This window comes from Ruegeria sp. YTSC004 (genome assembly GCF_059609805.1).
The window spans coordinates 565983-623653 of sequence record NZ_JBXWMJ010000001.1; the positions used below are offsets into that span (position 1 = coordinate 565983).

The window sequence follows — 57671 nt, forward strand, 5'->3', positions numbered from 1 at the left end:
ACCGCCCGCATCAAAACACGGGAAACACCGGATCAAAGCATTGCGGGGACCACCTGATCCGGTGGGCGGTGACCGTCTTCGAACGTCTTAATATTTATAATAACTTTCTCGCCCATTTCGATCCGGCCCTCTAACGTGGCCGACCCCATGTGGGGCAGCAGAACAACGTTCGGCAACTGTCGCAATCTTGGATTCACATCCGTCCCGTGCTCATAAACATCCAGGCCCGCGCCGGCGATTTCGCCCGAGCGTATCCGGCGTGTCAGAGCGTTTTCGTCGATCACCTCACCCCTTGATGTATTCACGATAACGGCTGTCGGCTTCATCAATTTCAGCCGCCGAGCATTCATCAAATGGAAGGTAGACGGTGTCGACGGGCAATGGACCGAAATCACATCCATCCGCGCCACCATCTGATCGAGGCTTTCCCAATAGGTCGCCTCCATCTCTTGCTCGGTTTCGGGGCGAAGTCTGCGGCGGTTATGGTAGTGCACCTGCATCCCAAAAGCACAGGCACGGCGGGCCACGGCCTGACCGATACGTCCCATGCCCAAAATGCCCAAACGCCGCCCTCCGATACGCCCGCCCAACAAGGCATTCGGCGCCCACCCGGTCCAATCGCCTTTTTGCATAACAGACAGACCCTCGGGAATTCGGCGGGTCACAGCGAGAATCAGTGCCATGGTCATATCAGCGGTATCGTCGGTCAGAACCCCCGGGGTGTTCGACACCAGAATGCCCCTCTGACGCGCGGTCGAGACATCGATATTGTCGACCCCCGCCCCGTAATTCGCGATCAAGCGCAGGTTTTCACCCGCCTGCCCCAAAAGGCCACCGTCGATCGTATCGGTTACGGTTGGCACCAGAACATCGGCGGTTTTCACGGCCTCCACCAGTTCTTCACGGGTCATCGGGTTGTCATCGTCGCGCAATTGCACATCGAACAATTCGCTCAACCGGGTTTCAACCGCCTCGGGCAACCGTCGCGTAACGACAACACTCAGACGTTCTCTTGACACCTCTGCACTCCCACTGCTTTGCAAACCTTCGCGCGCCATGTCATCGTGGCGCAGGATAAGGCGGGGCACAAGAACCCCATAGGCATTGAGTCGACCTTTTTTTGAAGCAAGATCAACAGGCACAAGAGCAGACAGTAAGTGAGTGGTTTTCTACCCGTAAAACGCCTTGTTTCGGCGGCATTCGCTGTTTTCCTGACGGTGTTTGGTGGCTTGGCTGCCAGCGCGCAGGACAAGCGTGGCCAAGTCACCAACCTGCCCCTTCCACGGTTTGTCTCGATGAAAGCTGCTGAGGGCAATGTGCGCCGCGGCCCATCCCTGACTCACCGAATCGATTGGGTTTTCAAACGGCGCGGCATGCCACTGCAGATAACGGCAGAATACGGAAACTGGCGCAGAGTTCAGGACCGCGACGGAGCAGGAGGATGGGTGCACTATGCCCTGTTGTCCGGTGTTCGAACTGTGTTGGTCGACGCCGAATTGCTGACCGTTTACACAAGCCCCGATGCAAATGCGCCGATCAGCGCACAGTTTGAAACGGGCGTTGTGGCGCGCCTGGGAAGTTGTTCGCTGGACTGGTGCCAGATTTCTGCGGGCGGGTATCGCGGCTGGGCACAGAAAACGAACCTCTGGGGCGTCGACCCAGCCGAAATCCGAGAATAACCTAGTCGGATCGGGGTGCGCGCGCGATGAAATCGCAGGTCAACTTGACCAGTTCCGGACCAACGTCTTCTTGCAAAAAATGTCCCGCATTCGGCAAGATGACATGAGGCTGCCCCACAGCCCCCGGGCACATTTTCTGGAACACAGAATCAATCCCCGCCATGACCTGATCATCGGCCCCGAAAGCTGTGAGGACAGGCGTCTTTAGCCCTCGGATCACCTCCCACGCCTGCCGGTTCGGACCCGAGGACGGATCATCAGGCGTCGCTGGCACCAGCATGGGAAACTGCCGCGCCCCGGCTTTGTAGCTTTCATCTGGAAAAGGTGCATCATAGGCCGCGATAACGTCTTCTGACAGGGGCGAAACAGTTCCGCCTTTCAGAATTCCACCGGCCGGAAATACCGGGACCTCTTGGCTAAACCTGCGCCAGTTCTCGAACGCCTCGCCCATTGGCTGATCGCCGGTCGGCAGCGCCGTGTTGGCAATGACGATACGCGCGAACCTGTCGGGCAGCTCTGCCCATAACCGCAGCCCGATCAACCCGCCCCAGTCCTGGCAAACCAGAGTGATGTTGCGCAGGTCCACCTTGCGCAGCCAATCACCCATCCAAGCCACGTGGCGTTCATAAGTGTAGTCACTTCGTTCAGTTGGTTTGTCGGATCGTCCGAACCCAATCAGGTCTGGCGCAACCGCGCGATGTCCCTGCGCGACGAATCCCGCAATCATGTGGCGGTAAAGGTAGGACCAGCTTGGCTCGCCATGCATCATCAATACGGGATCAGCCTCGGCTGGCCCTTCATCCACATAATGCATCCGCAACTGGCCGCCTTCGGTGTCATCCACCTGCGCGTAATTCGGTGCAAACGGGTATTCTGAGAGCCCGTCAAACCGGGTGTCTGGAGTACGTAGAAACTTCATTCTCTTCCCTTTCAGAGTTTCCAATCTTAGCGCCCTGCCATCAATGCGCGCATCCAGCTCTTCGCAAAACACTGGATTTCAAAACCCCGCCGTAAGATCAGGCCAATGGGCTACTCATTCCGCATACATTCTGCAGTGCTTTCCGACGACCCGATCTCAGCAAGATTGAACACCTTACCTATGAAAACAAGCCACTCTCAGATCTTCGATTAGCGCCTTCAGATTTTTTTTAATCCGCACTCATTTTTTTACCCGAAAGGTCTTGAACCCACCGATCAACAATCGTAGACAGCGCCTCACCGTTGGGGTGTAGCCAAGTGGTAAGGCAACTGTTTTTGGTACAGTGTACCGTAGGTTCGAATCCTACCACCCCAGCCACTTTCCATGAAAAATTCAATAAAATCAGTGAATCGGTTTAAAATCGATGCTGGCACGATTGCCCGGCTGTCGCGTGATTGCCAAACAGCTAACGTGAACCAAAGCCCCTTTGGGCAAACGAAAAAACAATCAAACCGGCTCTCGATCTCGTTTCTGTCCGAGCGAAGCAAGACTCACGTCCCTCCACACTTGCATTGGGGATCCCTGCTCCAGTGCCCGGGGAAGGAGAAAAGAAAATTTTCATCGAGCCTACAACGCCCTCAACGCTGGGAGCCATCCACGCCATTTCACGAGAGATTGTTCGAAGCCAATTCGAATTGTTACTCAGCAACTTCTCTGATCCAGCCTTCGTTGCTGAAGCACAAATCTCGCACCTGCGCGCCGAGCTCGAACACTTTCAAATCGAGGTACGGGGCAGAGACTTATCGCGCCCTGTTCGGATCGCAAGGGAAGTTGCAGCAAAGATTGGAGGGCAGGCTGTGCATCCTATGGATGCCGGGGCAGCAAGGCAATTTGCGACAACCCTTAGCCGGCGAAAAAAGAAAGATGTGTCCGCAATTGAATAATCTGAGTGACGCTAATTTAGTGTGGCATTGAGCCGTTAGAGACATATTCAGTTAAAACTGCTCGACTGCCACTCTGCCAGATCCCGGTTAGCCACCAGGCAAAGGCTTCAGAAAACTTTGTGCCGCGGCCAAATTCACCGCCATATTGGCTTTGTTCGAGCCAAAGCTGTGGGTCGGCTTTGGACGCCTGTGCGGTTTTATGTAGTTTCTCCCATTGGGGGTCATTCGGGGCGATTTCGGAGCCATCTTCACGAACACCTACGCACATCCGGCACCAGAATGCTTCGGCCAACGCGAGCCCATTTACCGAAGAGCCAGACGCAGTTGCTGCGCGCAGCGACGGTAGTAGGAACCCGGGATGTCGCGCCGACCCGTCAAATGCGACCCGACGTGTTGTATCGTGAATAGCAGTGTTGGCAAATCGCCTCTTAACCAACCCGAGGTACTCTTTTGCTGTCGTCCCGGGAACAGCTTCGACATGAGGCAAAATCTCTTCTGTCTGAACTTTTCCGAAAAACGCTACGATGTCCGGGTCCTGCATGCAGTCTGAAATCGTGGGCACATTCAGAATCTCCCCGACATTTGCGAGCAGTTGGTGACCTCCATTCAATATGCGCAGTTTCATCGCTTCGTAGCTGTGGACGTCCTGCGTCAGTGTTACTCCGACCTCTTCGAGGGGCGGTCGCCCGGCGCAGAAATCGTCCTCAATCACCCATTGGCGAAAGTTCTCATGCGTGACTGGTACGCGGTCGTCGACGCCCAGTGTGCGGCATTGCAATACGACCTGCTCGGTCGTTGCGGGCACGATGCAGTCAACCATCGAGTTTGGGAACGCGCCATTCTGATCGATCCAATCGGCCAGATCCGGGTCGGATAGACGCGCCAAACCAACAACACAGTTTCGCAAAATCCCACCGTTGCCTTGAAGGTTATCGCAGCTGAGTGCGGTAAAGGGCTTCAAGCCATTTGTGCGCCGTTGCCTGAGCGCCGCGACTATAGCGCCGAAAGCCGTACGCGGCTGGTTTGGGTTCTCGGCATCGTGCAGAATATCTGCGTGATCCGTATCGAACGCGTCAGTGTTGGCGTCCGGAAAGTACCCGCCTTCGGTTACAGTCAGCGACACAATCCGAATGGCAGGGTCGGCCATCGTCCGGATAAGCGCGGCATTGTCGTCTTCGATCGGCAAGTAGTCGATCATCGGACCAATCACTTCGGCGGACATTCCTTTTGGGTCCAGTTCGATCAGCGTTGTCAGGCAGTCCTGCGCCAGCAGTCGTTCTCGCATGTCGGCGTCATAGCTTCGGACACCGGCCCCGATGATTGCCCAGTCATGGGCCTGGCCCAACTGCATCAACTGGTGAACATACCAAGCCTGATGCGCGCGATGAAAATTGCCAAGTCCGATATGGACAATGCCGGGCGTCAGATCCGAACGCTCATACACCGGGGTTCTGACCGTCGCAGGCAGGTCTGAAAGGGTATTTCGCCGTAACCATATCGGAGGGTTTGCATTCGCCACAGGATCCATCAGCTCATCCAGTTTCCGCCGTCGACATTGTAGGTTTGTGCGACGATGTACTTGGCATCGTCAGAAGCCAGAAACACGGCCATCCCGGTCAGATCTTCGGCGCGGCCCATTCGGCCATAAGGAACTGCTGCAGCCACTTCGCGTTTCTTCTGACCCAGTGGTTTGCCTTCGTGCTTTGCGAAAAACGCATCAACACCATCCCAGTGCTCGCCATCGACAACACCAGGTGCAATGGCGTTTACGTTGATCCCGTGAGAGATCAGGTTCAGCCCGGCCGATTGGGTCAAGGATATGATCGCGGCTTTGCTGGCACAGTACACGGCGACCAACGGCTCGCCCCTGCGCCCGGCCTGCGACGCCATGTTGATGATCCGACCATTGGTTCCGTGATCAATCATGTGGCGCGCAACAGCCTGCATCGTAAACAGCGCGCCGGCAACGTTGATGTCAAAAACGCGATTGTAGTCAGCGCGCTCAATTTCAACGATTGGAGCGGCGGAGAAGATGGCCGCATTGTTGATCAGAACGTCAATTGGGCCAAAATGTGCCGCCGTTCGAGCAACGGCGTCTTCAATGCTTTGTTGGCTGGTCACGTCCATCTCGACGGCCAACGCGGCTGCGCCGATCTCAGTTGCAGCGCTCTGTGCGCGCTGCATGTCTATATCGGCGATGGCGACGCGTGCGCCCTCAGCCACATAAGCCTTGGCAAACGCCAGTCCAATGCCTCTCGCTGCCCCGGTGATCAGGGCGGTTTTGCCTGCCAGGCGCGTCATTCGATCCGCAAGCCTTTCGCGTCAAACCGGTGGATGACATCCGGTCGTGGTGTCAGATGGATTCGGTCACCGTGGCGAAAGTTAACCTCGCCATCTGCACGGACGGTGATGGTCTCGGCCAACCCTGTTTCGTGGACGTGGAAGAAAGTGTCCGAACCAAGGTGCTCAGAAACGCTTACGACGCCGGACCAGTCTCCTTCAGATTCAGACACCGCAATGTGTTCAGGGCGAATTCCGATGGTTTGGGCACCGAGCTTTTCCGCCTCTGGGCCTTCGATGAAGTTCATCTTGGGCGAACCGATGAAGCCTGCAACAAACAGGTTGCGCGGCGTACGGTACAGCTCCAACGGGCTGCCAACCTGTTCGATCACACCTGCCTGAAGCACAACGATCTTGTCGGCCATAGTCATGGCCTCGACCTGGTCGTGGGTGACGTAGATCATCGTAGTCGCCAGACGCTCGTGCAGTTCGCTGATTTCCAGCCGCATGCCAACGCGCAAGGCGGCGTCCAGGTTCGACAGCGGTTCATCAAATAGGAACGCAGCCGGTTCGCGTACAATGGCCCGACCGATGGCCACCCTTTGACGTTGCCCGCCAGACAATTGGCCGGGACGACGATCCAGGTAGTCGGTCAGGTTCAGAACGCTCGCCGCACCTTCAACCCGCTTGTCGATCTCAGCCTGATCCAGTTTCGCCATGCGCAGCGGAAATGCGATGTTCTTGCGAACGGTCATGTGCGGATACAAGGCGTAGGATTGGAACACCATCGCCAGCCCGCGTTTGGCAGGCGGCACGTCTGTTGCGTCGGCGCCGTCAATGTCGATGGAGCCAGAAGTCATGTCTTCCAGTCCCGCAATCAGGCGCAGCAAAGTGGACTTGCCGCAACCCGAGGGGCCGACAAATACGGTGAACTCGCCATCTTCGATGGTCAGATCCAGCGGGGGAATGACCTCTACGTCGCCGAAGCTTTTGGTCACGGACTTGAGTTGTATACGTCCCATACGAAGTCTTCCTTATTTCACAGCGCCGAAAGTCAGGCCGCGGACAAGTTGTTTCTGGCTGAACCAGCCAAGGATCAGGATGGGTGCAATCGCCATGGTCGAGGCCGCGCTAAGCTTGGCAAAGAACAGGCCTTCGGGGCTGGAATAGCTGGCGATGAATGCAGTGAGTGGGGCCGCGTCGACGGCCGTCAGGTTTAGGGTCCAGAACGCCTCGTTCCAGGCTAAGATAAAGTTCAACAGAACGGTCGATGCGATGCCGGGGATGGCCATGGGTGTCAGGATATAAAGGATTTCCTCTTTCAGCGTCGCACCGTCCATCCTTGCCGCTTCAAGGATTTCCCCCGGAATTTCGCGGAAGTAGGTGTAGAGCATCCAGACGATGATCGGCAGGTTGATCAGCATCAGCACCACGACCAGCCCGCCGCGACTGTCCAGCAAACCCAGCTGAATGAACAGCAAGTAAATCGGGTACAGAACACCAACTGCGGGCAACATCTTTGTGGACAGCATCCACAACAGAATGTCCTTGGTGCGTCTGGACGGAACAAACGCCATCGCCCAGGCTGCGGGTATCGCGACGATTACACCCAAAAGTGTTGATCCGCCTGCGATGATGACTGAATTCCACAGGAATCGCATATAGTCAGAGCGTTCCTGCACGATGGCGTAATTTTCGAGCGTCCAGTCGAAGTTGAGGAAGATCGGTGGGCTTGCAATCGCCTGTGCCTCGGTCTTGAAGCTGGTCAGGATCGTCCAGAGGATCGGGAAAAAGATCAGCAGACCTACGGCCCAGGCAAGGGCGGTGTTTAGTGTTTTGCGTTGTGTCGTGACGGTGCGGGCCATGGTTTGTCTCCTCACGCGTCCAGGTTTTTGCCAACGATGCGCATCAGGAAGATGGCAACGATATTGGCAAGGATGATTGCATAGACACCACCGGCTGATCCGAGGCCAACGTTCTGGCTTTCCAACACGCGCTGGAAGATCATGTAGGTCAGTGTACGGGTGCCGAAGGCGCCGCCGGTGGTCACGAAAATCTCGGCGAAGATCGACAGTAGAAAAATCGTCTGAATCAGGATCACAATCGTAATGGCGCGACCAAGATGCGGCAGAATGATGTGATAGAAGCGTTTTAGCACCGGCGCGCCGTCCATCTCGGCCGCTTCCAGCTGTTCACTGTCCAGAGACTGGATAGCCGTCAGCAGGATCAGCGTCGCAAAGGGAAGCCACTGCCAGGAAACGATCATAACGATCGAGGTCATCGAAGCCTCGGACAGCCACGAAATCGGCTCGGCCCCGAAAAAGCGCCATAGATGGGCCAGCAAACCGTTCACCGGGTCCATGAACATGTTCTTCCAGACCAGCGCTGATACGGTCGGCATGACAAAGAATGGCGCGATCACAAGGATGCGGACAACGCCCTGCCCCCACATGGGCTGATCCAGCAGCATGGCCAGCAGAATGCCCAGAATGACCGTAATCACCAGCACGCCGCCAACGATTACTAATGTTGCTTGGACCGCGGGCCAGAAGGAACTGGAGGATACGAAACGAACGTAGTTGTCGAACCCGACCCAACCCAGATCGCCTCCACGCAGCGGAAGGTACTTCTTGAAAGAAAAATACAGCGTCATCGTCAGAGGCACGAGCATCCAGCCAAGCAGCAGGACCACTGCGGGTGCCATCATCAGGCGGGCAACTGATCGAGAATGTTGAGTAGCCATAACGCAAACCCTCTCTGTTCAGGCGTAACTCAGCCTGCGAGAAAAACGCGAATTGTGGAAGGGTTGAACGGGGGGGCAGACCTCTGCCCACCCGTTGGGAGGATGCCTCAGTAACCGGCGGCTTCCATTTCTTCAGCTGTGAAAGCCTGCGCTTTGGCAAGTGCCTCCTCAACCGTTTGCTGTCCGGCATATACCGCCGAGAACTCCTGGCTCACCTGTGTGGCGATGCCTGCGAATTCCGGGATTGCGGCGAACTGGATGCCAACGTACGGGACGGGTTTCACCGTCGGGCTGTTCGGATCAGCTGACAGGATTGAGTCCAGTGTCATCTTGGCGAACGGAACCTTTTGGTATTCCGGATTCTCGTACAGAGACGTACGTGCACCCGGGGGAACGTTTGCCCATCCTTCGCTTTCGGCCACTAGCTCAATGTAGTCCTTTGAGGTCGCCCATTCGATGAATTGCTTGGCAGCATCTTCTTGCTGTGTGCCAGCAGGAATAGCCAGTGCCCACGCCCAAAGCCAGTTGGACCGCTTGCCCAATCCTGTGTCAGGTGCCAGCGCAAATCCTACGTGATCCGCGACCGTAGAGTCGTCAGGGTTGGTTACGAAAGACGCCGCAACTGTCGCGTCGATCCACATGCCGCATTTGCCCTGCTGGAACAGCGACAGGTTTTCGTTAAACCCATTGGTGGCATAGCCGGCAGGACCGGATTCGTTCATCATTTCAACGTAGAAATTCAGTGTATCTGCCCACTCGGGCTGATCGAACTGAGGCTTCCATTCTTCGTCGAACCAGCGGGCACCGAATGAATTGGACATCGCAGTGATAAAGGCTCCACCTTCACCCCAACCGGCTTTGCCGCGAAGGCAGATGCCGTTGATCTCGGCGTCGCGGTCGGTCATCGCGGCGGCGGCCTCTTTGATGAACTGCCAGGACGGCGCCTCAGGCATTTCCATGCCCGCCTTTTCCATGAGGTCAGTGCGGTACATGATCATCGAGCTTTCACCATAGAACGGCGCCGCGAAAAGCGTTCCGTCATGGCTCAAGCCACCTGCCATCGCGGGCAGAATGTCACCAACGTCATATTCTTCGGACAGGCCATCCAGCGGTACCAGCCAGCCATTCGCGCCCCAGATCGGCGTCTCATACATGCCGATTGTCATGATGTCGAACGTACCGCCCTTGGTCGTGATGTCGGTAGTTACGCGCTGACGCAGCACGTTTTCTTCCAACGTCACCCATTCGACGTCAATGCCGGTCGCCTCGGTGAATTTATCGGTATAGCCCTGCATCCGGATCATGTCGCCGTTGTTCACGGTCGCTATTGTTAAGGTGTCCGCATGAGCTGCTGCCGTCGCGACGAGTGTCATTGCAGTCGCCGCACGAAGTGCGTTTCTCAAATACATCCCTGTCCTCCCTGAGCTTGGATGTCGTACAGAGAACGTAATGCAAAAATTGTCGCGGCGTCAATGAAAACTTTACGCGCGTTAAATTTTAGGATTACGCGGAATCCCTCAAAACCAGCCTTGCAGGGAACAATGTTTCTGACCGCGTTTCAAATTTCCCTCCACTTTCAATGAGTTCGAACAGAGTTTCAACGCTACGCCCGGCAACGTTGTCATAGTCATGCGCAGCCGTGGTCAGAGAGGGGCACGTAAATTTTGCGAAGGGATGATCGTCATTTGAAGCCAGACGCAGCGCGCAATCGTCCCGTCGACCGACCCGAATCCCTTGTTCGTAACAGGCCGCCAGAAAGCCGATTGCCAGCCGGTCATTGCTGCACAGGACCGAGTTTGTTCGCAGCTCATTTTCCGCCAGAACTTTCAGCGCACCCTTGTGACCGATCTCTTCAAACGCCCAGCCCTTACCGTCGACTTTGATGATATGCGGCTCGAACCCGAGACGCTCCATGACTTCAATATAGGCTTTTCGGCGTTTATTGGCGTTCGGGTTTGCAGGTGTTCGCATTTCGAAGAATGACGGGGGCTCGCCCGTCCGGATCATGTATTCCACGGTTTGCGACACAAAGCTGAAATTGTCCGACCCGATAAACGCGGCACCCAGACCTTCTAGGTTACTGTCGAACAATACAGTCGGCACATTCGCGCAGAACCTTTCGATCACTGATTGATCTGAGGTCCGTCCCAATGGCGCCAACAAAACCCCGGCAGGCTTCATGGATTGCAGCCCGTCCAGAATGTCGTTTTCCAGTTTTTGCTCACCATGAGAGCTGAAAAGGGACGGACGATACCCCGCCGCGATACAGCTTTGTTCCAAATAGCGCGCGATTTCGGCAAAGAACGGATCAGCCAGATAGGGCACGACGATGCCGATATTCTTGGTCAGCTTCCGGTTCTGGTTCACCGCATAAATATTGGGGCGATAGTCGAACCGCTCCAACGCCTCTTCGATACGGGCCCGTGTTGTCGGGCGAACGCTGTCGGGATCGTGAAAGTACTTGGATACCGTAGGCCGCGAGATGCCACTGAGGGCTGCGAACTCTTCCATATTTTTTATTTTGGTCATGTCAGTCTGCCTGCGGATCTGAGCCGCCTTGATCTTATCATATTTTTACATATTCTTTGCGCGCGCTAAAAAATCAATAGCCATGCAAGGTCCCGGCGTTTCTGCGGGCAAGGGGATTTAATGTTTCTCGGGATTGATATCGGAACGTCTGCGGTCAAACTTGTCTGTGCAGATACCGATCGAATTCTTGCAACGTCTTCAGTAGACATAAAGACTTCCTCGCCGCAGCCTGGTTGGTCAGAGCAGCACCCGGATATTTGGTGGCAGGCGACGCGCGATGCATTGAGCCAACTTGCAAAACAAGTCCCGCTGTCGGATGTGCAAGGCATCGGGTTGTCCGGTCAGATGCATGGGGCCGTTTTGCTGGATCGCAATCTGCGCCCGATCCGCCCGGCGATCCTGTGGAATGACAGTAGAGCGATACGTGAATGCGATGAACTGCGCGCAGCCCAGCCGCAGATTGGTCACATCGCTGGCGTCCTCCCTTTGCCGGGTTTCACGGCACCCAAGATCGCCTGGTTGAAACAACATGAGCCGGCACACTATGCCCAGCTTGCTCATATCCTGCTGCCCAAGGATTACATCGGGTTATGCCTGCATGGTGAGTTGGCAACCGACACCTCCGATGCAGCCGGTACAATGTGGCTCGATCAGGCATCGCGAAAATGGCACGTCGGAATTGCCGAAGCCACTGATGTAGCGCCCGATTGGCTGCCGCAGGTTTTCGACGGCCACGTCGTCGTCGGAACCGTGACGGCGCACGCCGCAGCTGAAACCGGGTTGAAACCCGGCGTGCCCGTCGTTGCGGGAGGCGGAGACGCGGCAACCGGGGCGATATCTCTGGGCGCGACCGAACCGGGACGTGGCTTTATTTCCCTCGGGACGTCCGGCCAGCTGTTCGTGGCGGACCGTCGGTACAAGCCTAATCCTGAACGCTATGTGCATGCGTTCGCACACACTTTGCCCGACCGTTGGTATCAAATGGCGGCGATGTTGAACGGCGCAAGGCCAATTTCTTGGATTGGCGGCCAACTGGGGCTGTCCGCTGCCGAAGTTGTTGCGCTTGCTGAAACGGTCAGCGGTGATCGCGGGCCGATTTTCCTGCCGTATTTGACAGGTGAACGCAGTCCCCTCGGGGATCCGCATATTCGCGCCTGTTTCTTTGGTCTTGAGGATTCGACAACGCGCGCGGACCTCTGTCGTTCCGTGGTCGAGGCAATTGCCTTTTGCTTTGCTGACGCCGCCCAGAGCTTCGGAGACACGATAGACAATCTCCCGGAACTGGCAGCAATTGGAGGAGGCAGTCAATCGGATCTCCTGCTGGGCCTGATCGCTACAGTGACGGGCAAGCCCATTTTGCGTTCGGAAGGCGCGAGTTCCGGTCCGGCCTATGGCGCTGCCCGTCTGGCAGCCTGTGGCAATGGTGCTTTGGGCAAAGCCGATCTAGCGCTTCAGCCACCAACAACGGATCGGTTCGAGCCCGCTGACATGGCCGCGCTCTTCCAGCGGTTGAGGCGATTTCGCAGGCTCTATTCTGCAGTGAACACTATCTATTAGTCGCAGGACCCATTGATTTCCATTGGGCTTCGTGTGTCCCGGTTCGAACACCGAGCGGTGAACATGTCTGATCTTTTCTCTCTAACGGATGCGCAGATGGTGCGTCTTGTGCCCCTCTTCCCTAAGTCCCAAGGTACGTCGCACGTCGATAACCCGCCTGTGCTGATTGGATTCCCGGACCGGACAGGCGTGACACTGGAACAGCCGATGCTGCTACTCGGAGGGATGCCTTGCGCTATTCGGACGCTGCTAGCCGCTGTGCATCTCTAGCGAGCAAAGGTGGAATTGAGCATTTTGCCGTCGGGTCTAAGCCGGGGACACGCGTAGCCGCAGGTTGCTGGCGTCTGAAGAGACCAACGTTGACCCCGTAGAGTTCGGCAACCTGTCTCATACTGTTGTTATGCCAAAGTTGAAAATACCAAGAAATGTTCTGTGGTTGATGAGTACCCTCTCGATTACTTTCACGCCTATCATATCTGATTTTTTTCGCGACTTCATAAACCTCTGAACACTCAGGGTTTGCGGTCGCATTCATTGTTTGTCGATCCATGCGATCTCGTTGATTTACTGAGAGATTTTCAAACCATTCGAACAGCCGCATCACGGCTCAACATCAGCGAGAACGCCGTACCGACCATAATTTCAAAAAGGGAGAAATGCGCCTGCCACCGAGGGTGGCGAAATGCCGCTTTACCGCAGGGTCCAAACTCTCGCTATGCAGCGCAATTTCCTCGCCTGAACTTCTGGTTTATTCCGCCAGAGCTTGGCATGCGCACCAAACTGGCGAATTTGAGCGACACAAAACTAACGATGTGCAGTGATAGACACCAACTGTGCACCTTTGAGCCTAACGGTACGAGTTTTCCACACACATGTTTGCGGAAAGGAGTAAGCGCATGCTTGATACATACAACATTCGCACCGCTGATATGCCAGGCGAGATGCAGATCTTGCTCGATCAATATCCACGCGACAGCTGGGAAGCACACCCTGGCTTCACCGAGAAAACCCGCCACTGGCTGGGTGCCCATCTGATGTTTCGGCGCCTTGCCCGGCTGGTTCGCTCCGATGCAGAAAGCTATCTTGAAAAGGACCTTTCCCCCGAAGAGTATGCCGCGCGCCTGTCCTATTACGGAGACGCGCTTGTTGGAAACTTGCACGGCCATCACGGTTGGGAAGATCATAGCTACTTCCCCGAGCTTTCTGCTGCGGATGCCCGTTTTGACGCCGGGCTAGAGGTTTTGGAAAAAGACCATGCCGATCTCGATCTGGTTCTTGACCAATACACAAGGACGGCCAATCGTGTGATCAAGCTCATTCAATTGGATGAGGCTCAGGCCCGATCCGAAGTCGGATCTCTGCGCGACACCTCAGAGGCCATCGAGGCCTTTCTGAAACGGCACCTGAGCGATGAGGAAGACCTTGCCGTCCCAATCATCCTTCACCACCGGCTAAGAGGTTAAAGCCAAGCATGACCGATCAATCCAAACAGGAAGATCAGGCCAATGCCGCAGAGCGCCGCGCACAAGGAGAGTTCGTGCGCGGCGTCAGTGGCTTCCGACATGCTATCGGCGATCCAGAGTTCCCGGCTGAACCAGGGCGCTATCACCTGTTTGTTGCGCTGAATTGCCCATGGTGTCATCGGGTGACGCTGGCGCGCAATGTGTTGGGTTTGCAGGACAGCATTTCGATGGATGTGGCCTTTCCCAATCGCACCACAGAAGACGACCCAGAGGGTCCGAACAACTGGCAGTTCGCCCCCGAGCTTGTTGCTTCAGCAACTGGGGCAACGTTGCCTGAATGCACCTTGGAAACCGCAACGGGACAAGGTTTCAGGTTGGTTCGCGAAATTTACCGGGCTGAAGGCTCAGAAGAACGTTCAGTCCCAATCCTGTATGACAAAATAGCCGGCCGTATCGTGAACAATGAAAGCGCCGAGATCATTCGAATGCTGAATGGCAATGCAGCGCTGCTGGGCAGCTACTGCAATGAAGCCAACCGGCCCAACCTCTACCCGGATGATCCTGCGATCCGGGCTGAAATTGACGAACTGAACGTGCAAATCTACGTCGCCATCAACAACGGGGCATACAAGGCCGGGTTCTCGTCTGATCAAAACGTCTATGCCGCCAGATTCGTGACTTACTTCAAAACATTGGCGCAGTTGGAAGACCGCTTGGCCAGCGATGGCAGACCTTTTCTGACCGGGGACCGATTTACAGAAGCCGATCTGCGTCTTTTCCCGACGCTCTACCGCCACGACCCGGTTTACTACCTGCGCATGAAGCTGAATGGTGCCAAGATCCTTGACTACCCGTATCTCTGGCGCTGGCTTTGTCGCGTCCATGACCTGCCCGGGGTGGCGAACAGCAGTTCATTGGATCACTGTCGGCAAGGGTATTTCGGCCGAAGCTGGAACGGTGTCATTCCCGCAGGCCCATTCGTGCCGATGACGTACCCAAAAGCTTATGGGCATCCTGAACTGGCGGTTCAGCACGGGACTTCGTCGGTCATTCCCAAGACAAATGTTTAAAGCGCCGAAGCAGCGAACTTGGTATAAACTGGCACGAATTTTTCCAACCAAGAGAGGGATATTGCCATGGGAATTCGGCAGACTGAGGGACGCAAACGGCTTTATGACAGTGTTCTCGACACCGTAGGTGACACGCCTTGCATACGCATCAACAAGATCGCGCCGTCACATGTCACGGTCTACGTGAAATTCGAGGCTTTCAATCCTGCCTCTTCGGTCAAAGATCGTTTGGCGTTGAACATTATCGAGGCGGCGGAACGTGACGGGCGGCTGAAACCCGGCCAGACCGTGGTCGAGGCAACATCAGGCAACACTGGGATCGGCCTTGCGATGGTGTGTGCTGCCAAAGGGTATCCTCTGGTCCTGACCATGGCCGACAGCTTCTCGGTCGAGCGTCGCAAACTGATGCGCTTTCTGGGGGCAAAGGTCGTGCTGACGCCGCGCGCGCAAAAGGGCTTTGGCATGTATGTCAAAGCCAAGGAACTGGCCGAACAGAATGGATGGTTTCTGGCCAGCCAGTTCGAGACGTCGGCAAATGCCGACATCCACGAGAACACCACTGCCCGAGAAATCATGGCAGATTTCGAAGGTGAGCGGCTGGATTACTGGGTCACCGGCTATGGCACCGGCGGGACCGTTTCCGGTGTCGCACGCGTTCTTCGGGCAGAGCGCCCCGGCACGAAAATCATCCTGACAGAACCCGCCAACGCGGCGATTGTGTCATCGGGTTATACAAACACCCGCAACGAAGGTCACCAACCCACGGAAAGCCATCCGAATTTTGAGCCACATCCGATTCAAGGCTGGACCCCAGACTTTATCCCATGGGTTCTGCAAGAGGCGATCGACAAGGATTACTATGATGAATTGATCCCTGTCCCTGGTGCCGAGGGGATTGAATGGTCCAGGAGGCTGGCGTCGGAAGAAGGGATTTTCACGGGAATATCTGGTGGCTCGACGTTTGCTGTTGCTATGAAGGTGGCCGAGCAAGCGCCACAGGGATCCGTTCTGCTGGTGATGTTGCCAGACACGGGCGAGCGCTATCTTTCCACACCACTTTTCGACGGGATCGAAGAAGACATGACCGAAGACGAGCGCGTGATTTCGATGTCGACACCTTCGGCACAGATGGCCGCTGAATAGGCAAAGCACACTTCATCTGGACGCTTTTATGACTATGGCATTCGGGACGGTCTGCGCCCCGAATGCGTTTTTCGCAGCGCGCTCGCAACCTTCGGAACATGCAGGTCAGTCTGTTGTCGAATTCGCGCAAGACGTCGTCACCCGAATGAATTCTTATCGCTAAATCAATTGTATATGCCCGGGCGTTTCGCCGATTTTCGGGTTTGAAGCTTGACTCGGCGACCCTCCCTTCGTGCATGATGGAGGAATAAGCATCGTATTTTAGCTGCTTTTTCGAACGGTCTGAATTCTCAGGAGGCGGACGGTGGAAGCAATTGTTAACGGCATTAACTCTATTCTTTGGAACTACGTCCTGATCTACGGGTTGCTCGGCGTCGGCATATTTTTTACCATTCGTCTGGGCGCGCTGCAGTTTCTACATTTCGGCGAGATGATCCGTGTTCTGACCTCGTCCAAATCTACTGACAAACGCGGAATTACACCGTTTCAGGCACTGACCGTTAGTCTGGCGTCACGCGTTGGCACTGGGAATCTGGCCGGTGTCGCGGTGGCTTTAACCCTGGGTGGCCCTGGCGCAATCTTCTGGATGTGGATCGTGGCCCTGGTCGGTATGGCCACGGCTTATTCCGAAAGCACACTGGCGCAGCTTTACAAGGTCACGTCTTCAAACGGACGGTTCCGTGGCGGTCCTGCTTTTTATATGGCCAATGCCCTGAACGCGCCCTGGGCAGGAGTAATCTTTTCGATCTGCCTGATCGTCAGTTTCGGTTTGGTTTTTGTCGCCGTCCAATCCAACTCAATCGCCGAGGCGTTCCAAGGCGCGTTTGGGCTGAACAAATTGATTGCCGGTCTGGCGCTGGCGGCAGCGGCTGCTGTGGTCATCTTTGGCGGCATCCGAACCATTGCGCGATTTGCCGAAATCGTCGTCCCACTTATGGCCGGGCTGTACCTGTTGCTGGCCTGTGTCGTCGTTATCCTGAACCTTCCACAGGTGCCTGCAATGCTGTGGTCCATCGTTGCAGGGGCCTTTGGCCTTCAGGAGGTCGCAGGCGGCGTCACGGGCGGCGTAATGGCCGCAGCGCTCAATGGCATCAAGCGCGGATTGTTTTCAAACGAGGCCGGCATGGGTTCGGCCCCCAACATCGCAGCCGTTGCTACACCGGAACCGCACCACCCTTCGAGCCAGGGTTTGGTTCAGGCGTTTGGCTGTTTCGTGGATACGATACTGGTCGCCACCGCGACCGCATTGCTGATCCTGCTGTCTGGCGCTATCGAACCGGACGGGGCCACCGGCATGCGGCTAACTCAGGATGCGGCAGCGGTCCATCTGGGTGAGATCGGTCGCCATTTTATCGCAATCGCAATCGTGTTTTTTGGCTTTACGTCGATATTGGGCAATTACTCATACGCAGAGAACGCCATGACGTTTCTGAAGCTGGAAGGCAAAGTGCCCATCTACATTTTGCGCCTGGGTTGTCTTGCCATGGTCGTCTGGGGCGCTGTGCAAGCGGTCAGCACAGTGTTCAATTTTGCAGACGCAGCCATGGGTGTAATGGCAACCATCAACCTGGTCGCCATCGTGCTGCTGTCGGGCACGGTGTACAAACTGACCGTGGACTATTTCGCACAGCGCAGACAGAATCTTGAGCCCCGCTTTGTGGCAAGCAAATTCCCTGAATTTGACAAGGGCGTTGATCACTCGGTCTGGACGGAGGAGGCATATGCCGAGACCCAGCGTGATTGAAACCGGTGAGTTGCAGGTCATTCTGGATGACATTGCCGACCGCGTCGCAGGTATGTCTGACCGCGGGAAGGTTGCCCAGTACATTCCTGAGCTTGCCATGGTTGACCTGAACCAGTTCGGCATCGCTGTCGCGCCCATTGACGGCGCGCCTGTTTCGGCCGGAAATGCGGACACGCTGTTTTCCATTCAAAGCATTTCCAAGGTTTTTTCGCTGACAGAAGCCCTGCAACATGTGGGCGCGACCCTTTGGCAACGTGTGGGGCGCGAACCTTCGGGCGATCCGTTTAACTCGATCGTCCAGCTCGAACATGAACGTGGAATTCCCAGAAACCCTTTCATAAACCCCGGCGCCATCGTCGTGGCCGACGTTCTGCTTGAAGACCGAAGCTCGGATGAGGCGGTCAACGATGTACTGAATCTTTGCCGGACGCTCGCAGAGGATCAGTCCATTCAAGTTGACAAGGCTGTTGCAGACTCTGAGATGCGGACAGGGTCCAGAAACCGGGCACTTGCACATTTCATGAAAGCCGAGGGAAACCTAAAAGCGCCGGTCGAAGATGTTCTGTCGCTATATTTCCGCCAATGCAGCATCGCCATGTCGTGTCGTCAGTTGTCGGTTGCGGGCCGCTATTTGGCCGCCGCAGGCCAGAACCCTGCAGACGGTTCAACCGTTCTGTCCGCGCAGCGCGCCCGCAGAGTGACTGCGCTGATGATGATGTGTGGATCTTATGACGCCTCGGGCGAGTTTGCATTCCGCGTCGGACTTCCTGCCAAAAGCGGTGTCGGCGGCGGCATCCTGTGTATTGTTCCAGGCGTCGCAGCCGTCACAGCCTGGAGCCCGGGACTGGACGCAAAAGGCAACTCTCATTTGGCAAGCATTGCATTTCAGGAACTGGTCCGCGCAACCGGTTGGTCAGTGTTCGGACCAAGTGTTTGACGAACAGAAACACGCCGTTCACCCACGCCGCTGCGCTCGTACATTCCGCGTGGTTTTGCGCAACCTTCCGGGGTTCCGCCCGTCAACCGCTAAGACACGTGGCATACGGCCGGCGTGTGACGGACTTTCCCAAAAGATCGAGAGGTAGCCTCCACCCGGCTTTTGCAGCGTAGCGTTTCAACAGCAAATATAATAATGTTTCAATATGACAAACAGCCTGCGCTGTGGAGTCGGCATTCTGAAGGGGAGATTGGAATGAAATTGCAGTGTGTTTTTGTGTTGTCGATGGGCTTTGCAGCCTTATCAGCTGAAGCGCAGGAAAACCCAATTCAACACGATGCGGAATTCTATATCCTTCAAGCACAGCTTGGATCGCAATGGGCGCAGGATGACGCGGCCGTTGACCAAGCACTGGCTGCGTTTCGGGAAAGCAACGGGGGAACTCCTCCGAATATCATCAGTGTCTTGATCGATGATATGGGCTTTGGCGACATGGGAATTCCCGAGCTTAACGCCGTTCGGGGATATGAGACTCCGAACATCAACGATTTCTCAGATCAGGCACTGCGGATGGTGCGGATGTACACTGAGCCTTCGTGTACGCCGACCCGCGTGGCGCAAATGACCGGGCGTTTGCCTGTGCGAATGGGCATGGGCGATACGACCGTTGATATCGCTGGCTTTGGTTTGCCCGGCGATGAGGTGACGCTGGCTGAGGTGTTGAAACAGGCGGGCTATGCTACCAGTCATGTTGGCAAATGGCACATGGGTGATATCGCTGAAAGCTGGGCGATGAATCAGGGTTTTGATTATGCCCAACACGCCATCCATCAGCAGGGTCAGTTGACCATCTTCAACGACGACGCGATCAAAGAGCAGGTCTCGGTCGCGATCCAGGACTATGACGACAAGTACACGCTGGACGGTTGGTTCAGACCGGACTCTGCCGCGATGATGACAGTTATCGAGGGGGAAACCGGCGGTCCGATCCGCGAAATCCGTATGGAAACCGGTGAGCGCTGGAACGCAGCCAAGTACGACGAGATGAACCAGGCGTTTCAGGACAAGACGCTGGAAGAACTGGACCGTCTTGCAGGCGGTGAAGACCCGTTTTTCCTGCAATACTGGCCGATGATCCCGCTGGATAACACCCGCGCCGGACGGTCGGGACCAGAGAGCGTGAATGGTGGTCTGTATGTGGACAAGATGCAGTTGCTCGATCAGTGGCTGGGTGACTTGTTCGCACGGCTGGAAGAGCTGGGCCTGACGGAAAACACTGTGGTTGTGGTCATGGGCGACAATGGCCATTTCACCAAGTATGCGCCGCAATCCGGGTTCACCCCGCTGATCTATGCTGGCGGCAAGGGTGACACGACCGAGGGCGGAATCCGTGTCGATGCTTTCATCCGCTGGCCGGGCATGATTGAGGCGGACGGATTGCTCAACAGCATCATCCATGTCTCGGATCTCTATACGACATTGTCGCGCTTTGCCGGGGCAGATCAATACATTCCGCGGGATAGGCTGGTGGATGGAGTGGACCAGTCTGCCGCCCTACTGTTTGCCGACGAAACTAAGGCTCGTCGTGATCACGTGATCGTCTATTCGGTGAACAAGCCCGAGGCGGTCGTGAAAGATCAGTTAAAGCTGAAACTGCCGGGACCGGGGGAAAGCGCTATTCTGGCAAAATTCTTTGATCTCTACCGGGACACACGTGAAGAATACTCTGTCTCGACAGAGGTTGGCGCCTGGGGCGGGCAGGAATTCGCACGCATCCTTGGCCGCCACATGGCCCGCAAAGAGAAATTCCCCGACACGGCACCCGCCTATGGCGTGCCATACGAAGGGATCGAAAACATCCGCCCCGAAACTCAACTCGCAGTCGACGCGTTTCTCATAAAACGCGCGTCACCGCAGCAATAATTCCTGACCGCCCGCGGTTTTCCTGCAGGCGGTCTATTGGAACCCGAAATCAGGATAAACATATGGCAGGAAACTTCATTTTCGCTCTGGGTTTAGTCGTTTCACTGGGTATCGGGTTCGTCTATTTCCGCGATCTTGGCGACATTTCGCAAATGGTGCTTAAGGTTAAACGCAAGAACATGATCCGGTTTATCCGGCACGAGTACCGCCTGATTGCTGTAGGTTTGGGCGGGTTCGCCGTCGCAACACTTGCGCATTTCATTCTGGGCGGCGGCCCATTCTGGCTGTGGCTGATTGCGGCGCTTCTGGTTTTGGTTTTGTATGGCTTTCCCTATGTGTGGGTCCATCTGGGGCTGAGGAATCAACTCAACACTGCGGCCTTCTTTCCCATTTCCGAGGCGCTAAAATTCATCGGCCCGACCGCGCCGGTCATCGTTATTGAAAACAACGGCCATGCCCGGGCGCATCCCGATGCGCAAATCATGCGGCCCCATTTGGCCGGCAATGCCGACGGGCTGGGTGGCGAAGATATCGTCATGACCTTTTGCGCGATGGCCAACCTTGGGCAAGGGTATGCCCCACGCATCGAGGGTAACCGCCTGGATCTTGAGGTTCTGGCCCAACATGGCAACAACCTGATCCTGCGGGACAACGAAACCGGGGAACCCATCCAGCAGATCTATGGGTTTCGCGAGGCGGATCGCGATACTGGCGCGGACGGACCTGCCTGCCCTGTGCGCCCTGACGCAAAGATGCAGCCCTGGCCCACGTATCGGATGACGTTCCGCGGATTTCAAAAAGCGTTTCCCGATGGCGAGGTGTATCTGAACAAGCCCTCGCCGAACCCGTTTTTGCGGCTGCTGGATATGGTGACGGAGATAACATTTGGCTGGGGGATCGCGCGCCAGCATCAGGAAGATGCGCCCGTCATGGACAACATGGACAGTTCGGACAATCGGCTTCCGAACAAGACCTATGTCTGGGGCATCACGATCGGCAACGACGCTGCCTGCTGGACCGATGATTTCGTGGTCGAGAATGACTGGATCGTAAACGCAAATGTCGGTGGGCGTGACGTGGTTGTCAGTCTGGACCCAAAGTACGAAAGCCTCGGCGTTTGGTACAATGACAGAGGTCAGCCCATCACCCGCTGCGATTTCTGGGGAATGTCGGATCAGGGAAAATTGCAACGCGTCGAGACCCTGCGTGCCGGTGTTTTCTGGCATGTCTGGTCCGAGTTCTTTCCGGAAACCGATATCAACCGTGTCGGACCGCGCGTTCAACAGTCTGGCGAAGCCGCTGAATGAGTGAGCAATCAGATCAGATTGCCAAATTGGAACAAACGGAGGATCAAAATGGTCTTTAAGAGGGAAATAACAACCGCTGCGTGGGCCGTGGCGGTCTGGATACCAATGACAACTGCCGCTGTGGCGCAGCAGTCCGATTGGTCCTATGAGGCAACAATATACCTGTTCATGCCTGAAACGGAGGTTACGCAGGAAACAGCCCGCGGCACCGTTGATGGAACGCTCAGCTTCTCTGACGCGCTAGAAAATCTCGATCTGGCCTTCATGGGCGTCTTTGGTGCATCGAACGGGCGATGGTCACTATTGGCCGACTACAACTATGTGGACGTCTCTTTCAGCAATGGTACGCCTGGTCCGGCAAGTTCTGGTCTTGAAACCTCTCTCACAACGCAATTTTTCAGCGGCTATGTCGGGTACCGGGCTTATACTACAGATACGTCCTATGTGGACTTGGTCGGCGGTTTCCGCTGGTTTCGCACACAGACGGATTTCACCGTCCTTCCCGGAGCAGCCCCGGGCCGGTCTGTCAGTGTCGATGAAAGCTGGACAGACCCGGTCATCGGTGTCCGAGCCCGCGTCGCTTTCAACGACAGGTGGTCTGGCACTGGCTTTTTTGATTACGGCGGCTTCAGCAGCGACAGCGAAACATGGCAGGTCTTGCTGACTGCGGATTATGAAATCAACGACAGGTGGGTGATCCGCGGCGGTTACCGCTATATCTCTTTCGATCACGAGATTGACGGCAACGATTTCACGTTCGAACAGTCCGGCCCCATGATTGGTGCGACTTATCGGTTCTGAGGGGCTCTTTTAGCCCTTCAAACCTTACCCTATCCAAAGTCACTAAAACGACGGGGTGATCATGACCGCGTAGTTGTCGGCCAGCATGGCGGCGTCTTCGCGGTTGAATTTGACCGATGAGAGCTTTTGCAGATCAATTTGCGTTGGCCCGTCAAATAGCTTTGCAACATCGACGTTCATGTGCAGGTCCACATCGCCCTCAACAGCGATATCCGGTGGCAACTGGATATCGACCTCGCGCGCGTTTTCCGAAAACCCAACGTGATAGACCAACGGCGAGACCTCTGCGCCAATGCGCAGCGTTCCTTCCATCACGACGAATTTATAGCCGACCTCCCAATTCCATGCCATTTGACTGTTGGGATCAAGATCCCCCCGCGCTTGGATCGAGCCATTGGCTTCTGGGTCTACGCCGATCATGAAACGGATGTGCTCAATGCTGCTCAAGGGAATGTCGTTCAGCCTGATCGAATGAGTTGTTTCCGGATTGTCGAACCGGAGCAGATGATAGCTGTCAGGCTCAGTAAACAGCGCCCCATCTTGCGAGAGGGTCAGGTTGCTGAGGTAGAGCCGGAAGTCACGAACCCTGAACGTGCCGGGCCCGCTGGGGTTTTCGTACACGAACTCATCAAATACCAACGGATCGTCACCCATCTTCGCGTGAAAGGTCAAGGTGATCGATGTGGTGCGCTGAGGACCAAGAGCAAAGAACAGCGCTCCGCCAACGACCAACAGTATCGCAAGTCCCGTCACCCAAATACGCATCAGCTGTCTCCTTCGAACGGATTGGAAAACTGTGTGTTTGTCAGAAAGTCCTCATCCGTCAGCGTGTGCAGGAACGCGATGATGGACTGCACCTCGTCGGGTGTCATACGCAGGCCCACAGTGCCCTGCCCGGCCTCTGGTGCATTGTCGGCTTCAAGGATCAAAGGGCTGAGCGTATCGCTAACGACAATCCCGTCATTGTAGTGATCCATGACCTCTTCCAATGTCTCGAACCGACCATCATGCATGTAAGGCGCGGTTACGGCGATGTTGCGCAGTGTCGGCACTTTGAAGAAGCCTTTGTGCGCCGGATTGCCGGTCACGGCCATCAGGCCATCCGGCAGGTCGCCATCGGAATCCAGCCCATTGTTTGAAAACCCATCCAATGCATCCCGAAACCCGGAAGTCAAAAACTGGCTGTGGCAGTCGATGCAGTTCCCACCACGTAATGAAACCTTGATGTCCGGATGCGCCATGAATAGTTTGCGGCCATGTTCTTCCTGCGCGGTCAAACGCACTTCGCCACGCAGAAACCTGTCGTATTTTGAATCCGTCGAAATCAGCATTCGCATGAAGGTCGACAACGCCCGGGCCACGTTTTCGGCGCTGACTTCCCCGTATGCCTTGCGGAACATCCGTCGATAGTCGCGGGATGCCTGCAGTTCCGTGATCAGCGCATCCAAGTCCTGATCCATCTCGTCCGGGTGTTGAATCGGCATCAGCGCCTGCGCTTCCAACGACGTTGCGCGACCGTCCCAGAAGAACCGCTCTTGGCCCCAAAGAAGGTTGGTCAAACTCATGGAGCTGAACTCCAGCTCTCCGCCCGTCAGTGCGGGTGATTTTGCCAATCCATCGGTAAACGCAAGGGCCTGCACGTGGCATGTCGCGCAGGACACCTGATTGTTGCCGGACAGGATGGGGTCATAAAACAGGTGCCGCCCAAGAGCAAAGGCCTCTTCCGTCAGCGGGTTGTCCGCGGGCACAGCAAAGCGTCCAAATACGAAGGGCGCCGAGAAGCCAGCAATCGGCGTTGCCGTCGGCCCGCGTGCACGGTCCCAGAAGACCCACGCCGTCGCCGCGATCACCACAGCGACGGCCGCTGTCAAAAACACCCGAAGCATAGCGCCCCCAGAGCATTAGTGGTGGTGCACAAAACCCGAACCGAACAGCCCTTCAACGTTGTCCACGCCTTTGTTGTAGCGCTCCTTGAAATTGACCTCGGCGATACGTTCGCCGGTCTCAAGATCATGGATCGTGATCGTGTGTGCGTTCAGGTCGGCAATAAAATCCACATCCGTTGGGTCGTCATCAGCGGCGTTGCCCAGATTGAGCAGGTTATTTTGAACGGCGATCAGGTCTCGGCCCGAAGCGGACGTGAAAAAGATCATGTGATGTGCACCCGGATCAGCAACTATGTCCGGCCCGCTGGACACAAGCTCGGGCAGTGCGGCCATTTCATAGCGCTTCACAACACCCGGTAATCCATGAGAGATGAACAGTTCATCTTCAGTGCCATAGAACTCGAGCGGAACAGCGGTTTCATTGGCCACGCCACTATATATGACTTCGGCTTCTCCAAAGGTTTTGGAACCGGCGTCATAGGGGATTTTCCAGGTCTCGAATCCGAACATCGTATTGGCCAGAATGGCTGGTTCAATGTCAGCATGCATGTCAGGTCGTGCGAACAGCACCTCGACAGGTGAAGACGGAAAATCCAACGGCTTTTCGTTTTCCACCACGATGTTTTGGATGGGTTCAAGCGTGTTGAGGTCTATGATCGTCAACACATTTCCAACGCCAGTCGTCATATCGGGATGTATCGTCGAGGTGACCACCATGCGGTCGTCGAACGCAGATATCCCGTGTGGGTACATGATATATGGCTCACCCTCGCCGACTTGGCTTTTGCGTGCTTCGATAATTTTGACCACCTCGTTGGTCTGAGTGTCGAAAACACCGACCGAGCCGCCATCATCGCCTCCAGTGCCACCCATGAAGGTCACGAACATATACTCCTGCCCCTTCGACGTGGCCCACATGATGTCCTCGCCAACGATCTGCCCTTGGGTATCCAGACAGGTAAAGCCTTCGATCACAGGCGTTCCGCTGGAATCGCGGGACAGTCCAATTTCAGCCAGACTGCAGGACGGGTCCAACCCGGTCGAATAGAGACGCCCATTCGGGCTGTAGTAGAGGTGATGCAATGGATGCTGAATATCCGGCTGTTCAACTTCGCTCAGTAGCTCTCCGAACTGGTCGGATTCCGGATCCAGCTCGACAATCGCGATGCTGTGATTTGTATCCAACGTCGGCAAACCGCGCAGCAGAACCATGCCCTGACTTTCCTCGCGGGTCTGAGACTGCGCCGGCGTTAGGCCAACCATCAACAGCCCCGCACCGAAAAGTACGCTTTGCGCAAGCAATTTGAATTTCATAATTTCCCCCCTTGCGATGAAACTTCTAAAAATGTTTTTGAAATTCACTTTACGTAGCGTCATATCACATTCAGGAAACTGCATCAAATTGGGGTGCAATCGACCAAAGAAACGCCGCCCCGAACGGGACGGCGTAAGCTGAATACCTGCAGGTCGACTTCTTTATGACGCTTGGACGGCCTTCATAAAGCGGTCGCGGATCACAACTGGGTCCATCGTGATTACCGGCATCTTGGCATTGCCGCTTTCGCACTTGCTGACGATGATTGTCATTTGGCCGCTGTCGAGCGCTGCCTGCAATGCGGCTCCAGTGTCTTCAGCCTGGCACTCGACCACATTCTCGCAGCCACATGCCTGCGCCACGGCTGCCAGCGACGTCTTCTTACCTGCATAAGTCGGCTGATCCCCGGTCGACCCATAAGATCCGTTATCGACGATCAGCAGAATGTAGTTGTCAGCCACGTTATTGGCGATGGTCGGCAAGGTTCCGAGGTTGGTCAGGATAGACCCGTCGCCATCGATTACGATGACCGGCTTTGGTTGCGACAAGGCCAGACCCAGACCAATACTTGAGGCCAGACCCATAGTGCCCAGCATGTAGAAATTGGTAGGTTGGTCGTCGATTGCATGCATCTCCTGACTGGGGATGCCGATGTTGCAGACAACCAATTGATCCCGCAGGATTGGTGCAATTTCTTTCAGGATTTCAGAACGGATCATTGGTCGCCATAGCCTCCCCAGAAATTGGCGTCGGTCAGGATCGCAACCGGCTTGTTGCACATAAAGGTGTATTTCAGGATCGCATCCAGCTCCTCGACATCCGATTGATGATGGAAGTGGTAGGTCGGGATGTTCATCTGTGCCAGAAGCGCCTTGGTATGCACTGCCATTTCGACTTGGCAGGCGACGGGTTCGCGCAGCTCTCCACGATATGAGATCAGCATGGGCAAAGGCATCCGGTAATACTGGATCAGCGTCGCCAACGTGTTGATGGTTACGCCGATGGCAGTGTTCTGCATGATTATCGCGGGGCGTTTGCCACCCATCCAGGCACCGGCACACAGGCCCATGCCTTCATCCTCTTTGTTCGATGGGATATGATAGATGCCGTCACGCGCGTCGATTTCGTCGATGACTCCGGCCAATTGCTTGCATGGAACCGTGGTGACGAATGAGATGTCGTTGGCCACCAAATCGTCGGTGATCTTTTTGTCTATGTTCATGTCCGATATGTTAGTCCTGTATGGGGCGCAGTTAGCGCGATTGACGGGTTACAGCCCGCGGTGCACGTGCACGGCGCAAGGCGCATGACGGACGACGCGTGAGGCGGTCGATCCCAGAAAATAATCGCTGACACCCGGTTCATGCGAACCGATGACGATGCAGTCAAATTTGTTTTGTGTCGCAAAGTCGATCACCGTGCGGGCCGTGTGACCTTTGACAATCTCGGCCTGAACGCCCTCAAGCCCCGAAACTTTTTCCCGCAACAAGGTGCGTGCCGCGCGAAAGCCTTCGGCGACGACATCCTTGTCGAGATAGGCACTGACAGAACCCTGAGGCATCTCGTAGACATGCAGGGCCACAATCTCGGCCCTTTCAGCCGATAAGGCCTTGGCGATTTCCAAAGTGTGCGGTGAAATCCCATGATCCAACGCCATTGGGACGAGAATTTTTTTGTACATGAATACCTCCGTTTCTGCCTGGACTAGATCCAGGGTGCGAGGATGATTTTGGGTGCGGCCACGGCACCTTTCCGCAAATCGCGAAAGGCGTCGGCAGCTTCAGACAAGGTCCGTTCCTCTATCCAGTCCAACGAACCCAAACGGCCATTGAATATCGCCTGCGCGGTCTTTCGGAAATCATCGGCAGTATAAGTATAGGTGCCGATAAACGTGATCTCCTGCAACGTCATACGACGTATATCCAAACCGCCCGTATCCTCACCCAACCCAACATGCACGATAACGCCGCCCGGTTGAACCTTTTCGGAAGCGGCCGCGCGGGTTGCAGAATACCCCACTGCGTCAACAACCAATGAGAACGTATCATCCGTGGCTTCGACCACATTAAAAGAGTTCAAACTTTGCAGATAGGCGCGCCGCACGTCATTCGGCTCAACGATGACAACATCATCGAAGTCAGCTGCCGCCAGTGCCAAAGCTGCGGCCACACCAATCGCGCCGCCGCCTATCACCAACGCATCACGCGCCATTCCCTGATGCAGCGCCTCAAGCCCCAACCGAACCGCGTGCCAGCTAACGGCCAATGGCTCTGCCAGGGCGGCCTGCTGAAAGGATACGTGGTCCGGCACCTCAACCAGATTTGCATCCGGCATTGCAATATATTGAGCAAAAGCCCCTTCACGCGGTGGCATCGAGATGATCTGCCGGCTGGGACACAGGTTTTCCCGCCCTGCCTCACACGCCGGGCAGACACCGCAGTTGACCAAAGGATTGATCGTGACGCGCGTACCGTCGCGTGGACCTCCAACAATCGTCCCTGCGGCCTCGTGGCCCAGAATAAGTGGTGCAGGTCGGCGCGCGTCGTGACCCAAATAGGCGTGCATATCCGAGCCGCAAATCCCGACAGCCTCGACCCGGATCAATTGCTCACCTATGTCGGGCGCAGCATCTGGTACGTCCTCATAGGTCAAATGCTCAACACCCTGATAAACAAGCGCTTTCATTTCGCTGTAAACCCTCCGTCGACCATCAAAACTTGCCCTGTGACGTAGTTGGACGCCGGTGAGCACAAGAACAGGATCGGCCCATCGATATCCTCCATCTGCCCGTTTCGGTTCATGCAGGTTTGCGCCGCGTTACGGGTTGCCCGGTCGAGGTCATTGAACACAGCCTGCGTCAGTTCGGTCGGGAAAAACCCCGGCCCGATGGCATTTGCAGTGATGCCGTCAGCGGACCAAGCCTCGGCCATGGCCCGCGTCAGTTGCCCGACCCCGGCCTTGCTGGCCCCATAAGCAATACCGCCCGGAAAAGCACGCGTGGTCTGAAGCGAGGCGAAATTCACGATCCGCCCCCACCCCCGAGCTTTCATCGCAGGAACCATTGCCTGGCTTAGGAAGAACGGCGCGCTCAGGTTCAGCTCAAGCGTCTTGTCCCAGCCTTCGGTGGTCACGTCATCTGCCACTTCGCGCGTGTTGATACCCGCCGCATGCACGATGATGTCCGGCGCGCCAAAACTGGCTGCGACTTCCTCGGCGAGCGATGCCACGCGCGACCGATCGGCCACGTCGGCAACAACTGTGGCCACGTTGTCGCCCCCTTCAGCTTGCAATTCTGCCAATGCTTCCGGTCGACGGGCGACGCCGACGACGCACGCACCCGCTGAGGCCAACACAAGCGCTGCACGACGCCCAAGGCCCGAGCTTGCGCCGGTCACGCAAGCGACACGCCCGGTCAGATCGAACAACGCGCGCGGATCATTCATCGGCGGTCAGGTTGAACTGTTCGTCAGGGAAGTATTTGGCAAGGCGCACGTCCGCAGCCCGCGCATGCCCTTCCATACCCTCCAACCTGGAAATGCGAGCGGTCGCCTCGGCAATGGATTTCGAGCCTTCGCGTGTAGCGCGCTGCCATGTGACGATCTTCATGTACTTATGGACGCTCAAGCCGCCAGTATAGCTGGCCGCGCCGGATGTCGGCAGAACGTGGTTCGTACCGGTCGCCTTGTCACCGTAGGACACTGTGGTTTCTTCACCCAGAAACAGCGATCCATAGCAGGTCAACCGACCCAGCCACCAATCCAGGTCCTCGGCCTGAACGGTCAGGTGTTCGGGCGCGTAATCGTCCGAACAGGCCGCCATTTCTTCACGATCTGAACAGAAGATGACCTCGGCATAGTCGCGCCACGCAGCAAAGGCGTTTTCCCGGTTGAGTTCGGGCAGATCCTCGATCAGCGCTGGCACCAGCTCCATGACTTTTTGCGCAAGGTCCCGGTCATCCGTCACCAGCCAAACCGGAGAGTTATAGCCGTGTTCCGCCTGGCTCACCAAGTCGGTGGCCACCACATGCGCATCTGCGGAACCGTCCGCAAGGATCAGGCTGTCCGTTGGCCCGGCAATCATGTCGATGCCAACTTTGCCATAAAGAATGCGCTTTGCCTCGGCCACAAACTGATTGCCTGGACCCACAAGAATATTGGCGCGCGGCAGGCCAAACAAACCATAGGTCATCGCGGCCACACCCTGAACGCCACCCATGGCCAGAATGCTGTCTGCACCGCAGATATGCGCCGCATAGACAATCGCAGGCGCCACGCCTTCACCCGGGCGCGGCGGCGAACAGGCTGTAATGTGGCGGCACCCAGCAACCTTGGCGGTGGTGACCGTCATGATCGCGCTGGCAATATGGCTATAGCGCCCGCCGGGCACATAGCAGCCAGCCGCGTCCACAGGGATGGCCTTTTGGCCGGCGATAAAGCCCGGGACAATTTCCATCTCAACGTCAGACACCGTGGATTTCTGCGTTTCGGCAAACCGGCGAACGTTGTCGTGTGCAAACCGAATATCGGCCTTCAACCTTTCGGGAACAAGCGCGCAGGCGGCCTCGATCTCATCGGCGGTCATCAACACGTTGCCGTCAAACTTGTCGAACTTGACCGCATATTCCAGCGCTTTGGCATCCCCGCCAGCCTCAATGTCGGCAAGAATTGTCTTCACGGTGTCATGCACTTCCGTGGCATGAGATTGAGCCGTCAGGGTCGCCTTTTTCAGATAGTCGCGAGGCATATTCAACAGGTCCTATTGGTAGATTTCAGGAAGCAAAGTGGTCGAAACCGCCGGAACGTAAGCAATCAGAAGAACTACGATCAGCATTGTTAATACAAATGGTATAGCACGGGCCGCAATCTTCAGAATGGACTCACCCGTAATGCCAGATACGACGAACAGGTTCAGGCCAAGCGGCGGTGTGATAAAACCGACTCCCAGTGCGGTGATCATCATGATGCAGAACTGGATTTCGTTCATGCCGATATTGTCGGCCAGCGGTTTCAGGATAGGAGCAAGGATTACGATATTGGGCGTCGTTTCCATAACGCAGCCCGCAGCAATCAGGATACCGATCATCAGCAGGATCAGCAGGTACGGATCGTCGGTCAGCGAAGTGATCGAGGCGACGAACCCTTGCGGCACGCCCATGATCGCCAGCGCCTCGGCCAAGGGGGCCGAAAAGGCAATGATCGGCAGGATCACCCCGTTCACCTTGGCTGAGCTGACCAGCATTGACGGAAAGTCGGCCAGTGTCAGCGTGCGCAGGATGAAACCCATGATGATGGTGACAACCACGGCGGTGGCACCCGCCTCGGTCGGGGTCAGGCGACCCGAGAAGATGCCATAGAAGATAATCCCGGGCACAATAAAGGCGTACCAGCCGGATTTCAGGGCTTTGCCCAAATTGGCCAGCCACTCGCCCATCGTCATCATGCCGCCACCCTCATAGGCGTAAAGACGGTTCATGATGATGTTGGTGATCAGGATCGAAACCAGAATGGCCAGACCGGGAATCAGGGCAGCCAGGAATAGGGTCGACGCGGAAATCCCCAGCACCAGACCGATGATGATGTAGGCAATCGACGGTGGGATCAGGATGCCGGTACAGGCCCCGGCCGCGACCAAGGCGCAGGCGTAGGGGCGCGGATATCCACTTTCGACCAGCCGGTTGATGGTCATGCGACCGACAGCGGCCGCGCCAGCGGCATCCGAACCCGAAATGGCGGCGAACATGCCGCAAACCAGAACGGTGGCCGAGCCAAACCCGCCTTTGGCGAAGCAAGTCAGCGCCTCAGCCACATCCAGAAATTTACGTGACAAACCTGTACGGACCAGCACGTCACCTGTCAGGATAAACAGCGGCACGGCGGTCAGGGCAAAGGCGTCGATCCCGGTAAACAGGCTCTCGCCCACCAGACTCAGCGGTAGATCGCCCGACATGACTAACATTACGATCGCGGCAGAACCAATCGCTGCCCAAACCGGAACAGCCATGGCGATCAGAACAACGAACAGAATGACGGGCAGGTAGAAATCCCAGCCCAGTTCTACGGTTTGATTGAGAGTATTCCAGAGCATCTCAAATCCCCTCAGTCAAACAGCTTGTCACCTTCGAAGACGGGCGTGCCGTCGCGAAGGGATTTGAAGTCACGCATAAACGATTGGATCAGGCGCCAGATCATCAGCGCGAATCCGGTCGGCACTGCCATCAGGAACCAGACCTTCGACACCCGGAGGCCGTCAGTCACTGATCCAAACTTGGCCGAGACGTGAACCGCCTCGTACGACCAGTAAAGCGCGATCACAGCGACTGCGAACATCACCAGATCGCCGAAGATGTACAGTAGGGCCTTGGGACGCGGCCCGAGGTAGTGCATGACGACATCAATCCGGATATGCGCCCGCTCTTTGACCGCCGCCGCAGCGCCGATCCAGGCCAAATAGATGAAGGAATACCGGACGATTTCTTCCCCCCAGATCGAGGAATAGGCGAATATCTCGCGTCGCAGAACCTCGATGGCCATGGTGATGACCAGCATCACGTAGAACACCAGCAGCAGCCAGCGCTCGGCGTTGCGATCTATGTTTTGGAGTAAGGTCATCGGTTCCCTCGGCGACAGAACAGTCAGGCGCGGCCTTCTGTTTTGGGCCCTTTCAGGCCTGACTGCTGTTGAGTGATTGCGGACGCCAAAAAGACGTCCGCCGGTTTAGGTCATGCGTCGTGGACGTAGTATTTTCCTTGTGTCCCGGCCGCCTCGACCAGTTTCTCAAAGGCGTCCATCGACCCGGCCAGCTCTGTCTTGAACGGATCCCAATCGGCGTTTTGGTAGCCCCCAACGCTTTCCCACTCGGCCAGTTGATCCACGTTAAGCGAATGGAACTCCACTCCGGCCTTGTTCAGTTCGGCCATGGCAAAGGCACGGGCCGAGGGAACTTTGGAAAGGTTCTGATGACTGGTCATTTCCGAACCCCACATGATGCCTTCCTGAACGTCCGGCGGCATCGAATTGAACCATTCGAGGTTACACGAATAAACTTGGCTGTCCGGAACGGCCTGCGTAAAGGTCACGTGGCTGAGGATGTCCTTGAAGCCAAACACATACAGCGCTCCGACCGATGGATCGAGCGCATCCGCGACACCCTGTTTGATCGCCGAGGGGGTTTCACCCCAAGCAACAGGTGTCGGGTTTGCACCGACCATGCGGTAGTACTGCTGCAGCATTTTCGAGCCGGGTACGCGGAACTTCACGCCGCTCATGTCACCCGGCGTGATGATTGCATTACCGCCCTGACGCACGGCAACAACGCGCGGGTCGATCACCACATAGAACAGGGCCTTGAAGCCAGCGGCCTCGACTTTCGGGTGAACTTCGTTCTGCCATGTGTCGGAATGCACAAGGTTGGTGAACCGTTGGTTCGAACCGCACAGATACGGCATGTTGATAAGATCAACGGTCGATGCGAAAGGTGCGAAGTTGGACAGCGAATGCTGCGCCGCCTGAATGGTTCCGCCCTGCACTTTCTGCACCAATGCACCACCGGCACCCAGCTGACCACCAGGCGCAAGCTTGACGTACACCTTGCCGTTCGTCGCGTTCTGGATGTTTTCTTTCAGATCAAGCTGCATGATAGGATAGCTGCGTGACGCGCCCAGTACATATGCGGTCGCGACCGTCATGACATGGTCCGCTGCCTTTTCACGCTCACTTTCTTCTTTGGCTGTCTGCGCCACAGCCTCGGACGACCAAAGGACGCCGCCTGCACCTGCGACCAGCGCTGCAGTGAATGACCCACTGGCGCTCAGCTTTAGGAAATTACGGCGTTCGACGGACGCCAGTTCATTTCTGTCGTTTTTCATTTAGTGCCCTCCCAAGCAAAAAATTCAGCCACCCTTTTTTGCATCGCGGACAGCTTCCCTTTTTAGAATTGCGACAACGAACAGGATCGATGCCGCGAACAGAACCAACATCTCTCCGACGTCACCAAGAAAGGCGCTGTTTGCAAAAGCCCCCAGCGCCACGTTCGCAAAATAGATGGCAAACACGAGTGCGGACGCAGCAAGAAACATCTCTTGGACTCCCTTTTCAGATTCGGCCCAATGCCCTTTGTAAGCGCTTACATGCAAAATGCAAGCGCTTACATATCCACTTCCCTCTGGCGTCAGTTGAGTTTAGAGTTATTGGCAAAAGCAAATTGTGAGTTTGGAAATGGAGAAACCTCGGTCGGCGCCGACACTGGATGATGTGGCAAAAATGGCTGACGTTTCGACGGCTACAGTGTCGCGTTGCCTCAACAGCCCGAACCGAGTTGTCGAAGCGACCCGTAAACGCGTCCTGTCTGCAGTTGAAACGTTAGGGTACACTCCAAACTTTGCGGCGCGCGTCATGGCCGCCAAGCGGTCGTTCACCATCGGGGCGATCATACCGACCATGGAAAACGCGATCTTCGCGCGTGGCCTTCAGGCCTTTCAGGAAGAGCTGCACCAGCGCGGGTATACGCTGCTGGTCTCAAGTTCAGCTTACAAACCTGAAATCGAAGAAGAGCAAATCAGGACGCTGATTGCACGTGGGGCCGACGGGCTGCTGCTGATCGGACATGACCGCGATCCCAAGATCTACGACTTTCTGAGCCAGCGGAAAATTCCGGCATTGGTCGCATGGTCCTATTTGCCGGACTCCAAGTTGCCTTCCGTCGGATTTGACAATCGCGCGGCAATGTTCAACCTCGCCAGCCATGTTATTGAATTGGGGCATACACAGATCGGCGTGATCTCGGGTCTCGTAGACGGGAATGATCGCGCCCGGCTCAGGGTTCAGGGCATCCGGGATGCGATATCTGATAGCGGGCTCGCGGCCAACAATCTGACTCTTGTCGAAACATCCTATGAGATCGAAAACGGTGCCAAAGCCTTCCGCGACCTGATGAACGCTGACCCGCCGCCGACTGCAATCTTGTGTGGAAACGATGTGTTGGCCGCAGGTGCCTTGCGACAGGCCCAAGAGATGGGGTTGGACGTACCTGGCGATGTATCGATCACGGGTTTTGACGATATCGAACTGGCCAGAATTGTTTCCCCGGCCCTGACGACCGTGCATGTGCCACATCGTGAAATGGGGCGCAAAGCGGCCCTGCAACTGGTGGAGATGGTCGAGAACCAAACCGCCGGGACTGGCGAACAACTGGCGACGAGAATTGTAAATCGACCGTCGCTTGGTAAGCCTGCGCCGGGCTAAGCCGCCTCCCCCTCCATCGTGCGGAAGTCGTTTTTTAGCCAAGGATGCTTGGCGCACATTGGGCGAGTGAAATGTTGCCGGATCAGTTTCACCATAACTTTCTGGATCAGTTCCGAGGTCGTCACGGGATACACTTCGGTCGTGAACAGCGACACGGTTCGCACGAAGTTTCTACCGGGAAACGGCATGGCTTTGACACTGTTATGGAACCGCTGGGTCCGATGAAAACAGGCGGCCGTCGTGATCGCCCAACCGCTACCCTGGGCCACCAAACCGATGATCGACTGGTTGCATTCCAGTTCGAACCTGTTCGGTAGGCTAAACTTGCTGCGTGCCAATTGAATCTCGATCTGCTTCCCGATCACATAGTCCCGCGAATACCGTAATAGGGGTAAGTCCGCGTCCGGGTGAAACAGCTCTTCTGGCGACCCTTCAAAACTGTTGGGCAGCACGACAAGAAACGGGTCCCGCATCAACGGGTACTCAATCAATCCTTCGGTTCGCCCAGGCGGTCGAGTGGCAACGCCCACATCCAGTTTGTGTTCCTGTAGCTTGGAGAGGATTTCGTGGCTGGGACGCGTATAGTGACGAAAATTGCAACGCGGCAATGCCTGCGCCAGAAACCGGACCATATCAGGCGCGATCTGGTTGTCGAAATCGTCAATAAGCGCCAATCGCAGGTCGGTCGCATGTTGCCAATTGCCCGTTCGGATTTCGGCCTCGCCGCGTTTCAGAACAGTCAAACCGTCGCGGACATATCGCGCAAAGACTTCGCCCGCGGGCGTCAGGCCCATGGGTCTGCGCCCATGATCGACCAGCTCGATACCAAGCGTGTTTTCCAAGCTGCGCAGGTGGTTCGAGACCGTGCTGATCGACAAACCCGTTTCGGACGCGACCTGTTGGATCGATCCGGATTTGGCGATCAATTGGAAGATTTCCAACCATCTCAGGCTCAGCGATTTGGACATGGGTGCCAATCATTGTTTCGATTTGCTCGAAACTAGCCAAGCAAAGATTTACTCTTGCGGCAATGCCAAAGTTCCAGTTACGCCTTCATCCGGTCAAAGCCCGGGTCATATGGGCACGACGGAATGACCGTTGCGCGCGCACCCTGACCGCAACTGTCCAGATCCATTTCACATCCGATATCCGCGTAGGCGGGATCGACAAATGCATGCGCTAGATTCAACCCGGTGCGATGTCCCCAATCACCCGATGTGACGGTTCCAACCACCTTATCCCCCTGCATCATTGACGCTCCAGGATGTGCAGGACCGAAGGTCGAGGAAACCTGGAGCACGACAAGCTTCTTACGAAGCCCCTCTGATTGTCGATTTAACAAAGCGTTCCGCCCGACAAAATCTCCCTTATTCAATCGGACGAACCTGTCCAATCCTGTTTCATAGGGATCGAACTCGGTGATCAGGTCTGCTTTCCAATGAAGAAAGCTCTTCTCCATCCGCATCGATTCAACAGCCCGTGCCCCGAACACCTTCAACCCGTGTGCCTCACCTGCTTGCCGTAACGCCAAATAGGCCGCGTAAAGCGAGGCGTTGGGTACGTGGATTTCATAGGCCAATTCACCCGAAAAGCTGAGGTTCATGACCGTAGCCGGAGCGATGCCAACGAAGCACTCGCGCACATTGAGCCACGGGAAAGCCTCAGCTGACCAATCCCCTCGGGCGCAGACCGACAAGACGTCTCGCGCCTTTGGGCCAGCGAGCACCAATATGGTTTGGTCATTTGTCAAACTGCGCAGATGAACGTCTTCATCGCGTCGCATGTGCTGGCGTAGCCAATCCATGTCATGAAATTCGCTTGCTGCGGCTGAGCCATACCAGACGCGCGCCTCCCCCCTATCGCTGGCCGGTAGATTGGCGATCGTAGCCTCGGCTTTGATCATACCATGATGGTTCAGCAGGTACCCTAGCCCAACACGCCCCTCGCGCCGGGTCACAAGCCCGCAGAACATCCGGTCCAGAAAAGCATGCCGGTCATTTCCAGTGATTTCGATCCGATTGAACCCGTTCACCTCGGCCAGTCCAACACCCGATTGCACATTCCGAACCTCAGTGGCGATCACGTCAAATGTTTCGTCAAAACCGAAACTATGCGTCGGCGTGAATTCCGGCGAAGGTTTGATGTAATCCACCCTCTCCCACCCGTTGACCACTGTGAACTCGGCCCCCTCCGCCGCCAGCACCGGCGTCAGAGGTGTGGTTTTGGCCGGACGCCCTGCAGGGCGATGTTCATGCGGAAAGTGGAACCGAAATTCGTTCTGATAGTCCTCGATAGCCTTAAGCGCGGTCAATTCGACGTTTGCATGACCCGTGAACCGCCGGGGATCGAGGCACCACGTATCGTAACACGCCTCGCCGTGCACAATCTGTTGGGCCAGCAGCCACCCATGCCCACCCCCTTCGCCCAGCCCAGCGCGCAGACCGATGATACAAAACGCGTTGCGTTTGCCAGGGATCGGTCCCACTAGCGGAGCCCCGTCGATCGTGTAAGTAATCGGCCCATTGACCACCGTGTGAATACCAACCTCCATCAGCGCGGGCATCCGCGCGAATGCACCTTCCAACACGTCCGTCACGCGGTCCAAATCATCGGGGCAAAGGGCATTCACAAAGTTCGGATCAATCCCGTCCATACCCCAGGTCTTGCAGTCCTGTTCGTAAAACCCGAGCAACAGGCCGTTCTTTTCTTGCCGGCAATAATAGTCACTGATCGGACAACGCAGCAGAGGCATCCGATGCCCCGCGTCGCGGATCGCCTGTATCTCTTCGGTCAGGAAGTACTGGTGCTCCATCGACGAAACAGGATGATGAACGCCCATCATGGCACCGACTTCGTTGACGCGATATCCGCAGGCGTTGACCACGATGTCGCAATCGATGTCGCCGTGCTCTGTCTGCACAGTCCAGGTGTCGTCGGCGTGCTGCACCAGACCCGTCACCGGCGTATTTCGATAAACTTCTGCGCCTGCCTTGCGTGCCCGGCGCGCCAAGGCCTGACACAACTGAGCAGGATCAATATCCCCGTCCAGCGGGTCCCACAGCCCGCCAATCAGGTTGTCGGTCGAAATCAAAGGGTGGCGGCGGGCACATTCGTCCGCGTCAATCACCTCGAAATGCACATCCATACCCCGTGCCATGGATGCAAAGTGGCGATAGCCCTGCATCTGGCCCTCGGTATTGGCCAGGCGTATTCCGCCATCCCCGTAGTGGTAGTTGATCGGATAATCCGGATCGTCGGCTAACTCCTTGTACAATTGGATCGAGTGCGTTTTCAGGCCCACCATCGTCTGGTTCATGCCAAAGTTCGTCACTTGCGCGGCCGAATGCCACGTCGTGCCCGAGGTCAATTCGTTCCGTTCGACCAGCACCACATCGGTCCACCCCTCTTGCGTCAAATGATAAAGGGTCGAGCATCCGGCGATGCCGCCGCCGATCACAACGACTTTGGTACGCGACTTCATTGGCTTTGCTCCGTAAGATTTCGTCCAAGTCTTGCGGAAGAAAAGGCTGGGGCGACAACTGCGCAAATGCGGGTGCAGGAAAATCGAAACTGCGATTTCGGATTCTGAAAAAGGCAATTCGCCTTTGATGCCGGGATGTTCCGCCCATTACGGTGCAGGAAAGTGAAAAAAAGGAATTGGACCGGATGTCATCAGAGGGTTCTAAACGCAGCGGCCGAAATGCGCGGCATGCCCAGCGAGCAGCCAAACCGGTCGTAGACCCCTGCCCACCCGGCCAGAAGGGCGGCGCTTATAAACCTCTGAGCCAACGCGAGATCGAACAGATATTCGATACAGCACTGCAGCTGTTGGAACGTTTGGGCATGGGAAACGTGCCAGACAGATTAGCGGCAGACCTCAAAGCCGCAGGTGCGCAGGCGGGTCAGCAAGACCGGGTGCTGTTCCCGCGTGAAATGGTTCAGCGCGCAATCGATACAGCCCCCAAGAGTTTCGTGTTTCATGGCCGGGACGAAAACCGCTCGATCGAGGTTGGCGGCGACCGCGTGTATTTCGGCACGGGTGGCGCCGCCGTTCAAACGCTGGACATCGATAGCGGCCTTTATCGCCCCTCTACCTTGGCGGATTTGCACGACTTCACCCGATTGCAGGACACGCTGGCCAATGTCAGCTGGTTCACCCGATGCTGCGTGGCCACAGATGTACCTGATGTATTCGATCTGGACGTCAACACCGCCTATGCGCTGGTGCGCAATACGACCAAACCAGTGGCAACATCGTTTACTCTGGCCGAACATGTCGGCCCCATTGTCGAGTTGCTGGATATCGTCGCCGGAGGGCCGGGTGAATTCGCCAAACGCCCCTTTCTGAAAGCTCATATCAGCCCAGTGATTTCGCCACTGCGGTATGGGGAGGATGCGGTTGATGTCGTCTATGAATGCGTCGCCCACAGCATTCCCATGTCGTGCATCACGGCCGCGCAGGCCGGTGCCACGGCCCCGGCGACTTTGGCCGGGTTTTTGGCGCAATCGCTGGCCGAGACATTGGCCAGCCTTGTCATGGTCTACGCTATCAGACCCGGATTTCCGATGGTATTTTCCAACTGGCCCTTCATCGTGGACCTGAGAACCGGTTCCTTCGCCGGCGGCAGCGGAGAGACGGCCGTTTTGAACGCGGCCTCGGCGCAGCTCACGAACTGGTTAGGTCTGCCCTCGGGCATAGCCGCATCGATGACTGACGCAAAGGCCATCGACGCGCAATACGGCGTTGAAAAAGGCATGACGTCGCTTGCTGCGGCCTTGGCCGGGGGCAACTTGATCTATGAGAGCTCGGGCATGACCGCATCCTTATTAGGCGCAAGCTTCGAGGGGTTTGTGTTGGACAACGAAATGCACTCACACACTTATCGGGCGCTGCGCGGGATTGAGGTGAGCGAGGAAAACCTGGGTTTTGACGCCATCTGCCATTCTATTCTGGGTGACGGGCATTTTTTGGGAAGTGAACAGACCTACGCAGCCATGGAGCGGGATTACTTTTACCCTGAACTCGCCGATCGACAGGAGCCCCGCACGTGGCAAAACGATGGTGCGAAAGACGCATGGTCATCTGCCCGACATCACGCCAAAGAAGTTCTGGCCAGCCACCACCCAGAATATTTGAGCGCCGAACAGGATGCCGAAATCCGGAAACGTTTCCGCATTCTGATATAAAAACCACAGAGCATTCCCAACACTTCATTGGGCCGCTAGGGTCCAATGGGAATTGCGTGAAGGATAAGGCCATGACCGATTCATTTTTTCAGCCGGTATCGGCGATGGAGCTGGCCCGGTTTGCCGGCATCCCCTCGTTCATGCGTTTGCCCAGCCTGGACCTGGATCACGAACGGATTTTGGATGTTCAGGTCGGCCTCATCGGCATCCCATGGGACGGCGGCACCACCAATCGCCCCGGCGCGCGGCATGGTCCGCGACAATTGCGGGACTATTCCACGATGATCCGCGCGATGAACCCAGTCACAGGCGTCGCGCCGTTCTCAATGGTCAATTGCGCCGATCTTGGCGACGTTGCGCCCAATCCGGTTGATATCGAAGATACTCTGAACCGGGTTACGGATTTCTACTCAAACCTACAGGCAAAAGGCATTGTTCCGCTCACCGCTGGCGGGGACCACCTGACCACCCTGCCCGTTTTGCGTGCGCTTGCCGCCGCAGGCCCCGTCGGCCTGATCCAGTTCGATAGTCACACAGACCTGTTCGACAGCTATTTTGGGGGCCATAAGTTCACCCACGGCACTCCGTTTCGCCGCGCGGTAGAAGAAGGACTGGTCGACCCCAAACGCTTTGTTCAGGTTGGCATCCGGGGCACTGCGTACAACACCGAGGACATCGAGTGGGGTGAGGCCCAGGGTATCCGCATCATCCGTATCGAGGAACTGTTCGATCGGGGCATCGACGACGTGATGGCCGAGGTGCGCGGTATCGTTGGGCAAGCACCAACCTATTGCACCTATGACATTGATTTTGTTGACCCAACCTACGCCCCTGGCACCGGAACGCCCGAGATCGGGGGACCAAACAGTTTTCAGGCGCAGCAGGTCATCCGCCGGATGTCTGGTGTGAACCTGATTGGCGCTGATCTGGTCGAAGTATCGCCCCCATTCGATCCGAATGGAGGCACCGCGTGGCTGGGCATTTCGCTGATGTTCGAACTGCTCTGCGTTTTGGCGCAGGCTGTGGACGCACGGCGCTAGCTGGCGTTTTCGGCGATCATCGAGATCATTTCGAACATCACCGCAGCTGCCGTTAGCGCGGTGATGTTGTTCGGGCTGTCCTTGGTTGGCATCATGCAAACGACGTCCCCGCCCACAATGTTCAACCCGCGCGCGGCACGCAGAATGCCGACAGCCTCGTCAATATCGAAACCCTTCTCGCCCGGTTCCAGATTGGACACGGCAGGCGCGACAGTGGGATCAAGGCAATCCAGATCGAACGTGATATAGACCGGGCGGTCGCCCAGAATTTCTTTGGTCTGAGCCACGACATCCGCCAGCCCGCGCTGGCGAAATTCACGCATGGTGACGATGTTGTAGCCATAGTCGTAGGACGGCTGCAGCCAGTCCAAGCTTCGTGGATGGCCCCTAAGTCCGATTTGCATGGATCGCGTGGGGTCGACCTGCCCCTGATCCGCCAGATACGCGCCCCAATGGGCCGCTGATTTCTTCGCCCCCAGGAAATGATCGACCTTGGTGAAGACGTCAGTATGCGCGTCCAAATGCAGAAAGCTGACAGGCTCTCCACCAGCCAGTTTACCGCGACCCAGCGCTTGCACGATCCCGCCAGTGATGGAGTGGTCGCCGCCAATCGACACCGGGCGCGCACCGGCTGCATCGATGTCTTTGTAAAAAGCCGTAATCCGTTCGATGCAGTCTTCGTTGTCATTTGCCCGCGGAAATGGAACGTCGCCCACATCTGCAATCTTCGCACAGTTCCACGGATCAATTTCAAACACCGAATGTACCCGCCGCTGTACCGCCGAGACATGCCGCAAAGCACGCGGGCCCAGATGCTGATCCCGCTCGGTTGTGCCGTTGCCTGCCGAATGCGGCACTCCGACCAAAGCGATGTCCTGCCCTTCGGGACCTTGATTGGGGCACCGAAATAGGGTCGGTATCCCCCACCAATATAGATTGTCCATCATAGACTGTTCGTAACGGTCGGTCATCTGCGTCTCCGGTGAAAGAAAAACACCCCCGATGTGAACCGGGGGCGTTTGCGTTCAGAGTTTCTCGTCTTCTCGGCGGAAGGCGCCTTGCACGATACGGTCCATGACCATGGCTAGAAACAGGATGGCGAACCCACCCAGCAGACCCGGACCTTTGGCAGCGTATTGCAGCGCCTCAAGGATTTCCTTGCCCAGACCTCCACCGCCGATCAGCGAGATAATCACCACCATCGACAAGCACATCAGAATGGTCTGGTTCACGCCGGTCATGATCGACGGCAGGGCAAGCGGGATCTCAACATCCTTGAGCAACTGCCATTTCGATGCGCCAAAGGCCACCGCAGCCTCCTTGATGCTTTCCGGAACCCCGCGCATCCCCAGCGCGGTCAAGCGAATGACCGGCGGCATGCCAAAGATGATCGTCGCCAGAATGCCCGGCGGGTTGCCTGTGCCAAAGAAAGCGATGATTGGGATCAAGTAGACAAACGCCGGCAATGTCTGCATCAGATCCAACACCGGCTCGGCCGCCCGGTAGGCGCGCTTGGATTTGCCGAACCAGATGCCCAGCGGAATGCCAAAAACCACGCATAACAGCACCGCCGCGCCCACCAATGCCACGGTTTCCATCGCCACATCCCAATACCCCAGAAGCGCGATATAGGCCAACGAAGACGCGGTGAAGATTGCCACCCTTGGCCCTGCCGCGCGCCACGCGGTCACACAGATCACCAACATCACAACCGGCCACGGGGAACCGATCAATGCCACCGTCAACGCATCCAGAACAGATCGCACACCCGCAACGATACCATCGAATACATCCCCGCCGGCTGCGGCGGCTGCATCTATTTGCGCCTCCATCCAGCTTGCCAGGTTTGAGAACAACGTTCCGTTGCCTTCGCCCAATATCATCGCGGAGACTTCCTGCTCGGGGAATGCATCCAACAATGGGAGTGAGGCGTTGACGGTGAATTTGTACACGATCAGTGGGCCAATTGCGGCCACCAAAACAGCACCCAGAACAGTGTTGCGGGTCGAGCGGCCGCTTTCGGTGCTGGCAGGATCTGTCCGCCAATTCGAGTACTGCTTTTCGTACACGCGGTCCGCATAAAAACCTTGCGCAAGCTTGAAAACCAACAACATCAACAGGCCTGTAACCATGATGCCAAACGCCTCAGACTGGGCGGACGCCGCTTTCTCAAAACTGGCATCTGCGGCCTTCTGGATATTCGCTGCCAACTTGTTGAACCGGTCAATGTCGGCCTTTTCGGTGGCCGCAGTCGCACGTTCCAACAGCTCGTTCGCGCGGGTCTGCTGACGTTCAGCCCGTTCGGCCAGATCAGCGCCGGGGTTGCCCCAGGCACCGCGGCCGATCTGAACCCAGGCGATGATTTCCAGGATCAGGAAAGTCCAGAACATCCCCCAGATCGCGCGGGACGCAGACCAGAATGGTCCCAAAACAGCCGCCCAGATGTTGAAGGTATTGGGAATACCGCTGGTCGCGTCATGGATTTTGTGAAACGCGTTGACGTAGTAGTCGCCGTTTGGCCCGGTAAATTCGTGGATCGAGCGGTCCAGCGCCTCGCGGTCGACTTCGATATCCGAGGCGGCCGTGACTTTTACTTCCGTGGTTGCATCAGTCATTTTTACCCCCCTGAATTCCGCGCAGCAAACGCGGTTTAGTGACCACGCCTACATCAGCGCCAGCATCGGTAATGATGACCGGAAGGTCCGTATTGACGGCAAGGTCGATCAACTGGTCCAAATCCGCCCCTTCATCCGCGCGTGGTGCGCCATCGGTTGGGCCAGAGTAACTTTCGATCGGCTCCATGATCGAATGCGCCTTGACCAGTTTCAGCTTGGAAATGCCCTGCACGAACTCTCGCACGTAATCGTCTGCCGGGTTCATGACGATGTCTTCCGGCGTACCTATCTGCACAATGACACCGTCTTTCATGATGGCGATGCGATGGCCTATGCGAATGGCCTCGTCCAGATCGTGCGTGATGAACAGCGTCGTCTTTTTCAATTGCGCCACCAGTGCTTTGAACTGGTCCTGCAATTGCAGGCGGATCAGCGGATCAAGGGCTGAAAACGGCTCATCCATCAGCAGGATCTCGGGGTCCGAGGCCAGCGCGCGGGCAATCCCAACACGTTGCTGCATGCCGCCCGACAATTCTTTGGGCAGGCGGTCTTCGTAGCCTGTCAGGTCTACCAAGCCTAATGCGTGATCCGAAACCGCCCAGCGTTTCGATTTCGAGACTTTGCGGATTTCCAGCGGGTAGGCGACGTTATCGCGAACCGATCGGTGTGGCATCAGTGCCATGTGTTGAAACACCATCCCAATTTGCATGGCCCGAATGCGACGCAGCTCGGCCTCGGAAATCTTGGAGACATCCTGCCCCAGAATTTCGATCTTCCCGGCGGTCGGTTCGATCAGGCGGTTAACGTGTCGTACCAGCGTAGATTTGCCAGAGCCTGACAAGCCCATGATGCAGAAAATCTCGCCCCTGGGTACTTCGAAAGACGCGCCCTGCACGCCAACGACACAATTGAATCTTTCCAGAACTTCAGGCTTTCCGATGCCTTCATTCCGAACGGCTTCCATGGCTTCTTCGGCTTTTGCGCCAAAGATTTTCCAGACATCCGTCAGTTTAACGACTGTTTCGGTCATTTTTGTCCCTTTGGTGCAAAACAGGCCGCCGGGTCTATCCCGACGGCCTGCCAGAGTTTCAATTCCGGTGGGCGTCAATCAATTTGACATCCAACCCAGAACGGCATCTTCGTTCGCACCGACCCACTCCTCGGCATAAGCCAAAGGCTCTTGGCCTTCGATCACCAACGCAAAGGTCATCGCCGAAACCGTGTCCGTATCCAGTTTCATGTTGGACAGCATGGTCGCCACTTCCGGGTATTCTTCCTCAAGCGACTTTGCGAAGTGCAAATGCAGGTAGGCAAGATCCCAGGCAACACCGGCCTCGGATTTTTCCAGCCAATCCGGATCATCTGTGGGCTGCAGCACGTTCCACTTGGCCGCGTCGTAAGCCGGTTCTTCCAGAATCTGCATGTCATGCAGGGCGAACACGTAGTGCGGCGTGTAGCAGAACCCAACCCACGGCTCGCCTGCCTTGATAGCATTGTCGAGATTCGCGTAAGCCACTGTCTCGTCAATTTCTGTCAGTTCAAAAACCTGGTCATAACCATAGGATTTGGCCCGAATTTTTTCGACGTTGGTCGACGCCCATCCTGGCGCGCCGATCCAAAGTTCGCCCTGGCCATCACCGTTGCTGTCAAACAGCGCAGCATTGTCGGGGTTTGTCAGGTCTTCAATGGACGTAATGCCATGTGCTTCTGCTGTTGCCTTGTCGACGCACATACCTTGGAAGGCTTCAACTCCGTTTGCGTTGAACGTAACCGTTCCCTTATCTTTTACGTAGGTATCATGCAGGTTTTGCTGGTTGGGCATCCAAACTTCAGGATGTACGTGCATGGCACCGGAGTCCATCGCCTCGAACACAATCGGGTTGGTGCCATTCTGAAGTTCAACCTCAAGACCGAGGTTCTGTTCGATCGCAACTTTCAAAATATGTGCCGTCGCATTTACCGAAGGCCAGTTCGGCACGCCGATCACGATATCAGCAGCAAGGGCGGGTCCAGCGATCACAGCGGATGCGCCTCCCAGTAACGTGGCTAATTTTTTCATTTGTGTCTCCATGTTGGATGTCTGCGGCGCTGTTTTTCTATGCCCGAGGGCCGTGGTGCACCTTGCAAACAATGTCGGAAAGCCGATGCTTTCCCATTTTTGGGTCAGCCGCACGATGCGCCGACCCGGCAAGAAAAACTGAAACATGGTGACGCGTCACCCATCAAGCGTTACGTCCAAGAAGCTCTCAAATTCGATATTATCATAGAAATGTTTCGGCTTTGTCGAAAATTGGCCGTGAACTCGTACTCTGCCATCAGGCAGCGCCCAGTTCCAGAATGTAAGCGACCGCCTCTTCAGTCAGATGTTTGAACCGCGCATGTTCACTGACATAGAGGCAGACCTGGCGCTGATCGGGCAAATCCGCAATTTCGCGAAACGCCGTCGCCTCGGGCATGAAACTGGCGACCGATTGCGGCAACACCGTTACCCAATCCCCGGTCTTGACCATTGTGATAAGGGAATGGGTGTTGTGAACAGTAACATCCGCCTGCGCTTCGGATGCCCGGAACTTGGGCGATTGAATCAGATCGCACAGCGCGTTCCGTATAAACGGAAGTGTCAGGACTTCGTCAATTGTTGGCGTATTTGGCTGTCGTATCAAACGGTGATCAGAGGTGCATACCAGCCCAAACCTGTCTTCGAACAACGGAAGCGACCGAACTCCGTTCAGCGCGTGCTGACCTGAGGCGATGCCAATATCCGCTTTACCCTCAACCAGCGCGTCCAAAACCTGCTGAGTATCTGTGTCGCGCAATTCGACTTTTACGCCGGGAAAGCGCTTTGTGACATAGGCCAGAACCTTAGGGAAAATCAGCGCCGCAACCGATGGAACGGACGCGATGCGCAGCAACCCGTGCTCTGCTTTTGCTGCGGCCATAATATCCAAGACGGCCTGATCGAATTGGCGGACTTGTTTCAATGCCACTTCGAAAACCTGTAACCCCAACGGGGACAACTGGTTTTTGCGCTCTCCTTCAAAGAGCTTTTTACCCAGATGATCCTCAAATTGCTTGAGGGTCATCGAGACCGCCGACTGCGTGCGGCCCAACCGGTCGGCCGCCTCGATCAGGTTGCCTGTTTGGGCAACGGTGCAAAAACACCGTAAGGTCTCGATCTTGATCGCCAAGCTTCACCTTTTTTGAAGTTTGCTCAATTTATTTGAGTTTGACTGATATCTACTCAAAAAGCCATTCTGCGCCAGACCAATTTTCATGACTCTGGGGCGCATCGTGACAAAACTGAACCTGATTGCTGGCGAATGGCTGGCGGGCGAGACCGAAATTGAAAACCGCAACCCTTCGGATCTGAGCGATCTGGTTGGCATGTTTGCTCAGGCCAGCGCCGATCAGCTTGAGGCCACATTGGATCAGGCGCGTATTGCACAGGCAGAATGGGAAGCCTACGGTCCCGAACGCAAGCAAGCGGTTCTGATGAACATCGGCAACGAGCTAATGTCGCGCGCCGAAGAGCTGGGAACCCTGCTGGCCCGCGAAGAAGGCAAGCCGCTGGCCGAAGGCAAGGGCGAGGTTTACCGCGCCGGTCAGTTCTTTACCTATTACGCAGCCGAATGCCTGCGCCAGATCGGTGAAAACGCCGACAGCGTCCGCCCCGGTGTTGAAATTGACGTTCGCCGCGAGGCCGTGGGCGTCGTAGCCATCATTAGCCCTTGGAACTTCCCGACCGCGACGGCCTCTTGGAAGATTGCTCCGGCGCTGTGCTATGGCAACGCAGTTGTCTGGAAACCCGCCAACATCACGCCGGCTTCTGCCGTAGCCCTGACCGAGATCATCGAACGTCAGGACATCCCCAAGGGTCTGTTCAGCCTTGTCATGGGGTCGGGCCGCTCGATCGGTCAGCGGCTGGTTGAAAGCCCCAAGGTCAACGCGATTTCCTTCACCGGTTCCGTTCCGGTTGGCAAAGGCATCGCCGCCGCTGCGATTCAGAACCTGACCAAAGTTCAGATGGAGATGGGATCGAAAAACGCGCTGGCCGTGATGGATGACGCCGATCTGGATCTGGCGGTGACGCTGGCATTGGGCGGAGCTTTTGGCGGTACAGGTCAAAAATGTACCGCATCCTCGCGTCTGGTCGTTCATGCCGGTGTGCACGATGCATTTGTCGAAAAACTTGTCGCGGGTGCGCAGGCCATGAAAGTCGGCCACGCGCTGGAAGACGGCGTTCAAATGGGGCCGGTCGTCAGTGAACAGCAACTGAACGAAAATTTGGCCTATGTCGATCTGGGTAAATCCGAAGGTGCCGAGCTGGCCTGCGGTGGTCAGCGACTTGAGATGCCGCATGACGGTTTCTACATGTCCCCCGGCGTGTTCCTGAACACCAACAACGATATGCGGATCAACCGCGAAGAGATGTTCGCGCCGTTGACCAGCGTCATCAAGGTCGGCAGCTATGACGAAGCGCTGAGCGTGGTGAACGCAACCAACTTTGGACTGACTTCGGGCATCGTGACGCAAAGCCTCGCTCGCGCGACCCACTTCCGCCGCAACGCGCGCACTGGTGTTGTGACCGTGAACCTTCCGACAGCGGGCACCGACTATCACGTGCCCTTCGGCGGACGCGGTGACAGCTCTTACGGTCCACGTGAGCAGGGCAAGGCAGCGGCGGAGTTCTACACCACGGTCAAAACTGCATACATCAGCGCCGGGACCCCGGTCTGATGCGCATCGACGGGCTGCAATACGCCAACTGGTCGGAGAAAATCTTCCGCCAACTGCGCGAAGGGGGCGTGGATGCGATCCACGTCACCATCTCATATCACGAGAACTTTCGCGAAACGGTTCTGAACTTTGAAAAGTGGAACCGCTGGTTTGAGCAATTTCCAGACCTGATCATGAAAGGCCGTTGGGCCAGCGATATCGACATCGCCCGGGAAACCGGGCGGACTGCCGTGTTCTTTGGGTTCCAGAACCCCTCGCCCATCGAAGACGATATCGGGCTGGTTGAAATCCTGCACGATCTGGGCGCGCGGTTCATGCAGTTGACCTATAACAACCAGTCCCTGCTGGCGACCGGCTGTTACGAGGCCGAGGACACCGGCATCACCCGCATGGGCAAACAGGTCATCAAAGAGATGAACCGTGTGGGTCTGGTAGTCGACATGAGCCATTCGGCGGATCGTTCGACCATAGAAGCGGCCGAGCTGTCCGAACGTCCCATCGCCATTACGCACGCCAACCCGCACGAGTGGTCCCCAGCCCTGCGCAACAAGCGCGACGCGGTGATCCGCGCGGTCACGGAAAACGGTGGGATGTTGGGCTTTTCGGTCTACCCTCATCACTTGAAAGACAAGTCCGACTGCACGTTAGAGAGTTTTTGCGAAATGATTGCCCGTACGGCCGACAAATACGGTGCACAACATCTAGGGATTGGAACTGACCTGTGTCAGGATCAGCCCGACAGCATCGTCGAATGGATGCGCGTTGGTCGCTGGACCAAGGAAATTGACTATGGCGAAGGTTCCGCCAGCAATCCCGGCTTTCCGCCAATGCCGAGCTGGTTCGAGGACAATCGCGACTTCGGCAATTTCGAAACCGGGCTGCGCAACGTTGGCATGAACGCCGAAGAAGTCTCGGGCATCATGGGCAGCAACTGGTACCGCTTTTTCGATCAGAACTTTGGACCACAAACCGCATGAACCACGTCAGTACTGATATTCCGCGACGCGATCCTGCGCAGGTTATGCGCCTGTCGCGGCTGGGCTCGCTGCATCAGTGCAGACTCAGCTTTATGCGACAACTGACCCGACGTATGGCTCGCGAGAACTGGGCCTTTACGCGTCCTGTTTTTGAGATCGACGAAAACGGCGTCGGCCACGCAGTCTACACGGCGCAAGGTCCGGATCGCGCCTATTCGCTGGTTGCGTTCGCCCATGACCTGCCGCCCGAACAACGGTCGGACCGGGTGATCGCTGAGGCGTGGGACGCCACTTTCGCATTATTCGATGGCATCCCAACGAAGCAGGACATCCAACGCCTTTCAGAAAACGTTCCGTTGCAAGAGGCAGGGCGCGTAAGCGAAAGCGAGTTGTCCCTGTCTCGTGCCAACCGGTCCGTGCGTTTGTGGAAACACGTGGTTGACAGGTTGGCTGCCGGACAACAGCCCGACTTGGAGCAAATCCATAAAGTCGGTTACCTGATGCGGACGACGGCCGTTTACGGATCGGGCAAGTTCGGCGCCGCGGATCGCGAGAAGATTGCGAACCGGCCAGAACTGCACGCACCCTTTCAGGCGGAAATGCTGTCGGTCTACCTGACGCGAACATTTGTCCGCGATCTGGTGCAACATATGGCCCTCGCCAAGGGCGGCATGCAGTCGGCTGAACTGAACCCCGAGATTGCACAGTGGCTGGGCATCGGAAACTCAACCGGATTGGGGATGGCTCCGTTCATCGTCAATCACCCGGTATTGTTCAACAACTGGATCATGGCGCGCGAAGAGGCGTTGGCACGTGTTCGGTCTCTGCAATCAGCGTCAGAGGACGAAGCCCGACATTTTCGGGACATCTATGATCGCAGCAAGTTATCGATGTCGTGGTGGCGATCCGAGCATCCGGTCCAGATTGAAAAGATTGCCTCATTGAAGGCCGATCTAACAGCCATTTCCGGCTATCTGGACGAAAATGACCTGACGCAGGACCGCCCGTGGGATCGGCTCATCCGCTGGTCAGAAACCACACTTGGAGAAGAAGGGCAGGAACTGCTCGCGTCGCTTATTCTGGAACCCTATGGCGATCTGGTGGATGGCCTGACCGGTTGTATGGCTGACGGGAATGCTCAGGCACAGGTTATTGATGGAGGCATGACCGTCGATCAGGTCCGCACCGCGATCCGCGACCGCTTTGGCTGGGCACTGGATATGGATTGGTCGGCCGAGGCGAACTGCGCGCGCGCCTGGTACGTGTCTGAAGAAAAACTGGAACCTCGCTTGGGTGAACGGTTCGAGGAACCAATTGCCGAATACGAACAGCCCCTTGCCCCGGCCAGAGACGCCGCGCTGGCTTTCACGGACCTTGAGAATTGGCAGGACGACAGGCCGATAGCCGAGTTCCTTCTGCGCCATCCCGAGCACCGCCACACGGTGCGGCGCGCGCAGATCGGCGTTGTAGCCCCGTATGGCGAGCTTCGCGACAACACGATAAGCGCAGACGTCATGCCCATCGATATGCTCCGGGCCAAGCTGTCGTTTTTCGGTGCCACGCATTTTGATCCGCGCTCGGACCGCTGGGTCCGTATCTGCATGTACGCTGGCGCGCCCTACCCTGAAGACCTGAATCCCAGCACCGCAGACTTGTGGGTTTACCCGGAGCTATCTTCATGAACGTCTCGCTAAATGAGATCGAAGCCAACGCAAAGCGCGCGGCGCGTGGTGCAGGATATAGCTGGGGACTGGCCGAGGAAGCCGCGAAAGCAACACGCTGGCTGTGCGCGCGGGGGCAAAACGGCACCGGTGCTTTGGCTCAGCTGCTGCAACTGGAATTGACGCGCGCACCTAAACAACACTCCCCGGCCGATCTGAGCGGAGAATGGCAGAGTGATAGCGAGCTTTGCCCTTTAGTGACTGGCGCATTGCTGTCAGATTGTGCGCACCAACTGAACTCAGCCCCGATTGAGATAAAGAACGTAGCTGTGCCTGCCTTGCTGCTTCCATTCGCGGCAAATGCGGCGCGCGTGTTACAGACCTGCGTGAGTGTTGACTGTGACCGTGCACAGGTAGAAACCGACGGATTTGACCTGTCCCTGAACGCCCCACTTTCGGATAGGGCACAACAGGTTTCGGTGCAAATCGGTGGCCAACTGACCGCACCAGTCCCCCGTCGAACACGGGCGGAACCTGATCCAACTGATTGGAACATTCTGAACCGGTTCGCCCACCGCACATACGCCCCCGCCACCGAGGAATCCCGCCTGCGCGGGGCCGGAGCGGGCTTATCCGACAACGATTAAAGAGGCCCCAATGATCGAAACCCGTACCCTGAGCCTTGAGCAGATCGAAGATCTCGCCTTCCGCGCGCTTGTCGCCGCAGGAACATCTGAAGCCAACGCCCGGCCATTGGCCGTTGCCACCGCGGCAACCGAGGCGGATGGGGTTGCCAGCCACGGGCTGGCCTACATCCCGATATATTGCGAGCACGTGCAATGTGGGAAAGTGGACGGAACAGCCCAACCGGAACTGTCGCGCCCACGCCCCGGCGCAGTGAACGTGGACGCAGCAACCGGCTTTGCCCATTCCGCAATTGATATGGGTTTCGAGGCCCTTATCCCAGCCGCGCGCGAACAGGGGATCGCTGCACTGTCTATCCGCAACAGCTATAACTGCGGTGTCCTTGGCTACCATACATACCGGTTGGCGCAGGCCGGATTGGTGGGATTGGGGTTCACCAACGCTCCGGCCTCGATCGCGCCTTCGGGCGGCGCAAAACCCGTCGTCGGAACCAACCCTTTCTCGATCGCGGCGCCGGGCGCGGACGGCCAGCCCGCCCTGCTGATCGACCAAAGCGCCAGCACGATTGCCAAAAGCGAGGTCATGAAACACGCCCGCGAAGGCAAACCGATCCCGGTTGGCTGGGCTTTGGACGCAGATGGCAACCCGACCACGGACCCGAATGTCGGCCTTAAGGGGTCGATGGCACCGTCAGGCGGTTACAAAGGCGTCGGTGTTGCCCTGCTGACCGAGGTACTGGCCGCAGCCCTGACCGGCGCGACCCTTGGCATTAACGCCTCGCCTTTTTCCGGCACCGCCGGTGGCCCCCCCAAGACCGGGCAGTTCTTCATTGCGATCGACCCGACCGCCACCTCTGGCGATGCGTTTACTTCGGGGATCAGCGAGTTGGTCGGCGCAATCCGTGCACAGAACGGAGCGCATCTGCCCGGCGATGGGCGCGGCGGCAAGCGCAGGCAGGCACATACCGACGGCGTTGCAGTCAATGCGGCCACGCTGGATAAGATTGAGGCAATCATAGCCTAACTATTCTGCCGAGGCCTGTCAGGTCGCCAGCGAACGGGTCGTTTTTCTGGCGACACATTCCAAATCACAGCGGATGCTGAAATGCTTGGGGTCATCCGACGTAATAAAGTCGGTGAATTTCTCACCGGCCAGTGCTCCGATGGTTTCTGCGGGAATGCGGATGGTTGTAAGGCCCGGCTCGACGTCAGCTGAGCCCTTGAAATCTCCGATACCAATTATCGACAGATCATCGGGAACGCTTAAACCAAGCTTTTGGGCAGCAAACAGCGCCCCCTGCGCAATGACGTCATTGCCGCACAGCAATGCCGTCGGACGTTTCGGCGTCGTCAAAAGGGCCATGGCTGCCTGCTTGGCCTGAGAAACACTGTACGGCGCTTGGGTTTCATGCTCATCAGGTACGGAAACCCCCTGTTCGCCCAATGCGTCATGCACTGCGGAAAGGCGGTGCTGCGCGCGGTCGTTCCCCTGAGTTTCGGGAAAGATCAACCCGATGTCACGGTGCCCCAAATCTAGCAGGTGTTCGGCCGCCAATCGTCCGGCCAGATGGTTGTCCGCACCAACGCAAGGCAGGGGTGATTCTTCTGAGTAATTCCAGATTGCCAGCGCGGGAATCTTTTGCTGTGTGATCAAGCGGTTGGTGGCGTCGGAATGTTCCAACCCGACCAGCGCCACACCGTCCACGCGATGTTCAAGAAACTTGCGAACCATCGCGTATTCCCGATCCAGGTCATACCCATGCGACGCCAGCAACAGGCTGAATCCTGCCTGGTCGATCGAATCCGAAAAGGCCTGAATAACCTCGGAAAAAATGGCATGGTTGATTGTGGGCACCACAAGGCCAATTGTTCCCGACCGTTTTCCATGCATCGTTTGGGCGGCGCGGTTGCGGATGTATCCCAAGCGCTGCACCGCTTTGTTGATCTTTTTGCGAGTCGCCGGGTTGACCAGATCGGGGTGATTGAAAGTACGTGAAACCGTAGATGGCGACACCTTTGCAGCCTTTGCAACGGCCACAATATCCACCTTACCCTTTTGAAAGATAGTCATAATTTTACCCTATCCGGTCAAATTTATGAAAACATTTGCAATACTATTTTCATCCCCTAACCTGATTTGTCAACAAAGGTAAAAGTGCGAACGGACGGGTTGGGAGGCCCAGGATGGAATTCATTTACTACTTCGGAGATGTGTTCACGCCGATGTCGTTCCTGCTGCTTTTGGGCGGCACGATCGGAGGGCTGATCCTGGGCGCGACCCCCGGCCTTTCACCAACGATGGCGGTGGCCCTGTTGATCCCGTTCACCTTCCAACTTGAGGCCGCGCAAGGCCTGATCCTGCTGGGGGCGGCCTATACTTCAACTGTGGCTGGCGGAGCCGTCAGTGCCATCTTGCTGAAGATCCCTGGCGCTCCGGCGAATATCGCCACCACTCTGGATGGCCACACGATGGCCCAAAAAGGCGAAGGTGCCCGCGCCTTGCAGCTGTCTTTTCTGGCATCGGCCGTGGGCGGAATTTTTGGTGTTCTGCTGCTGATCTTCCTGACGCCCGTTTTGGCGCAATGGGCGCTTGCCTTTGGACCATCGCATCTGTTCTGGCTGGCCATTCTGGGGGTGACGGTCATCGGAACACTTGATTCCGCCTCAGTGGTCAAAGGGCTGCTGTCCGGTTGCATCGGGTTGTGGCTGGCGACCATCGGGTTCGACGACATCATGGGTGCACAACGCTTTATCTTTCACCCTGCACTGGGCGGCGGCATAAACATTATTGCCGCGTTGATTGGCCTGTTTGCGATCCCACAGGTGCTGACCATGTTTGCCAAAGGGCGCCACAACACAGGTGCCGAAGTGATCGAAGTGCAGCGCCATTCAATCATGGCGGCGTTCAAGGAACTGTTCAGCCGCGCCCGTGCGCTAAGCATCGGCACGCTGACGGGCTCGATCATCGGCCTGATCCCCGGTGTCGGTGGGCAGATCGCGGGCCTTGTCGCCTATGACCAGACCAAGAAGTTCTCGTCGGAAAAAGAAAAGTTCGGCACCGGCCATTCCGAGGGCGTCATCGCCGCGGAATCCGCCAACAACGCAATGGTTGGCCCTTCGCTTGTCCCGCTGCTGACGCTGTCCATCCCCGGCAGCCCGACCGCGGCTGTGTTGTTGGGCGGGTTGCTGATCCACGGAATTTTCCCGGGCTCGGACCTGTTTGACAATCACCCCGATGTCGCTTGGACCTTCATCAACTCGATGCTGATTGGCCAGGTGCTGATGTGTATCTTCGGACTCTATATTGCAGGGCTTGCGGCCCGTGTTGCTCAGGTTCCGCAATCCGTCATGGCCGCCATCGTTCTGGCCTTGTCGGTCTTTGGCGCATACTCGGTTCAAGGTTCGATGGGCGACGTCTACGTGATGGCGTGCCTCGGAATCGGGATGTTCTTTTTGGAACGCTTCGGTTTCTCGGCTGCGCCGCTGGTACTGGGTCTGATCCTCGGGCCAATCGCCGAGGCCAACTTCATCCAGGGTGGAATGATCGCTGACGCGACCGTGGGCAAGGCGTCGTACTTCATGACCGGAGGGCTGAACCTGTTCCTGATTGCCGTCGTACTGGCCTCGATCGCCTATTCGGTCTGGATGGAACTGCGCAGCCGCCGCTACACCACCAAAGAGGAGGCACAGGCATGAACCGCTCACAGCACGTATTCGGGTCAGGTCTGGTCTTTGCCGTTGGTCTGTGGGTCGCATGGGTCAGTTACACGCAACAACCCGCCGAAGCGTTCCTGTTCCCACGCCTCATAGCGACGGTCTTTGTGGTTCTGGCCGGATGGACATTTGGCAAAGCGGTCATGGGTCTGTCCAAGGTCGGAAACGGCGTGACGCGGACGATGTTCGTGAACATGCTGCCGGGTCTGATCATCACGCTGATCTATGTTTTCTGGGCGGCGAAGACGCTGGGGTTCTACACCGCAACAACCATCGCCTTTTTTACCCTGCTGTCGATCTACGACCCCGCCCCCCATTCCGAGGTCAAAACCTGGATCAAACGCGGGATCATCACGGCGGTCTTTGTGGCGGTGATGTACGGGCTCTTTGCCATGCTTTTGAACGTCTACACACCAAGAGAAATTCTGTTCTGAACACGCAAATGCGCGGATGAACTAAATCAGGGAGGAAACGCAAAATGAAACGATTGATTGCAGGGGCAGCAATGGCTCTGACGGGCCTGACGGGCGCGGCAATGGCCGAGGAATATCCCGAACGGCCGATCATGATGATGGTCAGTTACGGGGCCGGAGGCGCGACCGATTTTCAGGCCCGGATCGTCACGATGACATCTGGAAACGAGGATGCGCTGGGAATGCCCATCGCCATCATCAACAAGCCTGGTGCCGGTGGGCGCGTTGGCTGGAACTGGTTCGCAACTCAGGCCGATCCAGATGGCTATACGCTGGGTGCGTACAACGTTCCTCATTTCATCGCCCAGTCGATCAAGGGTGGCGTCGAATATTCGACCGACAGCTTTGAACCCATCGCGAACTGGGGCGCAGACCCGGCCGTGTTCGTGGTTGGTGCCGACAGTGAGTTCAACTCGATGGATGACGTTGTCGCCTATGCCAAGGAAAACCCGGGCAAGCTGACGGTATCCGGCGCGGGCCTTTTTGTGGGCCACCACATCGCGGCACTGCAGATCGACAAGGCAGCCGGGACCAAGATGGCCTACATCCCGACCAAAGGTGGCGGAGCAGCAGCCATGAAGGCCGTCATCGCTGGTGAAGTCATGGGCGGCATCAACAACCTGTCCGATGCGTTCCGCGCGCAAGAGGCGGGCAATGTGAAGATCCTCGGCGTTGCTGATCTTGAGCGCAATGCGTTTCTGCCGGATGTTCCGACGATGATGGAACAGGGGTTGGACGTGGACAACTCCTCGGTCAATTTCCGGGGTGTAATGGTGCCCAAGGGAACACCTCCTGAGGTGATTGAAAAATTGGCCGCAACCGTGCCCGAGATGTTCGCCAATTCTCGCGTTTCCAAGAAGATGGAAGCGGGTGGCTCGCCCATGCACATCATGACACGTGACGAAGTGATCGAGATGTGGGCGCAGCGCCAGCAAACGCTGAACGAATTGCTGGCTGGTCTTTAACCGACCCCAATCGGGGCGGGCAGAACCCGCCCCGGACAACCAATCGAGGACCAAAATGAACGCTCCAAACGACATAGCCCCCGAAATCGCCGAAGTGGACCGGATCGTGGCACAGGCACGCAAGGCTCAGGCTGCCTATGAGGCAACTGGCAGTCAGGCGCTCTATGACAAGGCGGCGC

At 56.7% G+C, this 57671-nt stretch carries 53 protein-coding genes, 1 tRNA gene and 1 pseudogene (1 of these 55 only partly in view); 25 read left to right on the forward strand and 30 right to left on the reverse strand.

What is annotated here, in order from left to right; genetic code table 11:
- Positions 1 to 32: 32 nt before the first annotated feature.
- The gene (locus AC2FFP_RS02785) at positions 33 to 1019 is read right to left on the reverse strand and encodes a 2-hydroxyacid dehydrogenase (protein WP_496725538.1); all 987 of its coding nucleotides are present in this window, start codon (positions 1017 to 1019) and stop codon (positions 33 to 35) included.
- A 138-nt stretch (positions 1020 to 1157) separates the two neighbouring features.
- On the opposite strand from AC2FFP_RS02785, the gene AC2FFP_RS02790 reads away from it, so the two are divergent.
- Complete coding sequence (locus tag AC2FFP_RS02790) at positions 1158 to 1679, forward strand: SH3 domain-containing protein (RefSeq protein WP_496725537.1); 522 nt, start codon at positions 1158 to 1160, stop codon at positions 1677 to 1679.
- Position 1680: 1 nt separating this feature from the next.
- Here AC2FFP_RS02790 and AC2FFP_RS02795 read toward each other — a convergent pair whose 3' ends face one another.
- The gene (locus tag AC2FFP_RS02795) at positions 1681 to 2598 is read right to left on the reverse strand and encodes a haloalkane dehalogenase (protein ID WP_496880688.1); all 918 of its coding nucleotides are present in this window, start codon (positions 2596 to 2598) and stop codon (positions 1681 to 1683) included.
- Between the two features lie 303 nt (positions 2599 to 2901).
- Here AC2FFP_RS02795 and AC2FFP_RS02800 point away from each other — a divergent pair.
- Both AC2FFP_RS02800 and AC2FFP_RS02805 read left to right on the forward strand, forming a co-directional pair.
- Positions 2902 to 2976 (forward strand) — tRNA-Gln (locus AC2FFP_RS02800).
- A 212-nt stretch (positions 2977 to 3188) separates the two neighbouring features.
- Complete coding sequence (locus AC2FFP_RS02805; RefSeq protein WP_496768710.1) at positions 3189 to 3542, forward strand: hypothetical protein; 354 nt, start codon at positions 3189 to 3191, stop codon at positions 3540 to 3542.
- Positions 3543 to 3558: 16 nt separating this feature from the next.
- Here the strand turns inward: AC2FFP_RS02805 and AC2FFP_RS02810 are convergent, their stop codons facing one another.
- The 7 genes from AC2FFP_RS02810 to AC2FFP_RS02840 all read right to left on the reverse strand — a co-directional run bounded on the left by AC2FFP_RS02810 (position 3559) and on the right by AC2FFP_RS02840 (position 11094).
- Entirely contained in the window at positions 3559 to 5070 is a 1512-nt protein-coding gene (locus AC2FFP_RS02810; RefSeq protein WP_496843706.1) for a mannitol dehydrogenase family protein, read from the reverse strand.
- On the reverse strand, positions 5070 to 5843 hold the full coding sequence (locus AC2FFP_RS02815) for an L-iditol 2-dehydrogenase (protein WP_496843707.1): 774 nt from the start codon (positions 5841 to 5843) through the stop codon (positions 5070 to 5072). The genes AC2FFP_RS02810 and AC2FFP_RS02815 overlap by 1 nt, the downstream gene beginning before the upstream one ends.
- Positions 5840 to 6844: an ABC transporter ATP-binding protein gene (locus AC2FFP_RS02820; RefSeq protein WP_496738273.1), complete on the reverse strand. Its 1005-nt coding sequence runs from the start codon at positions 6842 to 6844 to the stop codon at positions 5840 to 5842. The genes AC2FFP_RS02815 and AC2FFP_RS02820 overlap by 4 nt, the downstream gene beginning before the upstream one ends.
- A gap of 12 nt (positions 6845 to 6856) precedes the next feature.
- Positions 6857 to 7687, reverse strand: coding sequence for a carbohydrate ABC transporter permease (locus tag AC2FFP_RS02825; RefSeq protein WP_109310934.1), 831 nt, complete (start codon positions 7685 to 7687; stop codon positions 6857 to 6859).
- Between the two features lie 11 nt (positions 7688 to 7698).
- Complete coding sequence (locus AC2FFP_RS02830; protein ID WP_108859810.1) at positions 7699 to 8565, reverse strand: carbohydrate ABC transporter permease; 867 nt, start codon at positions 8563 to 8565, stop codon at positions 7699 to 7701.
- A 107-nt stretch (positions 8566 to 8672) separates the two neighbouring features.
- A complete protein-coding gene (locus AC2FFP_RS02835) occupies positions 8673 to 9974 on the reverse strand; it encodes an ABC transporter substrate-binding protein (RefSeq protein ID WP_058284088.1) in 1302 nt (433 codons plus the stop codon).
- Between the two features lie 94 nt (positions 9975 to 10068).
- A complete protein-coding gene (locus AC2FFP_RS02840) occupies positions 10069 to 11094 on the reverse strand; it encodes a LacI family DNA-binding transcriptional regulator (protein ID WP_496768716.1) in 1026 nt (341 codons plus the stop codon).
- A gap of 120 nt (positions 11095 to 11214) precedes the next feature.
- Here AC2FFP_RS02840 and xylB point away from each other — a divergent pair, with 120 nt between their 5' ends.
- The 10 genes and pseudogenes from xylB to AC2FFP_RS02890 all read left to right on the forward strand — a co-directional run bounded on the left by xylB (position 11215) and on the right by AC2FFP_RS02890 (position 23039).
- Positions 11215 to 12651, forward strand: coding sequence for a xylulokinase (gene xylB, locus AC2FFP_RS02845; protein ID WP_496768717.1), 1437 nt, complete (start codon positions 11215 to 11217; stop codon positions 12649 to 12651).
- 63 nt (positions 12652 to 12714) lie between these two features.
- A pseudogene (locus AC2FFP_RS02850) lies at positions 12715 to 12843 on the forward strand (IS5/IS1182 family transposase); the annotation flags it as partial.
- A gap of 704 nt (positions 12844 to 13547) precedes the next feature.
- Positions 13548 to 14114, forward strand: a complete 567-nt coding sequence (locus tag AC2FFP_RS02855; RefSeq protein WP_496768719.1) for a hemerythrin domain-containing protein — start codon at positions 13548 to 13550, stop codon at positions 14112 to 14114.
- A gap of 8 nt (positions 14115 to 14122) precedes the next feature.
- Positions 14123 to 15184: a glutathione S-transferase C-terminal domain-containing protein gene (locus tag AC2FFP_RS02860; protein ID WP_496768721.1), complete on the forward strand. Its 1062-nt coding sequence runs from the start codon at positions 14123 to 14125 to the stop codon at positions 15182 to 15184.
- Between the two features lie 66 nt (positions 15185 to 15250).
- Positions 15251 to 16327: a PLP-dependent cysteine synthase family protein gene (locus AC2FFP_RS02865; RefSeq protein ID WP_496768723.1), complete on the forward strand. Its 1077-nt coding sequence runs from the start codon at positions 15251 to 15253 to the stop codon at positions 16325 to 16327.
- A 304-nt stretch (positions 16328 to 16631) separates the two neighbouring features.
- Positions 16632 to 18071 carry an alanine/glycine:cation symporter family protein gene (locus AC2FFP_RS02870; RefSeq protein WP_496880689.1) on the forward strand — a complete coding sequence of 480 codons (1440 nt, stop codon included), beginning with the start codon at positions 16632 to 16634 and terminating at the stop codon, positions 18069 to 18071.
- Positions 18049 to 19008 carry a glutaminase gene (locus tag AC2FFP_RS02875; RefSeq protein WP_496843711.1) on the forward strand — a complete coding sequence of 320 codons (960 nt, stop codon included), beginning with the start codon at positions 18049 to 18051 and terminating at the stop codon, positions 19006 to 19008. The genes AC2FFP_RS02870 and AC2FFP_RS02875 overlap by 23 nt, the downstream gene beginning before the upstream one ends.
- 255 nt (positions 19009 to 19263) lie before the next feature.
- A complete protein-coding gene (locus tag AC2FFP_RS02880) occupies positions 19264 to 20931 on the forward strand; it encodes a sulfatase-like hydrolase/transferase (protein WP_496843712.1) in 1668 nt (555 codons plus the stop codon).
- A 62-nt stretch (positions 20932 to 20993) separates the two neighbouring features.
- The gene (locus AC2FFP_RS02885; RefSeq protein WP_496880690.1) at positions 20994 to 22238 is read left to right on the forward strand and encodes a DUF3179 domain-containing (seleno)protein; all 1245 of its coding nucleotides are present in this window, start codon (positions 20994 to 20996) and stop codon (positions 22236 to 22238) included.
- 105 nt (positions 22239 to 22343) lie between these two features.
- The gene (locus AC2FFP_RS02890; RefSeq protein ID WP_496843714.1) at positions 22344 to 23039 is read left to right on the forward strand and encodes an outer membrane protein; all 696 of its coding nucleotides are present in this window, start codon (positions 22344 to 22346) and stop codon (positions 23037 to 23039) included.
- 42 nt (positions 23040 to 23081) lie between these two features.
- Here AC2FFP_RS02890 and AC2FFP_RS02895 read toward each other — a convergent pair whose 3' ends face one another.
- The 13 genes from AC2FFP_RS02895 to AC2FFP_RS02955 all read right to left on the reverse strand — a co-directional run bounded on the left by AC2FFP_RS02895 (position 23082) and on the right by AC2FFP_RS02955 (position 34314).
- Positions 23082 to 23804, reverse strand: a complete 723-nt coding sequence (locus AC2FFP_RS02895; protein WP_496843715.1) for an MbnP family protein — start codon at positions 23802 to 23804, stop codon at positions 23082 to 23084.
- Positions 23804 to 24925, reverse strand: a complete 1122-nt coding sequence (locus AC2FFP_RS02900) for a cytochrome-c peroxidase (RefSeq protein ID WP_496843716.1) — start codon at positions 24923 to 24925, stop codon at positions 23804 to 23806. Before AC2FFP_RS02900 ends, AC2FFP_RS02895 begins: the two co-directional genes overlap by 1 nt.
- Before the next feature lie 15 nt (positions 24926 to 24940).
- Positions 24941 to 26239, reverse strand: a complete 1299-nt coding sequence (locus tag AC2FFP_RS02905; protein ID WP_496725521.1) for a hypothetical protein — start codon at positions 26237 to 26239, stop codon at positions 24941 to 24943.
- 162 nt (positions 26240 to 26401) lie between these two features.
- On the reverse strand, positions 26402 to 26959 hold the full coding sequence (gene comE / locus AC2FFP_RS02910) for a sulfopyruvate decarboxylase subunit beta (RefSeq protein WP_496735313.1): 558 nt from the start codon (positions 26957 to 26959) through the stop codon (positions 26402 to 26404).
- Positions 26956 to 27462, reverse strand: a complete 507-nt coding sequence (locus AC2FFP_RS02915; protein WP_496768738.1) for a sulfopyruvate decarboxylase subunit alpha — start codon at positions 27460 to 27462, stop codon at positions 26956 to 26958. The genes comE and AC2FFP_RS02915 overlap by 4 nt, the downstream gene beginning before the upstream one ends.
- Positions 27463 to 27510: 48 nt before the next feature.
- Positions 27511 to 27921, reverse strand: a complete 411-nt coding sequence (locus AC2FFP_RS02920) for a universal stress protein (RefSeq protein WP_496725519.1) — start codon at positions 27919 to 27921, stop codon at positions 27511 to 27513.
- 23 nt (positions 27922 to 27944) lie between these two features.
- The gene (locus tag AC2FFP_RS02925; protein WP_496768740.1) at positions 27945 to 28925 is read right to left on the reverse strand and encodes an alcohol dehydrogenase catalytic domain-containing protein; all 981 of its coding nucleotides are present in this window, start codon (positions 28923 to 28925) and stop codon (positions 27945 to 27947) included.
- Complete coding sequence (locus AC2FFP_RS02930; protein ID WP_496735308.1) at positions 28922 to 29683, reverse strand: SDR family NAD(P)-dependent oxidoreductase; 762 nt, start codon at positions 29681 to 29683, stop codon at positions 28922 to 28924. Before AC2FFP_RS02930 ends, AC2FFP_RS02925 begins: the two co-directional genes overlap by 4 nt.
- Positions 29676 to 30983, reverse strand: a complete 1308-nt coding sequence (gene hisD / locus AC2FFP_RS02935) for a histidinol dehydrogenase (RefSeq protein WP_496768742.1) — start codon at positions 30981 to 30983, stop codon at positions 29676 to 29678. The genes AC2FFP_RS02930 and hisD overlap by 8 nt, the downstream gene beginning before the upstream one ends.
- A gap of 12 nt (positions 30984 to 30995) precedes the next feature.
- Positions 30996 to 32324, reverse strand: a complete 1329-nt coding sequence (locus AC2FFP_RS02940; RefSeq protein ID WP_496725515.1) for a TRAP transporter large permease — start codon at positions 32322 to 32324, stop codon at positions 30996 to 30998.
- Positions 32325 to 32335: 11 nt separating this feature from the next.
- Positions 32336 to 32848 carry a TRAP transporter small permease gene (locus AC2FFP_RS02945; RefSeq protein ID WP_496725514.1) on the reverse strand — a complete coding sequence of 171 codons (513 nt, stop codon included), beginning with the start codon at positions 32846 to 32848 and terminating at the stop codon, positions 32336 to 32338.
- A gap of 110 nt (positions 32849 to 32958) precedes the next feature.
- A complete protein-coding gene (locus AC2FFP_RS02950; RefSeq protein ID WP_496768743.1) occupies positions 32959 to 34104 on the reverse strand; it encodes a TRAP transporter substrate-binding protein in 1146 nt (381 codons plus the stop codon).
- Positions 34105 to 34128: 24 nt separating this feature from the next.
- Positions 34129 to 34314, reverse strand: a complete 186-nt coding sequence (locus AC2FFP_RS02955) for a hypothetical protein (protein ID WP_113789729.1) — start codon at positions 34312 to 34314, stop codon at positions 34129 to 34131.
- 139 nt (positions 34315 to 34453) lie between these two features.
- On the opposite strand from AC2FFP_RS02955, the gene AC2FFP_RS02960 reads away from it, so the two are divergent.
- Entirely contained in the window at positions 34454 to 35479 is a 1026-nt protein-coding gene (locus tag AC2FFP_RS02960; protein WP_496843717.1) for a LacI family DNA-binding transcriptional regulator, read from the forward strand.
- On the opposite strand, the gene AC2FFP_RS02965 is transcribed toward AC2FFP_RS02960, so the two are convergent.
- Both AC2FFP_RS02965 and AC2FFP_RS02970 read right to left on the reverse strand, forming a co-directional pair.
- On the reverse strand, positions 35476 to 36447 hold the full coding sequence (locus tag AC2FFP_RS02965; protein ID WP_496707022.1) for a LysR family transcriptional regulator: 972 nt from the start codon (positions 36445 to 36447) through the stop codon (positions 35476 to 35478). The two genes, AC2FFP_RS02960 and AC2FFP_RS02965, sit on opposite strands and share 4 nt — an antisense overlap.
- Positions 36448 to 36524: 77 nt before the next feature.
- A complete protein-coding gene (locus AC2FFP_RS02970) occupies positions 36525 to 38960 on the reverse strand; it encodes a GcvT family protein (protein ID WP_496880691.1) in 2436 nt (811 codons plus the stop codon).
- A gap of 185 nt (positions 38961 to 39145) precedes the next feature.
- Here AC2FFP_RS02970 and AC2FFP_RS02975 point away from each other — a divergent pair, with 185 nt between their 5' ends.
- Both AC2FFP_RS02975 and AC2FFP_RS02980 read left to right on the forward strand, forming a co-directional pair.
- Complete coding sequence (locus AC2FFP_RS02975) at positions 39146 to 40666, forward strand: trimethylamine methyltransferase family protein (protein WP_496768749.1); 1521 nt, start codon at positions 39146 to 39148, stop codon at positions 40664 to 40666.
- Positions 40667 to 40737: 71 nt separating this feature from the next.
- Positions 40738 to 41706 (forward strand): agmatinase, encoded by a 969-nt coding sequence (locus tag AC2FFP_RS02980; protein WP_496768752.1) that lies wholly within the window; start codon positions 40738 to 40740, stop codon positions 41704 to 41706.
- On the opposite strand, the gene AC2FFP_RS02985 is transcribed toward AC2FFP_RS02980, so the two are convergent.
- The 5 genes from AC2FFP_RS02985 to AC2FFP_RS03005 form a co-directional block, all read right to left on the reverse strand.
- Positions 41703 to 42677 (reverse strand): arginase family protein, encoded by a 975-nt coding sequence (locus tag AC2FFP_RS02985; protein WP_496768754.1) that lies wholly within the window; start codon positions 42675 to 42677, stop codon positions 41703 to 41705. The two genes, AC2FFP_RS02980 and AC2FFP_RS02985, sit on opposite strands and share 4 nt — an antisense overlap.
- Positions 42678 to 42731: 54 nt before the next feature.
- Entirely contained in the window at positions 42732 to 44321 is a 1590-nt protein-coding gene (locus AC2FFP_RS02990; RefSeq protein WP_058275411.1) for an ABC transporter permease, read from the reverse strand.
- Entirely contained in the window at positions 44314 to 45351 is a 1038-nt protein-coding gene (locus AC2FFP_RS02995) for a quaternary amine ABC transporter ATP-binding protein (protein ID WP_058275713.1), read from the reverse strand. The genes AC2FFP_RS02990 and AC2FFP_RS02995 overlap by 8 nt, the downstream gene beginning before the upstream one ends.
- Before the next feature lie 78 nt (positions 45352 to 45429).
- The gene (locus AC2FFP_RS03000; RefSeq protein WP_058279528.1) at positions 45430 to 46380 is read right to left on the reverse strand and encodes an ABC transporter substrate-binding protein; all 951 of its coding nucleotides are present in this window, start codon (positions 46378 to 46380) and stop codon (positions 45430 to 45432) included.
- A gap of 256 nt (positions 46381 to 46636) precedes the next feature.
- Positions 46637 to 47509: a LysR family transcriptional regulator gene (locus AC2FFP_RS03005; RefSeq protein ID WP_496768756.1), complete on the reverse strand. Its 873-nt coding sequence runs from the start codon at positions 47507 to 47509 to the stop codon at positions 46637 to 46639.
- Between the two features lie 85 nt (positions 47510 to 47594).
- Here AC2FFP_RS03005 and AC2FFP_RS03010 point away from each other — a divergent pair, with 85 nt between their 5' ends.
- The 5 genes from AC2FFP_RS03010 to AC2FFP_RS03030 are packed head-to-tail and all read left to right on the forward strand — an operon-like array spanning position 47595 to position 53364.
- Positions 47595 to 49058 carry an aldehyde dehydrogenase family protein gene (locus AC2FFP_RS03010; RefSeq protein WP_496768759.1) on the forward strand — a complete coding sequence of 488 codons (1464 nt, stop codon included), beginning with the start codon at positions 47595 to 47597 and terminating at the stop codon, positions 49056 to 49058.
- Positions 49058 to 50035, forward strand: coding sequence for a membrane dipeptidase (locus tag AC2FFP_RS03015; protein ID WP_496880692.1), 978 nt, complete (start codon positions 49058 to 49060; stop codon positions 50033 to 50035). The genes AC2FFP_RS03010 and AC2FFP_RS03015 overlap by 1 nt, the downstream gene beginning before the upstream one ends.
- Positions 50032 to 51717, forward strand: coding sequence for a hypothetical protein (locus AC2FFP_RS03020; RefSeq protein ID WP_496880693.1), 1686 nt, complete (start codon positions 50032 to 50034; stop codon positions 51715 to 51717). The genes AC2FFP_RS03015 and AC2FFP_RS03020 overlap by 4 nt, the downstream gene beginning before the upstream one ends.
- On the forward strand, positions 51714 to 52343 hold the full coding sequence (locus AC2FFP_RS03025; protein WP_496880694.1) for a DUF3726 domain-containing protein: 630 nt from the start codon (positions 51714 to 51716) through the stop codon (positions 52341 to 52343). Before AC2FFP_RS03020 ends, AC2FFP_RS03025 begins: the two co-directional genes overlap by 4 nt.
- Before the next feature lie 10 nt (positions 52344 to 52353).
- A complete protein-coding gene (locus AC2FFP_RS03030; protein WP_496880695.1) occupies positions 52354 to 53364 on the forward strand; it encodes an Ldh family oxidoreductase in 1011 nt (336 codons plus the stop codon).
- An 18-nt stretch (positions 53365 to 53382) separates the two neighbouring features.
- On the opposite strand, the gene AC2FFP_RS03035 is transcribed toward AC2FFP_RS03030, so the two are convergent.
- Positions 53383 to 54411, reverse strand: coding sequence for a LacI family DNA-binding transcriptional regulator (locus AC2FFP_RS03035; RefSeq protein ID WP_496768767.1), 1029 nt, complete (start codon positions 54409 to 54411; stop codon positions 53383 to 53385).
- 113 nt (positions 54412 to 54524) lie between these two features.
- Here AC2FFP_RS03035 and AC2FFP_RS03040 point away from each other — a divergent pair, with 113 nt between their 5' ends.
- The 4 genes in view from AC2FFP_RS03040 to sauS are tightly spaced (at most 55 nt apart) and all read left to right on the forward strand, a layout consistent with a single transcriptional unit that may run on beyond the window.
- Positions 54525 to 56036, forward strand: a complete 1512-nt coding sequence (locus AC2FFP_RS03040; protein WP_496768769.1) for a tripartite tricarboxylate transporter permease — start codon at positions 54525 to 54527, stop codon at positions 56034 to 56036.
- Entirely contained in the window at positions 56033 to 56488 is a 456-nt protein-coding gene (locus AC2FFP_RS03045; protein WP_496696361.1) for a tripartite tricarboxylate transporter TctB family protein, read from the forward strand. The genes AC2FFP_RS03040 and AC2FFP_RS03045 overlap by 4 nt, the downstream gene beginning before the upstream one ends.
- A gap of 44 nt (positions 56489 to 56532) precedes the next feature.
- Positions 56533 to 57492 carry a Bug family tripartite tricarboxylate transporter substrate binding protein gene (locus AC2FFP_RS03050; protein WP_472723032.1) on the forward strand — a complete coding sequence of 320 codons (960 nt, stop codon included), beginning with the start codon at positions 56533 to 56535 and terminating at the stop codon, positions 57490 to 57492.
- Positions 57493 to 57547: 55 nt separating this feature from the next.
- Positions 57548 to 57671 carry the start of an acylating sulfoacetaldehyde dehydrogenase gene (gene sauS, locus AC2FFP_RS03055; protein WP_496843725.1) on the forward strand. The gene runs 1298 nt beyond the window's last position, so 124 of the gene's 1422 nt are visible here — the first part of the coding sequence; its start codon is at positions 57548 to 57550; its stop codon lies off the right edge, out of view.

Coding starts and splice junctions, on each gene's coding strand:
- AC2FFP_RS02905 (WP_496725521.1), bottom strand. CDS start 26,239: ATGAAATTCAAATTGCTTGCGCAAAGCGTACTTTTCGGTGCGGGGCTG.
- AC2FFP_RS02960 (WP_496843717.1), top strand. CDS start 34,454: ATGGAGAAACCTCGGTCGGCGCCGACACTGGATGATGTGGCAAAAATG.
- AC2FFP_RS02970 (WP_496880691.1), bottom strand. CDS start 38,960: ATGAAGTCGCGTACCAAAGTCGTTGTGATCGGCGGCGGCATCGCCGGA.
- AC2FFP_RS02915 (WP_496768738.1), bottom strand. CDS start 27,462: ATGAACATAGACAAAAAGATCACCGACGATTTGGTGGCCAACGACATC.
- AC2FFP_RS03000 (WP_058279528.1), bottom strand. CDS start 46,380: ATGAAAAAATTAGCCACGTTACTGGGAGGCGCATCCGCTGTGATCGCT.
- AC2FFP_RS02945 (WP_496725514.1), bottom strand. CDS start 32,848: ATGACCTTACTCCAAAACATAGATCGCAACGCCGAGCGCTGGCTGCTG.
- AC2FFP_RS02940 (WP_496725515.1), bottom strand. CDS start 32,324: ATGCTCTGGAATACTCTCAATCAAACCGTAGAACTGGGCTGGGATTTC.
- AC2FFP_RS03050 (WP_472723032.1), top strand. CDS start 56,533: ATGAAACGATTGATTGCAGGGGCAGCAATGGCTCTGACGGGCCTGACG.
- xylB (WP_496768717.1), top strand. CDS start 11,215: ATGTTTCTCGGGATTGATATCGGAACGTCTGCGGTCAAACTTGTCTGT.
- AC2FFP_RS02820 (WP_496738273.1), bottom strand. CDS start 6,844: ATGGGACGTATACAACTCAAGTCCGTGACCAAAAGCTTCGGCGACGTA.
- AC2FFP_RS02985 (WP_496768754.1), bottom strand. CDS start 42,677: ATGACCGACCGTTACGAACAGTCTATGATGGACAATCTATATTGGTGG.
- AC2FFP_RS03010 (WP_496768759.1), top strand. CDS start 47,595: ATGACTCTGGGGCGCATCGTGACAAAACTGAACCTGATTGCTGGCGAA.
- AC2FFP_RS02995 (WP_058275713.1), bottom strand. CDS start 45,351: ATGACCGAAACAGTCGTTAAACTGACGGATGTCTGGAAAATCTTTGGC.
- AC2FFP_RS02900 (WP_496843716.1), bottom strand. CDS start 24,925: ATGCTTCGGGTGTTTTTGACAGCGGCCGTCGCTGTGGTGATCGCGGCG.
- AC2FFP_RS03025 (WP_496880694.1), top strand. CDS start 51,714: ATGAACGTCTCGCTAAATGAGATCGAAGCCAACGCAAAGCGCGCGGCG.
- AC2FFP_RS02885 (WP_496880690.1), top strand. CDS start 20,994: ATGGCAGGAAACTTCATTTTCGCTCTGGGTTTAGTCGTTTCACTGGGT.
- AC2FFP_RS02895 (WP_496843715.1), bottom strand. CDS start 23,804: ATGCGTATTTGGGTGACGGGACTTGCGATACTGTTGGTCGTTGGCGGA.
- AC2FFP_RS02890 (WP_496843714.1), top strand. CDS start 22,344: ATGACAACTGCCGCTGTGGCGCAGCAGTCCGATTGGTCCTATGAGGCA.
- AC2FFP_RS02830 (WP_108859810.1), bottom strand. CDS start 8,565: ATGGCTACTCAACATTCTCGATCAGTTGCCCGCCTGATGATGGCACCC.
- AC2FFP_RS02815 (WP_496843707.1), bottom strand. CDS start 5,843: ATGACGCGCCTGGCAGGCAAAACCGCCCTGATCACCGGGGCAGCGAGA.
- AC2FFP_RS03040 (WP_496768769.1), top strand. CDS start 54,525: ATGGAATTCATTTACTACTTCGGAGATGTGTTCACGCCGATGTCGTTC.
- AC2FFP_RS02980 (WP_496768752.1), top strand. CDS start 40,738: ATGACCGATTCATTTTTTCAGCCGGTATCGGCGATGGAGCTGGCCCGG.
- AC2FFP_RS02860 (WP_496768721.1), top strand. CDS start 14,123: ATGACCGATCAATCCAAACAGGAAGATCAGGCCAATGCCGCAGAGCGC.
- AC2FFP_RS02810 (WP_496843706.1), bottom strand. CDS start 5,070: ATGGATCCTGTGGCGAATGCAAACCCTCCGATATGGTTACGGCGAAAT.
- AC2FFP_RS02880 (WP_496843712.1), top strand. CDS start 19,264: ATGAAATTGCAGTGTGTTTTTGTGTTGTCGATGGGCTTTGCAGCCTTA.
- AC2FFP_RS02865 (WP_496768723.1), top strand. CDS start 15,251: ATGGGAATTCGGCAGACTGAGGGACGCAAACGGCTTTATGACAGTGTT.
- comE (WP_496735313.1), bottom strand. CDS start 26,959: ATGATCCGTTCTGAAATCCTGAAAGAAATTGCACCAATCCTGCGGGAT.
- AC2FFP_RS02925 (WP_496768740.1), bottom strand. CDS start 28,925: ATGAAAGCGCTTGTTTATCAGGGTGTTGAGCATTTGACCTATGAGGAC.
- AC2FFP_RS02795 (WP_496880688.1), bottom strand. CDS start 2,598: ATGAAGTTTCTACGTACTCCAGACACCCGGTTTGACGGGCTCTCAGAA.
- AC2FFP_RS02955 (WP_113789729.1), bottom strand. CDS start 34,314: ATGTTTCTTGCTGCGTCCGCACTCGTGTTTGCCATCTATTTTGCGAAC.
- AC2FFP_RS02975 (WP_496768749.1), top strand. CDS start 39,146: ATGTCATCAGAGGGTTCTAAACGCAGCGGCCGAAATGCGCGGCATGCC.
- AC2FFP_RS02950 (WP_496768743.1), bottom strand. CDS start 34,104: ATGAAAAACGACAGAAATGAACTGGCGTCCGTCGAACGCCGTAATTTC.
- AC2FFP_RS02875 (WP_496843711.1), top strand. CDS start 18,049: ATGCCGAGACCCAGCGTGATTGAAACCGGTGAGTTGCAGGTCATTCTG.
- AC2FFP_RS02930 (WP_496735308.1), bottom strand. CDS start 29,683: ATGAATGATCCGCGCGCGTTGTTCGATCTGACCGGGCGTGTCGCTTGC.
- AC2FFP_RS02855 (WP_496768719.1), top strand. CDS start 13,548: ATGCTTGATACATACAACATTCGCACCGCTGATATGCCAGGCGAGATG.
- AC2FFP_RS02825 (WP_109310934.1), bottom strand. CDS start 7,687: ATGGCCCGCACCGTCACGACACAACGCAAAACACTAAACACCGCCCTT.
- AC2FFP_RS02835 (WP_058284088.1), bottom strand. CDS start 9,974: ATGTATTTGAGAAACGCACTTCGTGCGGCGACTGCAATGACACTCGTC.
- AC2FFP_RS02920 (WP_496725519.1), bottom strand. CDS start 27,921: ATGTACAAAAAAATTCTCGTCCCAATGGCGTTGGATCATGGGATTTCA.
- AC2FFP_RS03015 (WP_496880692.1), top strand. CDS start 49,058: ATGCGCATCGACGGGCTGCAATACGCCAACTGGTCGGAGAAAATCTTC.
- hisD (WP_496768742.1), bottom strand. CDS start 30,983: ATGCCTCGCGACTATCTGAAAAAGGCGACCCTGACGGCTCAATCTCAT.
- AC2FFP_RS03030 (WP_496880695.1), top strand. CDS start 52,354: ATGATCGAAACCCGTACCCTGAGCCTTGAGCAGATCGAAGATCTCGCC.
- AC2FFP_RS03045 (WP_496696361.1), top strand. CDS start 56,033: ATGAACCGCTCACAGCACGTATTCGGGTCAGGTCTGGTCTTTGCCGTT.
- AC2FFP_RS03020 (WP_496880693.1), top strand. CDS start 50,032: ATGAACCACGTCAGTACTGATATTCCGCGACGCGATCCTGCGCAGGTT.
- AC2FFP_RS02990 (WP_058275411.1), bottom strand. CDS start 44,321: ATGACTGATGCAACCACGGAAGTAAAAGTCACGGCCGCCTCGGATATC.
- AC2FFP_RS02840 (WP_496768716.1), bottom strand. CDS start 11,094: ATGACCAAAATAAAAAATATGGAAGAGTTCGCAGCCCTCAGTGGCATC.
- AC2FFP_RS02965 (WP_496707022.1), bottom strand. CDS start 36,447: ATGTCCAAATCGCTGAGCCTGAGATGGTTGGAAATCTTCCAATTGATC.
- AC2FFP_RS03035 (WP_496768767.1), bottom strand. CDS start 54,411: ATGACTATCTTTCAAAAGGGTAAGGTGGATATTGTGGCCGTTGCAAAG.